Annotated in this window: 36 protein-coding genes and 1 pseudogene (1 of these 37 cut by a window edge); 10 read left to right on the top strand and 27 right to left on the bottom strand. The window is 52.9% G+C overall.

Translation table 11 applies throughout. From position 1 onward, the window contains the following. Together AC23NW_RS12660 and AC23NW_RS12655 are read left to right on the top strand one after the other, a co-directional pair. On the top strand, positions 1 to 2,514 hold the 3' portion of the coding sequence (locus AC23NW_RS12660) for an efflux RND transporter permease subunit (RefSeq protein ID WP_487449908.1). 603 nt of this gene lie to the left of the window's left edge; only the last 2,514 of its 3,117 coding nucleotides appear in the window; the start codon falls outside the window, past its left edge; its stop codon occupies positions 2,512 to 2,514. A 195-nt stretch (positions 2,515 to 2,709) separates the two neighbouring features. Next, positions 2,710 to 4,344 carry a S8 family peptidase gene (locus AC23NW_RS12655; RefSeq protein ID WP_487449906.1) on the top strand — a complete coding sequence of 545 codons (1,635 nt, stop codon included), beginning with the start codon at positions 2,710 to 2,712 and terminating at the stop codon, positions 4,342 to 4,344. Positions 4,345 to 4,485: 141 nt separating this feature from the next. On the opposite strand, the gene AC23NW_RS12650 is transcribed toward AC23NW_RS12655, so the two are convergent. From AC23NW_RS12650 to AC23NW_RS12635, 4 genes are all read right to left on the bottom strand, one after another. Beyond that, positions 4,486 to 5,094 (bottom strand): 5'-methylthioadenosine/S-adenosylhomocysteine nucleosidase family protein, encoded by a 609-nt coding sequence (locus AC23NW_RS12650; protein WP_487449905.1) that lies wholly within the window; start codon positions 5,092 to 5,094, stop codon positions 4,486 to 4,488. Positions 5,095 to 5,160: 66 nt separating this feature from the next. After that, positions 5,161 to 6,450, bottom strand: coding sequence for an alpha/beta hydrolase family protein (locus AC23NW_RS12645; RefSeq protein ID WP_487449904.1), 1,290 nt, complete (start codon positions 6,448 to 6,450; stop codon positions 5,161 to 5,163). Positions 6,451 to 6,535: 85 nt separating this feature from the next. Next, positions 6,536 to 7,762, bottom strand: a complete 1,227-nt coding sequence (locus AC23NW_RS12640) for a DUF5009 domain-containing protein (RefSeq protein ID WP_487449903.1) — start codon at positions 7,760 to 7,762, stop codon at positions 6,536 to 6,538. Between the two features lie 67 nt (positions 7,763 to 7,829). Continuing rightward, complete coding sequence (locus AC23NW_RS12635) at positions 7,830 to 9,152, bottom strand: voltage-gated chloride channel family protein (RefSeq protein WP_487449901.1); 1,323 nt, start codon at positions 9,150 to 9,152, stop codon at positions 7,830 to 7,832. 254 nt (positions 9,153 to 9,406) lie between these two features. Here AC23NW_RS12635 and AC23NW_RS12630 point away from each other — a divergent pair, with 254 nt between their 5' ends. Further along, positions 9,407 to 10,372 (top strand): NAD(P)H-quinone oxidoreductase, encoded by a 966-nt coding sequence (locus AC23NW_RS12630; RefSeq protein ID WP_487449899.1) that lies wholly within the window; start codon positions 9,407 to 9,409, stop codon positions 10,370 to 10,372. A 9-nt stretch (positions 10,373 to 10,381) separates the two neighbouring features. Here AC23NW_RS12630 and AC23NW_RS12625 read toward each other — a convergent pair whose 3' ends face one another. Then, positions 10,382 to 11,389: an AraC family transcriptional regulator ligand-binding domain-containing protein gene (locus AC23NW_RS12625; protein ID WP_487449898.1), complete on the bottom strand. Its 1,008-nt coding sequence runs from the start codon at positions 11,387 to 11,389 to the stop codon at positions 10,382 to 10,384. A gap of 138 nt (positions 11,390 to 11,527) precedes the next feature. Here AC23NW_RS12625 and AC23NW_RS12620 point away from each other — a divergent pair, with 138 nt between their 5' ends. Further along, complete coding sequence (locus tag AC23NW_RS12620; protein WP_487449897.1) at positions 11,528 to 12,052, top strand: nuclear transport factor 2 family protein; 525 nt, start codon at positions 11,528 to 11,530, stop codon at positions 12,050 to 12,052. Between the two features lie 99 nt (positions 12,053 to 12,151). On the opposite strand, the gene AC23NW_RS12615 is transcribed toward AC23NW_RS12620, so the two are convergent. Continuing rightward, positions 12,152 to 13,381, bottom strand: coding sequence for an ABC transporter permease (locus AC23NW_RS12615; RefSeq protein WP_487449896.1), 1,230 nt, complete (start codon positions 13,379 to 13,381; stop codon positions 12,152 to 12,154). Between the two features lie 152 nt (positions 13,382 to 13,533). Between AC23NW_RS12615 and AC23NW_RS12610 the strand changes: the two genes are divergently transcribed. Then, positions 13,534 to 15,108 carry a sensor histidine kinase gene (locus AC23NW_RS12610; RefSeq protein WP_487449894.1) on the top strand — a complete coding sequence of 525 codons (1,575 nt, stop codon included), beginning with the start codon at positions 13,534 to 13,536 and terminating at the stop codon, positions 15,106 to 15,108. Between the two features lie 57 nt (positions 15,109 to 15,165). Continuing rightward, positions 15,166 to 15,864, top strand: coding sequence for a LytR/AlgR family response regulator transcription factor (locus tag AC23NW_RS12605; protein ID WP_487449892.1), 699 nt, complete (start codon positions 15,166 to 15,168; stop codon positions 15,862 to 15,864). Here AC23NW_RS12605 and AC23NW_RS12600 read toward each other — a convergent pair. From AC23NW_RS12600 to AC23NW_RS12555, 10 genes are all read right to left on the bottom strand, one after another. Then, positions 15,861 to 16,505 carry an HNH endonuclease gene (locus tag AC23NW_RS12600; protein WP_487449891.1) on the bottom strand — a complete coding sequence of 215 codons (645 nt, stop codon included), beginning with the start codon at positions 16,503 to 16,505 and terminating at the stop codon, positions 15,861 to 15,863. The genes AC23NW_RS12605 and AC23NW_RS12600 overlap by 4 nt on opposite strands. Further along, the gene (locus tag AC23NW_RS12595) at positions 16,506 to 17,708 is read right to left on the bottom strand and encodes an AAA family ATPase (RefSeq protein ID WP_487449889.1); all 1,203 of its coding nucleotides are present in this window, start codon (positions 17,706 to 17,708) and stop codon (positions 16,506 to 16,508) included. Between the two features lie 202 nt (positions 17,709 to 17,910). After that, the gene (locus tag AC23NW_RS12590) at positions 17,911 to 19,608 is read right to left on the bottom strand and encodes a glutamine--tRNA ligase/YqeY domain fusion protein (protein ID WP_487449887.1); all 1,698 of its coding nucleotides are present in this window, start codon (positions 19,606 to 19,608) and stop codon (positions 17,911 to 17,913) included. A 60-nt stretch (positions 19,609 to 19,668) separates the two neighbouring features. After that, positions 19,669 to 20,157 carry a hypothetical protein gene (locus AC23NW_RS12585; RefSeq protein ID WP_487449886.1) on the bottom strand — a complete coding sequence of 163 codons (489 nt, stop codon included), beginning with the start codon at positions 20,155 to 20,157 and terminating at the stop codon, positions 19,669 to 19,671. 50 nt (positions 20,158 to 20,207) lie between these two features. Next, complete coding sequence (locus AC23NW_RS12580; RefSeq protein ID WP_487449885.1) at positions 20,208 to 23,354, bottom strand: fibronectin type III domain-containing protein; 3,147 nt, start codon at positions 23,352 to 23,354, stop codon at positions 20,208 to 20,210. Between the two features lie 12 nt (positions 23,355 to 23,366). After that, positions 23,367 to 25,568: a fibronectin type III domain-containing protein gene (locus AC23NW_RS12575; RefSeq protein ID WP_487449883.1), complete on the bottom strand. Its 2,202-nt coding sequence runs from the start codon at positions 25,566 to 25,568 to the stop codon at positions 23,367 to 23,369. Between the two features lie 4 nt (positions 25,569 to 25,572). Further along, positions 25,573 to 32,055 carry a hypothetical protein gene (locus AC23NW_RS12570; RefSeq protein ID WP_487449881.1) on the bottom strand — a complete coding sequence of 2,161 codons (6,483 nt, stop codon included), beginning with the start codon at positions 32,053 to 32,055 and terminating at the stop codon, positions 25,573 to 25,575. Further along, positions 32,039 to 33,760, bottom strand: coding sequence for a hypothetical protein (locus AC23NW_RS12565; RefSeq protein WP_487449880.1), 1,722 nt, complete (start codon positions 33,758 to 33,760; stop codon positions 32,039 to 32,041). The genes AC23NW_RS12570 and AC23NW_RS12565 overlap by 17 nt, the downstream gene beginning before the upstream one ends. A gap of 138 nt (positions 33,761 to 33,898) precedes the next feature. Then, on the bottom strand, positions 33,899 to 34,672 hold the full coding sequence (locus AC23NW_RS12560; protein WP_487449879.1) for a LytR/AlgR family response regulator transcription factor: 774 nt from the start codon (positions 34,670 to 34,672) through the stop codon (positions 33,899 to 33,901). Continuing rightward, positions 34,669 to 36,612 carry a histidine kinase dimerization/phosphoacceptor domain -containing protein gene (locus AC23NW_RS12555; RefSeq protein ID WP_487449878.1) on the bottom strand — a complete coding sequence of 648 codons (1,944 nt, stop codon included), beginning with the start codon at positions 36,610 to 36,612 and terminating at the stop codon, positions 34,669 to 34,671. The genes AC23NW_RS12560 and AC23NW_RS12555 overlap by 4 nt, the downstream gene beginning before the upstream one ends. A 353-nt stretch (positions 36,613 to 36,965) precedes the next feature. Here AC23NW_RS12555 and AC23NW_RS12550 point away from each other — a divergent pair, with 353 nt between their 5' ends. Both AC23NW_RS12550 and AC23NW_RS12545 read left to right on the top strand, forming a co-directional pair. Then, the gene (locus AC23NW_RS12550) at positions 36,966 to 39,041 is read left to right on the top strand and encodes a choice-of-anchor Q domain-containing protein (protein ID WP_487449876.1); all 2,076 of its coding nucleotides are present in this window, start codon (positions 36,966 to 36,968) and stop codon (positions 39,039 to 39,041) included. A gap of 241 nt (positions 39,042 to 39,282) precedes the next feature. Next, positions 39,283 to 41,316, top strand: a complete 2,034-nt coding sequence (locus AC23NW_RS12545) for a right-handed parallel beta-helix repeat-containing protein (protein WP_487449875.1) — start codon at positions 39,283 to 39,285, stop codon at positions 41,314 to 41,316. Positions 41,317 to 41,373: 57 nt separating this feature from the next. Here AC23NW_RS12545 and AC23NW_RS12540 read toward each other — a convergent pair whose 3' ends face one another. From AC23NW_RS12540 to AC23NW_RS12525, 4 genes are all read right to left on the bottom strand, one after another. Next, complete coding sequence (locus AC23NW_RS12540) at positions 41,374 to 43,146, bottom strand: amidohydrolase family protein (protein ID WP_487449873.1); 1,773 nt, start codon at positions 43,144 to 43,146, stop codon at positions 41,374 to 41,376. Between the two features lie 69 nt (positions 43,147 to 43,215). Next, positions 43,216 to 43,842: a response regulator transcription factor gene (locus AC23NW_RS12535; protein WP_487449872.1), complete on the bottom strand. Its 627-nt coding sequence runs from the start codon at positions 43,840 to 43,842 to the stop codon at positions 43,216 to 43,218. Between the two features lie 79 nt (positions 43,843 to 43,921). After that, positions 43,922 to 45,964, bottom strand: coding sequence for a tetratricopeptide repeat-containing sensor histidine kinase (locus tag AC23NW_RS12530; protein WP_487449871.1), 2,043 nt, complete (start codon positions 45,962 to 45,964; stop codon positions 43,922 to 43,924). A gap of 18 nt (positions 45,965 to 45,982) precedes the next feature. After that, the gene (locus AC23NW_RS12525; RefSeq protein WP_487449870.1) at positions 45,983 to 47,914 is read right to left on the bottom strand and encodes a tetratricopeptide repeat-containing sensor histidine kinase; all 1,932 of its coding nucleotides are present in this window, start codon (positions 47,912 to 47,914) and stop codon (positions 45,983 to 45,985) included. Positions 47,915 to 48,146: 232 nt separating this feature from the next. Here AC23NW_RS12525 and AC23NW_RS12520 point away from each other — a divergent pair, with 232 nt between their 5' ends. Continuing rightward, positions 48,147 to 48,668 carry an L-threonylcarbamoyladenylate synthase gene (locus AC23NW_RS12520; protein WP_487449869.1) on the top strand — a complete coding sequence of 174 codons (522 nt, stop codon included), beginning with the start codon at positions 48,147 to 48,149 and terminating at the stop codon, positions 48,666 to 48,668. Between the two features lie 73 nt (positions 48,669 to 48,741). Continuing rightward, positions 48,742 to 50,172: a CCA tRNA nucleotidyltransferase gene (locus AC23NW_RS12515; RefSeq protein ID WP_293845161.1), complete on the top strand. Its 1,431-nt coding sequence runs from the start codon at positions 48,742 to 48,744 to the stop codon at positions 50,170 to 50,172. A gap of 73 nt (positions 50,173 to 50,245) precedes the next feature. Here the strand turns inward: AC23NW_RS12515 and AC23NW_RS12510 are convergent, their stop codons facing one another. The 7 genes and pseudogenes from AC23NW_RS12510 to AC23NW_RS12480 all read right to left on the bottom strand — a co-directional run bounded on the left by AC23NW_RS12510 (position 50,246) and on the right by AC23NW_RS12480 (position 57,535). Beyond that, positions 50,246 to 51,538, bottom strand: coding sequence for an FAD-dependent oxidoreductase (locus AC23NW_RS12510; protein ID WP_487449868.1), 1,293 nt, complete (start codon positions 51,536 to 51,538; stop codon positions 50,246 to 50,248). Positions 51,539 to 51,553: 15 nt separating this feature from the next. Next, positions 51,554 to 51,913, bottom strand: coding sequence for a c-type cytochrome (locus AC23NW_RS12505; protein WP_293845045.1), 360 nt, complete (start codon positions 51,911 to 51,913; stop codon positions 51,554 to 51,556). A gap of 179 nt (positions 51,914 to 52,092) precedes the next feature. Continuing rightward, a pseudogene (locus AC23NW_RS12500) lies at positions 52,093 to 53,975 on the bottom strand (cytochrome c oxidase subunit I). An 89-nt stretch (positions 53,976 to 54,064) separates the two neighbouring features. Beyond that, a complete protein-coding gene (locus tag AC23NW_RS12495) occupies positions 54,065 to 54,943 on the bottom strand; it encodes an AraC family transcriptional regulator (RefSeq protein ID WP_487449867.1) in 879 nt (292 codons plus the stop codon). Between the two features lie 144 nt (positions 54,944 to 55,087). After that, positions 55,088 to 55,387 (bottom strand): rhodanese-like domain-containing protein, encoded by a 300-nt coding sequence (locus tag AC23NW_RS12490; RefSeq protein ID WP_487449866.1) that lies wholly within the window; start codon positions 55,385 to 55,387, stop codon positions 55,088 to 55,090. Between the two features lie 33 nt (positions 55,388 to 55,420). After that, positions 55,421 to 56,065 (bottom strand): peroxiredoxin, encoded by a 645-nt coding sequence (locus AC23NW_RS12485; protein ID WP_487449864.1) that lies wholly within the window; start codon positions 56,063 to 56,065, stop codon positions 55,421 to 55,423. A 57-nt stretch (positions 56,066 to 56,122) separates the two neighbouring features. After that, positions 56,123 to 57,535 carry a rhodanese-like domain-containing protein gene (locus AC23NW_RS12480; RefSeq protein ID WP_487449862.1) on the bottom strand — a complete coding sequence of 471 codons (1,413 nt, stop codon included), beginning with the start codon at positions 57,533 to 57,535 and terminating at the stop codon, positions 56,123 to 56,125. Between the last annotated feature and the right edge of the window lie 136 nt (positions 57,536 to 57,671).

The raw sequence follows: 57,671 nt of genomic DNA, 5'->3' as shown, positions 1-57,671 counted from the left end.
ATTGACGTCTCAAACGCGCTCCGGACCCAGAACATTGAGCTGCCCTCAGGCAGCGTGGAAGGCGCCAGCACCGAACTCACCGTACGGACCCTCGGCCGCCTGACGACTCCTGATGATTTCAACAACCTGATTCTGAAGGAGACAAACGATCAGGTGGTTAAATTTCAGGATGTTGGCTTTGCAGAGCTGGCTCCTGAAGTGGAAAAAACGCTGTTTAAACGCGATGGCGTACCGATGCTCAGCGTTGCCGTGATTCCGCAGCCGGGTGCCAACCAGATCGAGATCGTGAACAACGTATACAAAAAACAGGAGCAGATTCAGAAGGACTTACCGCCGGATGTAAAGCTGATTCTGGGCTTTGACTACACACGCTATGTCCGGAAGTCAATCGAAGAAGTTGAAGAAACGATTATCATCGCTTTTGCGCTGGTAGCCCTGATTATTTTTACCTTCCTCCGCGATTGGCGCAGTACGCTGATTCCGCTGACGGCCATTCCGGTTTCGCTCGTCGGGTCGTTTTTCATCATGTACATCTGCGGGTTTTCGATGAACGTACTGACGCTGCTCGGCATCGTCTTGTCCATCGGTCTCGTTGTGGATGATGCCATTGTGGTGCTTGAGAACATTTACACTAAGATCGAGGCAGGCATGAAACCGATGCAGGCCGCGATTGAGGGCTCTAAAGAAATCTATTTTGCCGTTATTTCCACAACGGTTACGCTGGCGGCGGTGTTCCTGCCGGTGATTTTCCTGCAAGGGGTAACCGGTCGTCTGTTCCGCGAGTTCGGGATTGTGGTGGCGGGATCGGTGCTGATTTCGGCTTTTGTTTCCCTGACGCTAACGCCGATGCTGTCGTCGAAACTGCTGAAAAACCGCCATCGCCAGCCGTGGCTCTATCGGGTAACCGAGCCGTTTTTCGAGTGGATGATCAACGGCTACCAGAACTCACTGGCCGCTTTCCTCAAAATCCGCTGGATGGCGTGGGTGCTGATTCTGGCATTCGGCGGCATTATCTACGCGTTATTCAAATTCCAGGCAATTCCGCAGGAGCTGGCTCCGATGGAAGACCGTGGCGGTTTCCGGATTCAGGCAACCGCGCAGGAGGGCGCTACCTATGAGTACATGCTCAACTACACCGATCAGGTAGCCGATTTCCTCCGCAAAACCTTTGATAAAAAAGACGTTGCGGGTGTAATCGCTATTACGTCGCCGAGCTTCGGCTCCGGGGCGACCAACTCGGCTGCATTCCGGATTGTATTGGGCGACCGGCCACCACGGACCATTTCCCAGCAGCAGATGGTCGATGAGATTACGCCGAAAATCAAGAAGTTTCCGGGCGCCAAGGCCCTGGTTATTCAGGAACAGACGATCCAGTCGGGAGCCCGTGTGGGCGGCGGCGGTGGTCTGCCGGTGCAGTATGTGATTCAGGCCACGAGCTTCGACAAACTCCGCAAGGTGGTGCCTGAATTTATGAAATTGGTCCAGTCTTCTGATAAATTTTCGGCCTCCGACGTGAACCTGAAATTTACAAAACCGGAAATCCGGCTCGACATTGACCGCGACAAGGCCCTGAACCTGGGCGTGTCGGTGCAGGACGTCGCCCAGACGCTGCAACTGGGTCTTTCCGGCCGCCGGTTTGGTTATTTCATCATGGATGGCAAACAGTATCAGGTAATTGGCCAGATCATGCGCGACGACCGTAACGACGTAACCGACCTGAAATCGCTCTACGTCAAAAACAACCGTGGCGAGCTGATCCAGCTGGACAACCTGGTCCGCGTGAGTGAGCAAAGTACGCCCCCTACCCTGTTCCGCTATAACCGCTATTCGGCGGCCACGATTTCGGCCGGTCTGGCAAAGGGTGTGACGCTCGGCGCCGGTATCGACGAAATGGAGCGGATTGCCAAAGAAGTGCTGGATTCCAGCTACTCAACGGCACTCGACGGCCAGGCGAAGGAATTCCGGGAAAGCTCATCATCGCTTTACTTTGCCTTTGCTCTGGCGCTGGTCCTGATCTACCTGATTCTGGCGGCTCAGTTCGAGAGCTTTGTCGATCCGATCATTATCCTGTTGACGGTACCACTTGCCCTGTGCGGTGCCCTGCTGTCGCTCTGGGATTTTGGCCAGACCCTGAACGTTTTCAGCCAGATCGGGATCATCACCCTCGTCGGTCTGGTAACGAAAAACGGTATCTTGATCGTTGAATTTGCCAACCAGCGCAAGGAAGAAGGTGACAACAAACATCAGGCGGCGCTGGAAGCAGCCGTTGCCCGTTTCCGGCCTATCCTGATGACCAGCCTTTGTGCAGCGCTCGGGCTCTTGCCGGTCGCGCTGGCCCTCGGCGCCGGTTCGGAAAGCCGGGTATCAATGGGTATTGCGGTAGTGGGGGGTCTGTTGTTTTCGACGTTGCTGACCCTGTATATTATTCCGGCGGTTTACACGTACATGTCCGGCAACCTGAAGCCGGAAGAAAAGGCAGAGGCGGATGCCGGTCTGGTGGCAGAACCGGTTTAGTGCATTTTTATTACGGAGCGGCAAACAAACAAGCCGCTCCTTTTTCATTTTACGCGTTGCGTGGACCTTTAGACGCATCAATTATATACTATCTACCTGACGCAGCAACTATTTTTGCAGTCACTGAGTTAAAATCCGTCGTAAATGCGTTTACTAATAGCACCGGTGCATGGTTGCCGGTTCCAATGACTATCTATGCAAAAACTCATTTTCCCCTTTATTGCCCTGCTTACGCTCTCCGGCGTTCAGGCACAGCAGGTGCCCAGCCTGAAACGGACACCACCGAAAGACTGGCAATACCTTGACCCACAAGCCGATTCCGTTGCCGGTATCAGCCTGTATAAAGCTTACGAGCTTCTGAAAGGCCGGACAGCCAAGCCGGTGATCGTCGGCGTCATTGACTCAGGCGTTGATCTGGAGCACGAAGACCTGAAAGAAGTACTCTGGACGAATACCAGAGAAATTGCCGGCAACGGCAAGGACGACGACAAAAACGGCTACATCGACGATGTGCATGGCTGGAACTTTATGGCCTCCCCTGACGGCAAAACCTACGTCAGTGATCAGGAAGAAGTAACCCAGATTTATGTCATGTGGAAGGATAAATTCGATGCCATTGATCCGGCTAAGCTGAAAAATAAGGTCGAGCGGCGGCAATACGAGGTGTATCAGATTGCCAAAAAGCGTTATCTGGAGCGCTCAAAGGTGGTGCGCCAGAAGCGGCTGGCTATGGCCGACAGTGCGCGGTTTATCGAAACCATGACAAGGCAGCTCGCCCAAATCAGTGATAAGTCGTTTACGCGGGAGAGTCTGAACCTGATACAACCGGCGGAAACCGATTCGGTGGGCCGTGCGGTGAAAGGTGTCCTCAATGAAGTATTTGCCCCGCAGTTCGGCTCTTTCTCCCAAATGGAAAAGCTGCTGACGGCGCGCTACGGAGTATTGAAATCAATTATTCTGAAAGACATTGATGCTACCTATAATGCTGATTTAAAGCCCCGTGAGCTGGTCGGCGACAACCCGCTGAATCCTGATGAACGCGGTTACGGGAGCCCGTTTTTCGTGGCGAAGGATGGTCTGGGCGGTCACGGTACCCACGTTGCCGGTATCATCGGTGCGCAGCGCGGCAACAACATCGGTGTCGACGGGGTGGCCGACAATGTGCAGCTGATGTACCTGGCGGCCGTGCCGAACGGGGGAGATGAACGGGATAAAGACGTGGCCAATGCAATCCGGTATGCCGTTGACAACGGGGCGAAGGTGATCAACATGAGCTTCGGCAAGCGGTTATCGCCGTACAAAGAGCAGATTGATGCGGCCATCAAATACGCGGAGGATCATGACGTATTGCTGGTTCATGCGGCGGGCAACAACGGTGAGAACTATGATACCATTCCCGCCTATCCACGACCGGTTTACGAAAACGGAAAGGAAGCCCGCAACTTTATCACAGTGGGTAATTCGACCTGGAAAGCCAGCAGCAACCTGCCGGCCAACTCGTCAAACTACGGTCAGCGTACTGTCGATCTGTTCGCGCCGGGTACCACGATTTTGTCTACCGTTCCCGGCAATCAGTATGAAAAGTTTTCGGGCACGAGTATGGCTTCTCCCTGCGTGGCGGGTGTAGCCGCGCTGATCCGGTCGTATTTTCCGAAGCTGACAGCAGTGCAGGTGAAAGAGCTTCTGATGCAGACCGCCTGGAAACCAGAGCTGATGGTGCAGCGGCCGGGTGCAGCGTCAAAAACCACGGTACCGTTCAGCACCCTCAGCCGCTCCGGCGGAATCGTAAATGCGTACGAGGCGGTCAAAAAAGCAATGGCGGTGAACTAACGTACAGGTAGTTAACGGGCTTACTAACAAGCACACAACCTACTGACAATAAAGACTTTATACCACATAGCCACATAAGGGCACAAAGATCATTTAATTTTCTCTTTGTGTCCTATGTGGCTATGTGGTATGTATTAACCACTATTTTGTTGCCTCCACCGTCAGGGCTTTGGCAAACAGCAGCCCGCTGAAAGCTTCCGAAGCGCGATGTACCAGAATGTTCCAGTCTTCGGCAGCGGCATCGTCGGCCCCGTCGGTGATGTATTTTAGGCACAGAAACGGAATCTGTTCCTGCATGGCAATGAGCGCCAACGGATAAGCCTCCATATCAACCACGTTATAAATCGTCTCGACGTGGCTCATGTCAAAGCTATCGCCTGAACCGCAGATGCCTTTCGGCAACCCGCCCAGTGTCAGGCCATACGACAACACCGGCGGAATGCCCGACAGGGGCGTTTCGTACAGTTCATAGCCAAGCCCGCGGACATCCATATCCCGCTGGACAAACTCCGTACAGCACACAACATCCCCTTTTTTATACACATTGCTCCCCGCCGATCCCAGATTTACGATCAGTTTCGGCCGTGACCGGTGAATGGCGCGGGTCAGTTTTACGGCAGCATTTACTTTGCCGATGCCGGTAAACAGGGTATGCCGGTTATCAAATGAGGTACCGGCTTCGGATTCGAGCGCGAAAACAAACAGGGTTTCCTCCAGAGGAAAAGAGGTTGTTGTATCAATAGTAATCATTGGTAATGAGTGATCGGGGGTCAGTGATTGTGCAAACCGGCAACCATTAACCCGCTCAACCGTTTTTTATGGTTTCAGGTGCCGCATTTCGAGGCCTACCCCTCTTGGTTTAAAGCCTGGCCAGACACCGTCCGTAATTTTTTCGGGTACGTCGAGGTATTTATGATTGTCCTGACCTTTGAGGTGCATGCCAATGAAGGCAGTGACAAAATGCTGGTTGATGTTGTTAATCCGCCGTTCGTTCCAGCCAGGCTCAGCGTAGTGCATGTATTCATTCCACGAAACGCCTGGTTTCATAATGGCGGGTGTCGGTGCGTTCGGTGCTACGTTGTGGCGGGCGTTGACGTAGGAAAGCATGTAGCGGTCAGCATTAACAGCCCCGTCAAAAATGGCTTTTACCCCTTTCTCATAGCCTGAAACGTCATCTTTTTCCCCGGCAATAAACAGGGTCGGCAACCGCAGCCCTTTCAGGCCTTCAGCGTTCCAGAAACCGCGTTCCATGCCCCAGGGCGCAAAGGCAACGATGGCTTTAATGCGGGGATCAGGCGCTGAAGTCATCGCCGGTGAACCTGCCGCGCGTAGTTTCAGGGCATCGCTTCCGGTACTTTGTTTGAAGAAGGCAACTGCCTGCTCACTGTATCCGGCACCGCCTACGTTTACGACGCCATAGCCCCCCATCGAATAGCCGATAATGGCCGTATTGTTGGCATCGTACAGACCAGCCGGAAACGAGTTGCTGCCTTTGGCTCCCAGACGGGCCATTTCGTTCAGCACAAACAGGTCATCGAACGGGCGATTCAACAGCGTACTGGTAAAATTAGCCATATCGCGGTACGTCGATTCGGTATGATCAATGGCCACGACGACGTAACCCTTTGAGGCCAGATTCTCGGTCAGGTAAGTCATCAAATACCGCGAACCCGGATAGCCGTGTGAGACAATAACCAGCGGGAAAGAGGTACCTTCCCGAACAGGTTCCGCGTCGCGCAGGGCACGCCCCTGAAACGTGTAGGGGATTATCGGCCGCTGTGGATTGTTGGCCTGCCCCATCACCTGGTCGTAGGTTGTCAGTTCGGCCTGCCCCTGCGGAATTTGAGCCGGATACCAGATTTCGATAGTCAGGGGGCGGTCGTAGGTCGGCACTACCCCGTCTTTGGCCTTCAGAATATCAGGTTGCCCGGGGTTAGTTAGTTTCAGCGTCCGGACCCCCACTTTGTAGGTACCCCGCAAGGCAAGTTCCGGTGCGTCGGGCAAGGCATCGCCGGTTATAAAGGCGTCCGTTTGCGCGTACACCAGCGTGCTGACAGCCCCTGTACAATAAAGCAAAAACAGAAAAAGTAAACGACAATTCACCATCAGGATAAGGTTTAGAAATTCGCGCTAATCTACGTTTTTCTTTGGCACAAACGATTACCCGACTATGAAACCGCGTGGGTGCAGGCTAGAGTTTGAGTTTAATCCGCACGTTTCCCAGTACGGCCGTGATACCGATAACCAGCAAGCTATACATCAACGACTTTATTAGTCCCACACCACCGGTCTTCAGGAAATCCGGCAGCGCAATCCCCGACAGGTCGGCTACGCTGTAGTACACATACGGAATCAGGTAACAGGTCAGTGTGCTGGTTCCGGCTGTCTTGATAAGATCAAACCAGCTAGCCTTACCCTTCAGGTCAACCAGCCAGTAAATACCAGCGTACACCAGCAGGGCAATCCCGCAACACAGCCAGATCCATGTAGATGTAGCCTGAATCTTGGAGATGATGAAGAAATTGCGGGAAAGAAGTCCGGCACCAATGAACAGCGCACCGGCCATAACGAGGTATACCGGAATCTGCGTTGCCCGTTGCTGCTCCTGCCAGTGGGTCACCAGCAACATGGTGAGGATACCGGTGAAGGTAAAGGCGCTGAATGCCCCGTTGCCCAGAATCCAGTCCTGCGGCCCCTCCGGCCACAGTTGCCGCAGCCAGCCCGCATGACCGGCAACAGGCAGCACGTTAAAAATGATCCAGCAAGCCACCAGTGCACTAAACCGGTTACGGAGAAACAGGTAGAGCGTAGCGCAGGTCAGGTACGTCCAGCCAATGAGACCGAGAATGCCCCACCACTGCGGCGTCATCCAGGTCAGATTATCTGTCGTTCCGGCTTTAAAACGGAAAGCCAGTAGCCCCAGCAAGGCAATGCCGGCAAGCTGTAGCCCCGTAAACAGCCATTTCTGACCGCCTTCCTGCTTCGGATACTGATTCCAGATCAGGAAAAAGCCGGCCACCATCAGGATCTGAAACCACTCCTTACTGATGCCCGATGCCGCTTCGTTTAATTCAGAAATATTAACGGTAAAAAAGCCCATCACGATCAGCGCGACCGACCGCAGGGCGATGTGTATCAGCACGTCACGGTAGGTATCTCCTTTCGCCAGCCGCTGCTGTATCGCAAACGGTATCGACATACCGATAATGACCAGAAAACAGGGGAACACAGTGTCCGCAAAGCCCAGAAAATCCTGATCGGCGCGGGCATGTTCCAGCCAGCCGGGGATGCCCGTCAGCGACCACAGATCGTTCACAAAAATCATGGTCAGCATCGTGACGGCGCGGAACACATCAATCGACAATACGCGTTTGGCGGTCCGTGTGTTTTTAGTTGTTTTTGTTGATGAGGCACTCATTGGGTTATTATTTTGTAAAAAGCACGATCCGTAATAGATTAAGATTGCTCCGGTAAAATAAATACCCTCAGTGGCGCTCACTCAGCCGTTGAATGGAGCTGCGGATCGCATCATCGGTTTTAGATAGTCCGATGCGCTGGGCCATGTAGATGCTGTGGCGGCCGCTGAAGAGATACGCCACAAAGCAACCGATGGCAAAGAAAATCAGATTGTCGGCCCCGAACAGCTCAAGCCCCATGATCGTACAGGCCAGCGGGGTATTGGCGGCGCCCCCGAAAACGGCAATGAACCCGATGGCAGCAAACAGATCGACAGGCGCATTCATAAGCCCCGCCAGCCAGTTGCCTAGACAGGCGCCAATGAAAAACAAGGGGGTCACCTCGCCGCCTTTGAACCCGCTGCTGAGCGTAATGGTGGTAAACAGCAGCTTCCACCACCAGCTGAGCGGATCGGCCCCGCCGGATTCAAACGCGCTCAAAATGGACACGCCCCCTACGCGCTGCGCCGTGACGCCCAGCCCCAGGTAGTCGCGGGTTCCTAACGCATAGACCAGGCCGATCAGCACCAGACCGCCGATTACCGGTTTCAGGTAAACCGAGGGAACATACTGCTTATACAGCCGCTGAAATCCGTGATTAAGTTCCGAAAAAAGCAGTGCGGCCAGCCCGAATGCACAGCTCGCAAGCGCGGTTTTGCCAACCAGCCAGCTGTGTTCCGCCGAAAAAACGGGCAGCTCACGACCCGAAAACAGCACGGCATAATGGGTATGGTGAATACCCCATGCCGAGCAGACAACATCCCCTAACATACTGGCCATCAGACAAGGTACAATGGCACTGTATTCCATCCGGCCGACGGTCAGGACTTCGAGGGCAAATATGGCACCCGCCAGCGGCGTTCCGAATATGGCACCGAAACCAGCCGCCACACCCGCCATCAATAACATCCGAAGGTCGGCTTCCGACAGTTTCAGCCAGCGGCCGATCACCCCGGCAATACTGCCTCCCATCTGCACGGCTGTCCCCTCCCGACCGGCTGAGCCTCCGAACAGATGCGTCAGCACCGACGTCAGCAGCACGAGCGGTGCCATTCGCCCCGGCACGCCCCCACCGGGCTGGTGAATTTCGTCGATCAGCAGGTTGTTGCCCTGTTCGGCCCGTTTGCCGGCTTGCTGGTATACCCAGACAATCAATACACCGGCCAGCGGTAGTCCGAACAGCAGGGCCGGATACGCCAGCCGCAGTTTGGTCGCTTCGTCGAGCATCCACAAAAAGAGGGCGCTGGCCGTTCCGCCCGCCACGGCGACGGGTGTCACAAGCAGGGCCCACTTGCCCGCAAACCGGATCAGATTCAGATGGTCCTGCCAGAAAGAGTGTTCTTTTGTCTGCATATCATTTTTTTTAACCACGAAGACGGAAAGACAAAAAGGAGCACGAAGGTTTATTCTTCTTCGCGCCTTTGTGGCTGTCTTTTTTAATCACGAAGACAGGAAGGAATCAAGGAGCATAAAGAAGATAAAACTTCGTGCCCCTTCATTCCTTCCCGTCTTCGTGGTTTAGTCCATCGTTCAAAACTTTTACAAAACAAAAGAACAAAGAAAGGAAGTTATATTGGCAACGTATATCGCCAAAACAATTCTGATTTATGAAAGCCATTGTGATCACTCAGCCCGGCGACGCCGATGTATTACAGCTTCAGGATGTTCCGAAACCAGCGCCTGGTCCGGGGCAGGTATTAATCCACGTCAAAGCCGCGGGGCTGAATCGCAGCGACTTACTGCAACGCGAAGGCAAATACGGCGGCGATCCGTCGGGACAGATTCCGGGTCTCGAAGTGGCCGGTCTTATTGAAACCTGTGGTCCCGACGCCAACCAATGGCTGCCCGGTGACGCCGTGTGTGCGCTGATTGCCAATGGCGGTTATGCGGAGTATGTCGTGGTCGATGAACGGCATTGCCTGCCCGTGCCGTCGGATATGCCGATGACCGAAGCCGCGTCGTGGCCTGAGACCCTGCTAACCGTCTGGTCCAATATTTTCCAGTCGGCGGCTTTACGGGCGGGGGAGCATTTTCTGGTACATGGCGGCAGCAGCGGCATCGGCATCACGGCCATTCAGCTCGCAAAAGCCTTTGGAGCCGTTCCCTTTGCCACGGCGGGCAGCGACGACAAAGCGGCATTCTGCGAATCGCTCGGGGCCATCCGATGCGTTAATTACAAGACACAAGACTTTGAAACAGAACTGAAATCGTACGGCATCGACGTTATCCTGGACATGGTTGGCGGAGACTATACGGCCAAAAACCTGCGGCTGCTCCGTACGGACGGGCGTCTGATGTTTATCAACGCCATGAACGGCCCGAAAAGCGAAATCAACATCATGGAGATTATGACGAAGCGGCTGGTTGTCAGCGGCAGCACGCTGAAGCCCCGCGATGCTGTTTACAAAGCCCGGCTCACGGCCGATGTAGCGAAGCATGTGTGGCCACTAGTGACCCGCGGTGATATCAAGCCCGTTATCCATGCTGTTTTTCCGCTTGGGGAAGCAGCGGAAGCACACCGGCTCATGGCAAGCAGCCAGCACACCGGCAAGATTATTCTCGACCTCAGCTAAGGCAGCTGCTCAGGACCGGTACATGGACGGGCTGGTGCCTGTCCACCGCCGGAACGCCCGGGTGAAGGCACTTAATTCGTTGTAGCCCAGCATATACGAAATCTCCTTAACCGGATAGTTCCGGGCTTGCAGATAGTGCAAAGCGAGTGTCTTCCGGACCTGATCGGTCAGCTGCTGGTACGTAACGCCTTCTTCCTGTAAATGGCGTTGCAGACTGCGGGCACTCGTATTAAAATTTGCGGCAATGGCCTCAATGGTCGGTATGCCAAGATAGGCATTAGCAATCAGGTAGGCTTCTACCCGTTCCCGGAGTGATTGCCGGAGGGCTTTTTCCTGCATCATTTCCGCGGCTTTCTTCAGAAAATACTGCTGCATTTCATAATTCGCAGTCATCACCGGCTCTTGCCAGACCTGCCGGTCAAACCGCAGATAACAGTCCGTTCCCGTGCGGATCCGATCACACCGCAGCACACGGGCATACTCGGGCAAGTCCGCCGGTTCATACGGCAGTTCAACGGCAATCGGTGCAATCCGGCTGAACACCAGCCCGTTTACTTCGTGCAGGGTAAACGCCAGCAGCATATCCAGCATTTGCCGGTGCATAAACGAAAGCGGCCCGTCGCTGTCAGCCTGTTCCGGTGTAAAGCGAATCGTACAAACCGGCCCTGTAGTTTCTACGTCCATCCGCCACAAACCGGTCACCAGCGGCAGCATAGCCGCAGCCTGCGCGACACTCTCCCCAATCGTCCGGCTAAACTTCACCAGCTCACCCACGATACCCAGTGCCGCCAGTTGCAGCGACTCACCCAGATGTAGTCCCAGCAACGGATCATTGGTAGCCGCGCTGATCTGGTGCCAGAGAGTTACGACCTGCCGTTCGGTAAGATCCGGCAACCGGCCTGCACGAAACGCCTGCTCGTCGATACCGTTGGCAGCGCACAAGGCCGGCAGCGAAACGTTCCGCTGTACGGCATAGGCCAGCAAATGCCACATAAACTGGTGTTGGTATGCATTCATAACCGAATATTTTCTGCAAGGTAATGCCGGTTGCCGGCCTCCGAAAGGGCTGGCGTGAAATGACAACCGATTGGCGGCATCGGGTAAGTCCTATACCCCACCCCCCCGGTACTTTTGTCGAAACAAAACACAATACCGATGAAGACACTTGCTTTGCTCCTTACGGCGCTGCTTCCGGTGACCGACGCCGCTATCCAGTATCAGACAAAACCGGCTTTAGCCGGCCAATCCATTGTTTATCAACAACAAAACAGCTCAGTACCAATGAAAAATCAAGCCACTCAGGTTGTCAGTACCTTTTTAAAAGCCGTTCAAACCGGCGATCAGGCCACGTTAGCGGCCTCACTTCATGGAAACATTGAATGGAATCAACCGGGCACTAATGCCTTTTCGGGTATTAAGCGATCAAAAGAAGCCGTCTTTCAGATGGTTGGCGGGATGTTCAGCCTCACTGAAAACACCATGCGGCTAACCGACATTAAGGTGCTGGCCGAAAACGGCAACGAGATTGCCTGCCTCCTGCACTGGACTGCCGCCCGACCAACCGGTGAGGTACTCGCTGTCGATAACATTGATGTCTATACGGTGAAAGACGGTCAGATCATTAAGGCACAGGTATTCTCCGCCGACATCGAACAGGAAAACCGTTTCTGGGTTCGCTAAAAGCGATATTTTGTTTACCACATAGCCACATAGACAAACAAAGAATTAGTTTTCTCTTTGTGCCCTATGTGGCTATGTGGTAAATCAACACCTCTTTGTTTATTCTCTGCGGATGGCTTCGACCGGATCGAGTCTGGCAGCCCGCATAGCCGGATAGGTGCCGAATACGATGCCGATTACCATGGCAATCACCATGATTACGATGAACGTATTCCACGTATAGGCCACCTCAAACGGCACTTTCACGAACATAGTCAGAATCGGGATGGCAGCCATCGAAATCAGGATACCGAACACCAGCCCGAGCAGGCTGCCAAAAGTTGAAATCGTAATCGACTCCGACAGAAACTGCCACAGAATATCACGCCGTTTGGCACCCAGCGCTTTCCGGACGCCGATTTCGGTCGTACGCTCGTTGACCGAAATCAACAGCACGTTCATCACCCCGATGCCGCCGACAAGCACCGAAATACCAACGATCATCCCCATCACAACGCGGAACACCAGAAAGCCCTTGGCGGCCTGGTCAACACGCTGGTCATTGGAATGCAGCGAAAAATCGTCCATTTTGTGGACCATGTTGGCCGTAATCCACGCTTCAATTTCTTTTTTCAGCACCGGCACATCTTCCACATTGTCGGCTTCCACAATGAACTGGGGATATTCCGTTTTGATGGTATTTTCGTTGACCAGCGTAATGGGCATCGAAATCAGGCCGGCTTTGAAGTCACCGGTGTTGTTCACGCCCACTACCGTCAGCAGCAGGTCGCCGTAGCGGATCTGCTTGCCGATTGCGTCTGCCGGTTTATTTTTCGGAGCCAGTTTCTCTGCCAGCTGCTGGTTAATAAACGCGACCGGTTTGCGGTTACGCAGTTCATCATCCGTAAATGAACGACCGGCCACAAACGTCACCGAAGGCGGCGGAAGCGGTAAGGCCGTTCCCTGAATCATCGCGCCGACGTGCTGATGCGAGTTGAGCAGCTCAACCTCCGCCGATTTCCGCAGCATCATATACCCGGTAGCCGGATGTTTAAATGATTTGGTCATGGCCGTGAACCGGTCGTAGGTAAAGTAATTATAATCAGGCTTTTCCACCCGCAGATCATTCACCAGCTTCGTACGTTCGGTGCCGATGATGATGGCCTTAATCGAGGTGGTTTTGGTAATTTGCTCCTGTGCGTATTTTTCCAGTCCGTCAATCAGAGACAGAATAGCAACCAGGGCCGCCACCCCGATAACAATGCCCAGAATCGACAGGATGGTGTGAAAAAAGCGGCTGCGGATGTTTTGCAGGGCCGACAGAAAAGCGCCGGTAATTTTGCGGATCATAGTAATCTGGTGTTTACTGGTTTGTGTCGGCGAATGTACGAAATAACCAACTGGTGACGCACGCCATTCATCCCATTTTCAGCCCGTTTCAACCCATTTCGCACCACTGCCTGTACGATTGGGGTAGTTTTGACCAATCAATCAGGACCAATATGCAACAACTTACCCCGCACAGACGATACGAACTCACGCTGCTGCTCAGCGCGGCGGTCATCTACGTGACCCGCCGGCTGATTTTCGAACTTTCCTATATCAATGACGCCGTTGACAGCAGTATCCGTAACGGCGTTCCGTCGTATGTTGTCGGACGAAACCTGGCCGGCTACGATCACACGCTCAACAATAATGTTCCGCTCATCGGTGGCATGCTGTTTTTTCTGGTTGCGTTCTATCTGCTGCACGAAGAGGTTTTCCCCCGGCTTCAGTCCCGCACCTCTCCGCAACAAGTACCCGACCGGGAAACCTTAACCCTGGCAGGCATTGCGCTGATTTCCCTGTTTATCAGCGCCTTTGTTTACCACTACTTTAAATTGCATGTCCGGTTCAGGGAAGATATACAGGGGCATATGATTGGCTTAAAAGTGCAGTCGTTTTACCGGAAGCGCACGATCGTGACCGATACCTTTGCGCTGCTGATCATTATCTACGCCTATGAGCTTTTGTTTCAGGGGTATCTGTTTATCCGCCGGACAATGGCTCCTGCTTTTGCGCGCCCGTTTAAGGTAATGAGTTTCCTGCTGATCAGTGGTTTTTGTCTGTTTTTGTTCACCTTTGCCCTGAGCGCCTATGTCCCTCAAACGCTCTGGCACGAACCGTTCCGGTCATTCCTGATCGTTTGTGGTTCCGGCATTCTGGTTTATCTGTTACAGGCATACCTGTTTCATTTTGTCCTGCCCTATGTGCAGCATCCGGATACTACGGCCTTTCTGGTGCGGGTAGCTATTTTTCTGTTTGGCGGTTTGTCGGGTGCCTTGTTGATTTACTGGGCCGGTAGTACACCGTTCAGCAACCGCCGCATGTTTCCGGGCGTACTGGCGCCTCACTTGTTTTTTTCGCTGATGGCGCCGGCGCTCATTGCCTATCTCCGCATGACATTTGGCCGCGAAAAAACGCAGCTCAAAACCGAAGTAACGAGTAAGGCCGCCGAACTGGCCAGCCTGCGGGCACAGATTAACCCGCACTTCCTGTTCAATGCCCTCAACAGCCTCTATGCCACCGCCCTGAAAGAGAACAGCGAAAAAACTGCCGACGGTATTCAGAAACTGGGCGATATGATGCGGTTTATGTTGCAGGAAAACAACCACGAGCGGATTCCCCTTCAGAAGGAAATTGAATACCTCCACAATTACGTAGACATTCAGCGGCTCCGGCTCGACGATTCACACGGCTTTGACCTGCGCGTGCATCTACAGGAACCCGGACGCGACATTTACCTCGCCCCGATGCTGCTTACGCCGTTTGTCGAAAACGCGTTCAAACATGGTGTCAGTCTCCGCAACCCGTCCTGGATTTTTATCACCCTGACGCTCGATGCCACGCGGTTGTACTTTAAGGTTCATAACTCGCGGCATCCGAAGCTGGCCAACGATCCGGAGAGCCATAATACAGGCGTCGGCCTCGACAACGTCCGAAAGCGCCTCGACCTGATTTATCCCAACCGCTATACGCTGGATATTCAGCAGTCGGAGCAGGATTTCTTTGTCTCGCTGACGCTGGTATATTGGTAGCCGTTCTTTTTTACGCGCTATCAGGTTAATTTGCCCGACAATTGTTGTTTCCGGATTATGCACGCACTTACTGCCATTGCCATTGATGATGAACCCCAGGCGCTGGAAGTCATCCGTTTACATGCCGCCAGGGTACCGTTTCTTCACCTGGCGGCCACCTTTACGGATGCTTTTGACGCCATTACCTATTTACAGGGCAACAAGGTTGATCTGGTATTCCTGGACATCAACATGCCGGATATTTCGGGCATTGATGTGGCCACCTGCCTGCCCAAATCGCCGTTGGTTGTGTTTACAACGGCTTATTCGGCGTATGCCGTGCAGGGGTTTGATCTGGATGCGGTTGACTATCTCCTGAAACCGTTTTCGCTGGCCCGTTTCCTGAAAGCCTGCAACAAGGCCCTCGACCAGAAAAACGCCCGTTCCGGCGATCAGGCGGCGCCGTTTATTTTCATTAAAACAGGCTATGAGGAAGAGCGCGTGCTGCTGAACGACATTCTATATATCGAAGCAGAGGGGAATTACCTGTCATTTGTACTGACCAGCCGCAAGCTGCTGAGCCGGCAAACCATGTCCGACATTCTGCAACTGCTGCCCGCCCGCCAGTTTGTGCGCGTACACCGGTCGTTCATTGTCTCGGTCGATCATATAACAAAGATTGCCCGCCAGGACATCACCGTGGCGGGCAATCTTATCCCCATCGGCGCGTCGTATGAAGACGCGGCGGGGATTATCCGGGCAAAGCTGACGAGTTAAGTAGGTTTTACCTTACGGATTAATTGCCTGAACATGAGACTAAATGACATATCAGCCTGCTGAAACTGCAAAAGCTGTGCTTTTTCATCGTCATTCATACCTCTGCCTTCGCTGTGCATATTCTGCAAAATAGTAATGTATAGCTTTTGGAATACTTTCAGTTGTCTGACGCGTAGATGATCAAGCTGCTCGCTGTCTAATCTGTATTTCTGAATTGTTTTCAACCCCAGAGCTGATCCGTTTTTAGCGGTAATAAGCTCATCGTCAAAAACAAGGTGTTCGCCAATTTCATCATCAGTATGACGGCAAGGGTCCAGCGCATCGGTTACAGCGATGGATGTATTGGGTATTTTGCCGTTGCAGTTATCACAGGCCAGATACAGATTTTCCCACTCGTACGCTAAATCCTTTCGTTCGCTAACCTCAATAAAATGATCAATTTCTTTAGGGATATTTTTCAGCTTCCGTTCACAATAATAACATTTATGAAAGCTCATTGAATACAACACGCCTTTAACCTCTGCGTGTGCATATTTGCTGTTATCGGGCCTGTTTTTCGTCCCGGAAGCAAAAATAGAAGTCCATTGTTCAGCTTTCTCTGCTAAAATCCGTGGTTTTTCAAGGCGTGAAATATGTCTCATCTATTCTAACAGCCGATCAATTTCTAAATAAGAAAAATATTCCGGATTTATTGCCAAGAGCTGATTTTCGATAGCTTGTTTCTCTGCCTTATTACCAGCCTTAGCCGCTTCTTTTCGTTTACGGATCAGACTGCTTATCTCTTCATTAAAGGGCTGTGTATTAAATACCGGCATTAACAGTATTTCATCAATTGGCTTATTGGAATACTCATCCGTCACGTCCACAATATCAGAATAGCCTTCCTTTGGCTCGCAAACGTATACCTTGGCATTCGGTACAGAGGCCACAATAAACGGTGAATGCGTCGTAAGAATAATCTGCAGGTTCGGAAAAATGGATGTAATGCTGCTAATAAAGGTTTTCTGCCATTTGGGGTGCAGGTGGTTTTCTGCTTCATCAATCAATAATAAGCCCGGTGTTGTCAGTATTTCTTCAACAGGTTTATTGTTCAGCACAGCGACCGAATACATTTTCCCCAGCATCGATACCAACCGCTGAATCAGGAACAAATTGCCGCTACTCAGCTTATCCAGCGTAACTTCCCGGCCATTTTGCACAATGATTGGCTCCAGTGTTTTACGGGCTACGTGCTTTAACTCACCATTATTGAGACTCAGTTTTATAATGCGCTTTAGTGTATCGTATAAAAACTCACCAAGTTCTTTTTCGGCAGGATCATCGCTACTGCGTAGGTAATCAAAATAGCAAATTAATGTTGTTACTTCAATATTCTTTTGAAGACCGCTCAAGGAATCGTCTAAATATTTTTCAGGATCAGGAGTAATTAAATTAGGTAGTTTAAAGGAATCTATAGATAATTTCGAAGTCCAGTAGGATAATATAAATTTCTTCTCAAATTCAGTCGTTAGTGAAGAAACACAAATTTTTTCAAAATTAATATTATTTGTTATTGCAGTACCTTTATCAGATTTCTTACTTTCAATATTCCATAAGCTATTATTTATCAGAAAATTTGTTGATATAAGAAATGTTTCAGGCGAAATTATCTCCCTTTCAATTTGCTTAAATCGTCCATAGAATAATACTCTGATCGCATCTAAAATAATTGTCTTTCCGGTACCATTTTCACCGGTTATGATAGTTATAGGCGCGGCTTCATCTCTGTTTATATCATCAATAAAATCAATATGCCCGTCTTTAAAAGGGCCGATATTTTTTATATCTAAATTTAAAAGCCGCATATTTATAACAAGTTGTGAAGCTATTCAGTATACTGTTTTTCGGGCAACGCCTTTACTTCATGCCCCGTTATCGCCCGCATATTGCGAGTGTGAATAAGGATTATCCGGACAAAGCTGACGACGGGATAATTGTGTTGTCAGGGCGACCAAAACCAATCCGGCGATATATGAAATGGGCGACCACGTGGGGTCGCCCGTACGGTTAATTTTTCTTCGCTTCCTTGGCCCAGCTGTCTTTCAGCGTAACGGTACGGTTGAATACCAGCTTGTCGGCGGTTGAATCGGCGTCGACGCAGAAGTAGCCTTTGCGCATGAACTGCACGCGTTCGCCGGCAGCGGCGTCTTTCAGCGATGGCTCGACCAGACCCTTCACCGTGACGAGGGAGTTCGGGTTCAGCAGCTCCTGGAAGTCACGCTCGTCGGCGGCCGGATTTTCGACAATGAACAGGCGGTCGTATAGCCGCACGTCGGCCTCAACCGCGTGTTCAACCGACACCCAGTGGATCGTGCCTTTCACGTTGATACCGGATGTATCCGATCCCGAACGGCTTTCCGGAATATACGTACACCGCAGTTCGGCCACCTCACCGGCTTCGTTCTTCACCACTTCGTCGCACTTGATGATGTACGCGCCTTTGAGCCGCACCATCTGACCCGGCGCCAGACGGAAGTATTTCTTCGGCGGATTCTCCATAAAGTCGTCGCGCTCGATCCAGATTTCGCGGCCAAACGGCACATCGCGCTCACCCGACGACGGATCTTCCGGATTGTTTTCGACTTTCATGATCTCCGTCTGCCCTTCCGGATAGTTGGTGATCACTACCTTAATCGGCTGGTCATCTACCACGGCCATTACGCGGCTGGTCGATTTGTTCAGCTCCTCGCGGATGCAGAATTCGAGCAGCCCGACATCAATCAGGTTTTCGCGGCGGGCCACCCCGATCCGGTCGGCAAACTCCCGCACCGACGACGGTGTATAACCACGGCGACGCAGGCCCGAAATCGTTGGCATCCGCGGGTCGTCCCAGCCACTGACGTGGCCTTCGTTCACCAGTTTCAGCAGTTTCCGCTTCGACATCACCGTGTAGGTCAGGTTCAGGCGCGCAAACTCGTACTGATGTGACGGGAAAATACCCAGTTGCTCGATATACCACTGATACAGCGGCCGGTGCACTTCAAACTCCAGCGTACAGAGCGAGTGCGTAATGTTTTCAATGGAATCCGACTGGCCGTGCGCAAAGTCGTACATTGGGTAGATGCACCATTTGTCGCCCGTCCGGTGGTGATGCGCGTGTTTGATCCGGTACATGATCGGATCGCGGAAGTGCATATTCGGCGACGCCAGGTCGATTTTGGCCCGCAACACCTTTGCACCATCCGGAAACTCACCGGCCCGCATCCGGCGGAAGAGATCCAGGTTTTCGTCGATTGACCGGCCACGGTACGGACTCGGCGTACCCGGCTCCGTTGGTGTGCCCTTCTGAGCCGCAATCTCTTCGGCCGTCGAATCGTCAACATACGCTAATCCTTTCTGAATCAGCGACTCGGCAAACGCATACAATTGGTCGAAGTAATCCGATGCATAGAATTCGTTTTCCCAGTCGAAGCCCAGCCAGCGTACGTCAGCCTTGATCGACTCAACGTACTCGGTGTCTTCGGTCACGGGATTCGTGTCATCGAAACGCAGGTTGGTCTGCCCGCCATATTTGTCCGCCAGGCCGAAATTCAGACAGATCGACTTCGCGTGCCCGATGTGGAGGTAGCCATTCGGCTCGGGCGGAAAACGTGTATGCACACGACCACCGTTTTTGCCGTTGGCAATATCTTCTTCTACGATTTGTTCAATGAAATTAAGCGAACGTTCCGCTTTTTCATTTGATTCTTTAGATACTTCGGCCATAATCAGGTTTACTCAATTAAGGACCCGAAATTAAGGCTATTGCCCCGGAAGAACAAACAATTACTCCGGCACCAGTTCATATTCATTGATGCTGTTGCCCGTCTTCCGGCTTTCGGCCGTTCTTTGCATATTCATATTGGTGGCAGTCGGCAGGCTCAGAAACAGGTATTCAATCGTCCCGACGGTGCCGGTCGGGTTGGGCTGCAGCTTTTCGAGGATCAGCCGCGTGTTATCCGTCGATACACTCCACGTCCCGGTCAGGGTACGGCCGTCGATGTCTTTCAGCGTCACCTGGTCCTTTTTGGTCAGGTCGAGCCGGAAGCCGCTATAGCCCGGCTTTACGTTTCCGGTACCCCCATCGGTATACACCACCGTCGTTCCCTCCTTCACCGACTTTGCCTTCCACACCTTCCCGATCAGGCTGTCAACCGGCGTCACCTGTTTTGGCTGACAGGAAGAATAAATGAATACTGTTAAATGAATAATGAATAATGTGCTCCACTTCACAATAAAGGCACTGATATCCTTATGCCATGTCCCATTATTCATTCTCCATTGTCCATTATGCATTACACATTCTCCATTAAACTTTATGTTTTTCATGGCTTCATCAGCTTATGTTTTAACAGGCCTTTATTCGTGTCAGCAGTCATGATAAACAGGGCTCCGTTCAGGCTATCGGTCGGAACCGATACCGGCCGGTTGGGAATCACCCGCACCGTTTGCGTCTGCCGCGGGCGGCCCTGCAGGTCGTAGATTGTGATCGGGACAAGGCCCGTCACTTCCGGGGCAAACTGAATCAATGCCTCGTCGCCGAGCTGCGTCACCTGCCACATCGGCGCCACAGGCTCTTTCTTCACGGCCACCACCATTTCTTCGGTTTTCGCACTGGCAACGTTACTGTACGGCGAGGCGCCGGCCACATTTTTCGCCCGCAGCCGGTAATAGTACACTGTTTGCTCCTGCAAGCCTGTATCCAGATACGAATTGGTGCCAAACGCTACTTCCGCAACGACGGTAAAGGTGCCCGTCGGCGATAAGGCCCGTTCCAGCACATAGCCCGACACAATGTCGGTGCTGGCCGACCAGTTCAGGCGGATCCGGTCAAAATCAGTGGCGACGGCGGTCAGGTTCTGCGGCGCAACCGGAACCGGCGGCGGCAGCGTCGTGGCATCCGCCACATTGGAGTACGCAGATTGACCGATGGTATTGACCGCCCGGACGCGGTAGTAATACTTCGTCAGAAACGTCAGACCGGTGTTCTGGTACGTCGTTACGTTAGCCGCCACATCGGCAATCTTGGTAAAGCTGATCCCGTCGGCCGACCGTTCAATCTGGAAACCGGTTTCGTTGCCCGACAGATCAGCCCATTGCAGATTGATCTGTGTTGACGATACCGCCGTGGCAACCAATCGTGCCGGAGCGGCGGGCGGCACATCGGCCGTGGTCGCATCGGCAACGTTTGAGTAGGCCGAGCCACCGCCCTGATTCACGGCGCGCACCCGATAAAAGTAGCGGGTCGCCGGATTCAGGCCCGTGCTCTGATACGTCGTGGTGTTGGCCGGCACATCGGCAATTTTGGTAAAATTGGTCCCATCAACCGAGCGTTCAATTTCGTACCCCGTTTCAGTCGCCGCGTTATCTGTCCACGACAGGTTGATGGTAGCCGACGACACTGCCGTGGCCACAAGGGCTGTCGGAGCCGATGGCGGCGGTACCGGAGCGGCCGGTGTTGTGGCACAGGCGACGTCTGAATAAGCGCTCGCCCCGACAGCGTTAATGGCCCGGATGCGGTAGCAATACTGCGTGGAGCCAGTCAAGCCGGCATCGGTGTAGGTGGTCGCGTTGGCTCCGACATCCGCAATTTTGGTAAAGGCGCCCGTTGAACTGAGCCCCCGTTCCACCTGAAAGCCCGTCTCGTTGTTCGATACATCGGCCCAGTTCAGTACAACTGCCGAAAACGACGTTGCCTGTGCCGTTAGCCGGGCGGGGGCATTCGGTACCACATCGGCCGTAGTCGCATCGGCAACGTTTGAGTAGGCCGATTGACCGCCCTGATTGATGGCCCGAACGTGGTAAAAGTAGCGGGTCGCCGGATTCAGGCCCGTGTTCTGGTAGGTTGTTATGTCGGGGCGCAGATCGGCGATTTTGGTAAAGTTCGTTCCATCCGTCGAGCGTTCGAGTTCAAACCCTGTTTCGTTGGTTGCAGTATCGGTCCAGTTCAGGTTGATCTGTGAGGACGACACCGCCGTAGCCACGAGGTTAGCCGGAGCGGCAGGCGGCGGCACCGGCGGGGCGGGTGTTGTGGCGCAGGCGGTATTTGAGAAACCCGATCCGCCCGAACTGTTTTTGGCCTGCACACGGTAGCAGTACTGCGTATTTGGCGCCAATCCCTGGTCGGTGTATGTCTGCGTATTGATGCCCAGATCGGCAATTTTGGTGAACGGTCCGCCCGGCGAACTTGCCCGCTCGAGCTCAAAGCCGGTTTCATTATCTGCCCGATCCGTCCAGCTCAGGTTGATCTGGGTAGACGAGGCCGCGACCGCCGCCAGGTTAGCCGGTGCAACGGGAACCGGAATGGGCTGGGTTGTCCCGCAGACCGTATTGGAAAAGCCCGAACCGCCAACGCTGTTTTTGGCCTGCACGCGGTAGCAGTACTGCGTATTAGGGGTCAGGTTGCGGTCTGAATAGGTTTGGGTGTTAATGCCCAGATCGGCAATTTTGGTAAACGGTCCGCCCGGCGCACTCGCCCGCTCGACCTCAAAGCCGGTTTCGTTATTGGACAGATCGGCCCACTGCAAATCAATCTGCGTCGATGATATAACGGTTGCTGCCAGCCGCGCGGGGGCGGCCGGAGGTGTTTGCTGTGTAGTCGCGCAGGCAACCGACGAATAGTCATGGCCGTCTTCATAAATCCGGTAACAGTACTCCGTACCGGGCGAAAGGCCGCTGTTGTCGGTGTATTCCCCGCCGTCGGCCAGGGTCGTGGCAATGCGCGCCCAGCTGCCGTTCTGCCCCAGCCGGCGTTCAATGGCAATGCCGCTTTCTTTGCCGTAGCGGTTCCAGGTCAGTTTGATCGAGGTCCCCGACAGGGCCTGCGCCTGTAGATTAACCACGTTGGTTGGCGCCAGCGGCGTGGTCAGGCAAGGCACATTGGAGTAGTCGGATGCGCCGCCGCTATACCGGGCGCGGACCCGATAGCAGTACTGCGTTCCGCTGGCCACACCGTTGTCGGTATACGTCGGTGTCCGGCTATAGGCAACCGTCTGGATCAGCACAAACCCGTTAGCGGCATTATTGCTGCGTTCGATCTGGTAATCCGTCGGCGCGCTGCCTGAGCCGTTGTTCCAGACCAGCCGGATGCTGCTCCCCTGCAACGTCAGGGCCAGCCCCGTCGGTGCGCCGGGGGGCTCGGGAGGGGTTGAAATCGAAATTTCATTGGAATAGGCCGACGCACCGGTCGCAAACACGGCCCGCACCCGGTACGTCCCGCCCCCGACCGAATTGTCGGTATAGGTGGTCACGTTGGCACCAACCTCACCGATTTTGGTAAAGCTGGTGAAGTTATTCCGTTCGATTTCAAATTTCGTTTCTCCCGTCGAATTATCCCGCCACGTCAGCACGACGCGGTTATACGCCGGCGCTGTGGCGGCGAGGTTAGACGGGGCGGTGAACTGGGCGAAGGCAGGAAGAGTGAAGCCAGCCATCAACACAATCATCAATAACACGTAGCTTATCCTGTTCATCTTACATGTTGTTTAAGGTTTGTACACAAGTTGAACCGGCTCGCTCGGAACCGACTTCCGCTCTTCTGTAATCAACTGCACACGGTATGTGTACGTCCCTGATTGTGGCAGTTGTTGATCCGTAAATGTTGTTACCTGCTCAACGGTACGATACATTACCGGCGGCTCACCGGCTACACCCCGATAGATCATAAACCGGCGCTTACCGTCCTGATAATCTGTACGCCAGGTAACCTGGATAGCCTTTTGTTGCGGATTAAATACGGCCCGTACATCCGTTGGTACCGGTACGCCGAGCTTCGCCAGATTCACATACTGCGCCGACACGGCAAAGGACCGCCCCGACTGCCGGCCTCCTTTATCCCTGGCAATAAGGCTATATTCGTACGTTTGCTGATGAATCAGGGTTGTGTCAATCCAGGTAATCTCATTGACGGGCCTACCAGGTATCCGGTAAATCGCCTGCCATACCCCACCCGGCTCGCGCCGAAACAGCGTGTGCTCTGTCACATCATCGCTGCCGCTCGGAATGATCGCCAGCCGGACGCCGCGGTTTTCGACGGTAGCCGACCGGATAACCGGTGTAGACGGCGGCACTTTGTCAGGGATTTCTACTTCAACCGGTTCCGAAAAGGCAGACGCATTACCTGCGGCATCCACCGCAACCAGTTTGTAGAACGCCGAGCGGGTCAGCGTACGGGTAGGCAGCGAATCGGTCAGGGTGGTATCCGGCAGCACCAGGCTGGTACGCTGACCATATTTCGGATTGTTTACCTGATAGGAGCGATACACTTTATACCCCACTACATCAACTTCCCGGCTAGCCGGCCAGGTAAGCCGGGCCACTCCGTTTGTATCTACCCTGATCGTTGGCCGGCGCGGTGCGGCGGGTGGTGTATGATCTTCAATCACGGCAACTACCGGCAATGAATAGGCTATATTACCGGCCGTATCCAGCGCCGCTACCACATAATACTGCCCAAAATACGCCCCCGGTTTTTCGTCTGTAAATGTTCGTGCTGACACAGGCAGCGGATTCTGATGCAAAGGCGTAAAAGGGCCTTTCACCGTTCCGGCCCTGCCGATAAAAAAGCCTTTCAGATCGGGTGTCTGCCCGGGCATTTCCCATTTCAGCACAACCCGCTGATTATTCTCTACCTGCTGCTGCACCCGGACAGGGGCTGATGGCGGGGTCAGATCAACGCCATTGCCAACCAATGTTTTTGAAACGGGACTAAGCTCGCCAAAGCTGTCAATGCCAATGATGCGGTAATAAAATCTCCGGTAATTCACGTTAACCGAATCCGTGAATTCGACCAGTCGCGGGTCAGTGGCTTTCAAATCGGCCTGTACCGCGGCCTGTTTCAGATCAGCCGAATCCGGCCTCGCCATAACAAACGGCACCTTGTTCAGGCGCTGAAACGTTTTACCATCCGTACTCCGCTCAATGTAGAAACCCGCGAACCGTCCCTGTCGGTGGTAGTTATACCAGCTCAGCCTGATAACCCTGTCACCGGATACTACGTCGTTAACGGCCGGCGCTGTCAGCGTATCCAACCGTGCCGGAAACACCTCAGCTATGGCTATTTTCGTAAGATCGGTAGCTTTCGGGTTAGGCCCGTTATTAATCCAGAGATTGTAAACGCACCGGTATGTCTTTTTTTTGTACGTCCGGTCTACCCAGCGTAAGGCCAGCGCATTAGCCGCCGCCGGGGAAAACTCAGCAGCCATCGTTGCCACCAGTAATTTACCTTGCTGCTCCTCATACTGTTTGTAAAAACCCATCATGTCGCTTTTACCAAAGTCCTGATAGGTTTTGCCATGTAACAGCTGCGCCGCTACGGCCACATAAGGATCATTACGCGGCAAAAGCCGTTTCATAGAATCCAGTGACCAGGGCCGGATCGGCTGTACGGTCAGGCGCTGCCGGGTAGGCCGGGCACCAGGTGCAGCAAAATCAAGCCGTTCGAGGATATAGCCGCGCTGATTTGCCTGAAGCCAGTAGGCCGCCGGTGTCACCGCCCAGCGCAGCACAATGGAGTCGGCATGTACACGGGTACGCAGCGTAATGGCCGGGTTATCGCTTGTTTCCGCCGGTTTCGGCCGGGGTTGCGCACCTACGAAACCGGCTATCAGGCAGAGTACCATGATCCTGACAAATACCCAAAGCCTTTTCACAGAGGAAACCGCCTTATGTGTTTCTATGGTTTTCATGGTATTATTTTTTGGCACCGGTTATAAAGTACTTTTTCGTCACCTTACTCAGCGGGAACTCAGGCTGTCCTTTTTCGGAACGGCACGTTCCCGTAAAATCATCGACAGCGTCCAGGCTGTATTTAAACACCACATCAAAGCCATCGGCAGCCGTCCGTCCGTTAATATCGTCGTAGTCAATCCGAATCGTTTTGTAGTAATCATCATAGGCGACCTTCCATTGCTTATCGTTGAGGAAACGCCCCATGTAAAAGCGGCCATATAACCCGAGCGTTTTTGAATTAACCGTAAAGGTGCCGTTCGTCTGGTTACCTGGGTCCTGTTTCGGTTTGGCCGCTACCGGCTTATCCATCAGCTGTTTCATTTGCTGGGCAACATAATTGAACGATGTACACATCGGGTCCGGATAGTTATTCATCTGTGGATAGGAATACAGGCAGTTATTCTGAATACCTATCTCAAACTGATGACGCATTTGTTTCATAAAATACATGAGAGCCACCAGGTCATTCATCATGTAGCGGTCACGTTCAAACACGAACTTCGTGACCATTCCCGTTTCAACAGGCGAAATCGTGAATCTCGGATCATTGTTTCCGGACCCGCCGGTTTGCCCGCCCATCAGCACTCCGGTATTAACCCCGGTCGGGCTGGTCATATAACCGGCATACGATTTTTTGCTGCTGTTGTAGAGGAAGCTACCGAAATCGACCTTCCCGCTTTTCTGGTTTTTCGCGATATCCGGGAAAACCATCATTGCGTTGGTCGGCAGCAATGTACCGGTATTGCGTTTCGGATCACAACTGAACAGGTTGTCGGCATCCAGCGTCTGCCAGCACTCCACATCATACGAATCGCCCGGATAGTCTTTCCCATATTTCGGATTTGGCTGACAACAATCCCGATAATATTCACCGCCGTCGGTATTCCATTTGGTCATCACATCGTAAACGCGGGTTTTCATCTCCTGATCAAATTTTGAGTTACCGATCGGCGTCTCAAACCACATGACCGGCTGATACCAGCGGTTGTAAATCTGACCGCCGGAAATCTCGAAATCATCGAAAAGTTCTGCATCAGCCTTCGTATTCAACTCAATCAGACCGGCATTTGGCCCGAATGCCGACCGGTTCAGGTAATCACCGGAGAGCTGCAGGCTGTTAATTTTCTCCGCAAACGTGTTGTACTGACTTGTCCGGAATACCAGCCCGAACAACTCCTGACCGGCGTTGGCAACATCAGCAGCAGCCAGGGCTTTCAGGACATTAGCATTGAACGATGTCTGCTGATACATGATGCCTTTCTGACCGGTATTTTTATAGGCCGTAGTAATGATACCGGCATTGCCAGACTGGCCGACGGCCGGAGCTTTCTCCCGGCTGCGTATCTCAAGGCGGTAGACCTGACTGTTTTTCAGCGCACCCGGCAAATTAAAGGTCAGTTTATTGTCCCCGTCTACCAATACCGGCGATGTAAGCGTTGCACCGCCCTGTTCCTGAAAAAGGGCTACAAGTTCTTTTTTAGGGTCAGGCTTCACGATATCCAGCCCCTTCAGCGAGACTTCCGGCAACATCCTGACAAACCCCTGACTTGCTTGCTTCTTCAGGAAATAATGCTGATCCGGCAACGGCCAGCTAATGTCAACCAGATCCAGCGGAATAGCATCCGGCTGTTTGCCGAGGGTGAAGCTGGCCGACTTCGACTGACTGCGTGGCTCCCGTTTTTTCAGCTTATCGATATACGGGCTTGTCTGAACCCCGTTTACGATTTCGTAAATATTGACCGACACTTTAAAGGTGCAGTAGGCATTTGACATCAGAAACGGTTTTACCTGACGCGTAAACGCTTTTTTGTCCGGTGTCCAGCTGATTGGTGTCTGATCCGATTCCGCCAGCGTCGTCATGCCTGTACCGCCATTGCCTGCTTTTTTGCCCCACATCAGTGTAGGCGTATCTACCTTAAAGATGTACTGACGTACCTCGCCGCTAGGGATCAGGACCGTAAACAGCTTGCTTACCGGAATGTTGAACGTAGCCCCCAGCACCGGCCGGACATTTACATCGGCGGAGCCGGTGGTCGGGGTCAGGTCCTGAATAATATCGATGTCTGCCAGGGGATCGCCGTTGAAAACAGGCGTACAAATCTCACCCATTGAAAAGCCTTGCCGCGTATCAACGCTGACCAGTCCGTCCAGCGCACTACCTCTGATCCGGACATTTCCTTTGGCCCAGGTCGGATTCATAAAGCCTCCCTGAAACAGAACCGCAGCGGTCAGGTCCATGATATTTACCGAGCCTTCGAAGAACCAGACGTCTACATACAGGTCGATACCGCCATTAAAGTACGCATAGCCCTGCCCCTGCCCGTACCAGCCGTTAAGTCCGTCCGGCGGCCCGCCCCCGCCGCAGGTTACCCCTTGCTGCAGACCGGCATCAAACCCAACCACTGCCTTCGCATGACACCGGAACGGCATCAGCTGCACATTCAGGTCGCCGTCAATTCGTCCGCCGAAGAGAATGGATAGTTTTTTTCCGGTAGAAACCGGCTCCGGATAGGTCATTTTCCGCGAGGCATACGCCTTCTTTACCTCCGCATCGGCATCCGGCATATTCAGGAACTTGATCACTGGATCCGGCAGCGGTGGCAGTTTGCTGAAAACATTTCCGGCTGCCACGTAGCCGCTCAAGGTCAGATGAGCGCTTACGATACTAGTGTTAACGTCAATGAGTTTAAGCGATACCCGTGCGTTCAGGTCATAGGGATCACCCAATTTTACAAACCATTCGCTGCTGGCAAAGTGCATCCGGAAAGGCACCTTAACCGTTGTGCCGACAAATTTCGCATCGGCATCCAACTCCACATCAAACATACCCGGTGTGTACTTTACAACCAGGGTTGTCGTAATCATACCATCATTCGCGGCCGGGTCACCGTTTTTGCTGATAACAGTTCCCTTACCAATCATCGCAAAACTGTTGAATCCACCGCCTTTGAAATTAACCGTGAGTTCCAGCGATGAATTAAAGACGTGTATATCAGCCAGTCCGACCAGCACCCGCGCCGTTATGCCCCAGTTTCCGCTGGCAGGCTTATAGACCAGGCCAGAGGGTGTTTTGCCAATGTTTTTCAGATCAGCTACCGGTGTACTGGTAGCACTGCTGACATCAGCCGGCGTACCGCTCATGGTCATGTTGTAGTGCATGCCCCCGCCAAAACCCGTCAGCATCAGCGGGCCTACCATCGAGATGCCCGGCGAAAACTGCACATTGGCATCCAGCATGGCATAGTGAAACTCTTTTTTACCAAACAGCATCACCATGCTGATCCCCGTTCCGATCGACGGAATATCAACTTTGGCATTCCCTTTCATGCCGTTGCCGTAGGTGCCGTCATTATAAAAAAACGTGAGGCCACCGGATACTTTCAGTACCCCGATATTCCCGCTTATCGACAAGCTGTTGGGGTAGGTGCCGTTGTAAACCGGCTTAAAGCGGCCGTTTTCTGTCTTGATATCGCCCAGAATATCGACCGTCCCATGTGCCTGTACAAAGCTTGCATCTTCTGCCTCTTCGCCGAGGTGAACGCCGATCCCCAGCCGGATACCGGCACCCTGACCGGTGGCCACGATGGTTGGCGTATCAAAATCAATTGGAAATCCGGCCAGGGTACCGGGCTGTGTATCGTCAGCCAGTGCGGCAAAGAGCTCTTCATGGCCGGCATCGGCAGGTCCGCCGCCAGATGGCTTCCCGCCGGCTTTTTTGGCTACATCATTTGTCAGCGACCATGCTCCCGTATTCAGGAAAAGGCCCGAACCACCCAGCGCCTTATCGCTGGCTGACAGCTTCTGGTTCCGGATGGTGAAGTCTTCAAAATATAGTTTCGGTAATGTCGCATCAATAGCACTACCCACGGCCCCGCTGCCGGCAAACTTCTTCACATCGACGGCGACCTGCCCGTCAAGCTGAATATCGATGGTGGCTTTCTGTCCCTTCTGGATGACAATTTTTATATTCGTTGTCTTAGCCAGGTCCATATTAGCCGCGAATAAAGGTACGTTGTATCCATCTTTCGGCGTCACCGTAAACTGCATATTATCAAAGCCTCCCGATAAATTACAACTGTAACTAAACGCATCATCGCTGATCGGAAACTGCAACCGGCCATACATGCCTCCGCTACGGAAACTGTTCTGGACGATCAGCATATTGATATCATCGACCGAAAAACCAAAACCAGCGAGCGTATTTTTGTTATAGTCAATCACCGGCGTTTTAGCCGCCTTTACCACACCGGTAAATCCGCTTTCATCGAGCACCCCACCTTTAACGGTCACACTTATACGCGGATCACTTTTCAGCGAGCCCGGCAGTTCGAGCAGCAAGTCATTGAAGTAAAACCCACGGAACGTATTTCCTTTATCCCCTTTGTATTCATCCGGGAATGTACAACCAGGTGCATTTGTTTTGTCAGAATGATCATAGACAATATCCTTACCGGTGAAGGTAAGTCCCTTCAGCACCGGTAGCTGAAAAGCAGGTAGTGTAACAATACCATACCAGTCTGACCACTGCTCGAAATCGGCCGTAATGGTCCCAACGACATCTCCGGCTTTCACATTACCGGCGCCATCATCAAGTTTAAGCAAACTACTGCCAAGATTCAGGTCCAGTACGCCATGTACCTTGGTAAACTCCCCGTTGACCACGCTGGCATAGGTGCCGTTTATCTTTGGTGCATCGCTTTTCTTAACGACCAGTTTCTGACCGATCCCGCCGGGTATCGGTAGCGGAAAATCCTTGATAAGATACAGCATGGCAGTATTCGGCAGGGTTTTATCCGGACTCATACACACGTTGGTGGCTGCCAGAAACAAATCCAGCCCTGCCTCCGGAACAGATACCCCCAACACCATATCCATCTGGGCCCCGGTCGGCGAAAACTGCATCTGATTCACACCGACTGTACCTAATTTCGCTTCGTATTTCAGCGGCAGTGAAATGGTAGCAGCCTGTTTTCCAGCCTCCAGCAGATCGTTTTTAATGGTACTGAAGTAATCTTTAGGCAAGCCGCCATAGGCATCAATCTGTCCAAGCGAGATGGCCGGCATACCGGCTCCGTCTTTCGTTGAACTAACCAGCCCTTCAAATACCTGCCCTGCTGCATTAACCTTTAATCCGTTGAAGGTGACCCTGACCGGTGCTTTATTCCAGGTGATTCGCCCTTCACCCGAGAAGCTGCTGCCCTGTGCCGAAGCCTTATAAATCACCAGATCAAACGCACCGATTTTCAGTGTTTTCCCATCAATAGCCGCCGTAACCGGATTCTTGTCGGCGGGTAATGTGCCGGTATTACAGTTAATGGCGGGTGGAACAGGGGCCTCCCCTTTCATTGCCTTCGGTGCTGATACCTGAGCCAGCAATGTATTGGCTTCGGGAAGGGCTATTTTTGTGTTCAGCCCATCGACCGGCACTACTAATGACGGCGTTTGGGTCAGCTCTACACCTGGATTCGACGCTAGCTGCACGATTGGCCCGCTCCCGTACGTAAACACACAGACCGGACTTTTGCCGTCGTTCAGAAAGTTCAGCTTTTTGCTCCGGTCGATGGCCTGTACGCGCCAGGCATACCGCTTACCCGGGGTCAGCGGCGGCTGTGTCGGGCCGTACAGAAACGTGCCGGTACGGAGATTACGCACCTCAACACCCGACCTTGGCAGCGCCACGGCATCAATAAATACGTTCGGATCGATGTTTACCTGTGGCAGCTCCACAACCCGCAGCGTGTATTCCACCTGCGCGGGCGACATGCCCACCGGCGGCGTCCAGGTAAACACCAGCGCCTGCGGGTTGACCGGCATTACTTCTGCATCGCAGAGCGGGGCCACCAGAATCGGCGGTTCAACGGCCCGCACCTGAATCGGGGCTGAGCAGCCAATCGGAAATTCTGCCGACAGAGGCTGGCCAAACAACGTAGCGCCCGTTGCCGAACGGCCCTCATTATACGCACGCACGCAGAGCTGGTAAAACCCGTCCGGCAACGGCAACCCCTGCGCCAGCCGGGACTTGTCGATGCCCGCCACCTCAATCTGATTCAGGTCGAAAAGGCCTTCCAGATCGGCGCGGGTCAGGAGCTTCTGGCCGGGCGGTACCGTCAGCGGCCGTAGCGGCCGGTAGTTGGCCGAGGTCCGGATCTCGACGCCGTTATCGCCCGTCAGCTGACCGGTTAGCCGGACCTGGTAGGTTGTCTGGCTGGTGTTGATGATCACGATGCGGACCTGCTGCCCCGCCCCGGCGTAATCCTGTAGATAGGCGCTGTAAGGCGGTACCACACTGACCTGAATCTGAAGCGGAAAGGTCTGGGCTCCTGCGACGGCCGATACCAGCAGTGCACAGCCAAGCAACAACCAGTGAAGCGCAGATTGCAAATCCGCTTTCAGGTAGTTCGGGATTGTAAATCCCGGACAGCGGGCGTTAGAACGTGATGCCATAACCAAGGTTCCCACGGAATTCATTAAAGGTTTGTGTTGCAATACCAGTGTTTGAGTTCAGATACAGCAGCGACAGGCTGACCGTCTGCCGCTTCGCAATCTGATAACCGGCGTTGGCCGATGCGTTAATGACCTTACCCGTAATCCCCGACTGCTGATTGACCAGATAGCTGCCGTTGAGCGAGGTAGTTAGTTTATTTTTCAGAAACGACTGGGTAGCGCCGATGGTGGGGCCGAAAAACCGGACCAGACGATTTTCGGCCCCTACCGCCACCGGCAACTGCGTTTCGGTGTATGACACCATGCCATTAACACCCCACCCTGTCACTGTCTGCTGATAAAAATAGCCCAGATTCAAATTGATATTCGTGTTCTCGGTCTGACCGGCCGTGCTGGCGTTCAGGTCGCTTAGTTTCTGATAGGTTGTGGTCAGGGTAAATACCTGCATCACGTCTTCTTTCTGGAGCGTGTAGCGCAGGTTGGTGGTAGCAGCAAGGTTATTCTGAGCCAGTTTCAGCGTGTCGATCAGGGGCCGGATACCCGCCTGCTGGCTGATACCATAGTTGGTCAATTGCAGGTCAACGCCGAATTTGGTACCGGGATTGTAGCTGACCACCAGCGAGCCGATTTTCCGGCCGGTCCGGGCATTTTTGTTGTTGCCGAGGTTATCGAACTGAATCCCGTAACTCCCTGATAACCGTAGCTTTCCTTCCAGCACTGACAGGTTTGGGGCAATGGCATAGCTCTCAATATCGGACTGAAAGTAGTAGGCCCCCATTGTCTGGAAATTCGGGTCGATGCGTTTGTATTGCAGTTTGATGCCTGCGTTTTTACCTTTATAGCCAAGAGCGGCCTGCGTCGCCTGCGTAAGTTGCGTAGACAGTCGTGGCGTAAACAGTTGCCCGAAAAACCGGACGAGCGGCGATTTACCTTCGGCCGAGATCTCGCTGGCCCGCACATCCCGCGTATAGGCACTCACGGCGGCATCCAGTTCGACGGTAATGTGTTTGAGAATGAGCAGCCGCGAGGTAGCCCCCACCACCAGGTTTTCAGCCGGCTTAACCGTCTGCGCTGCCGTTGGCGCAACCGACTGAATGGACGTTGAATCGTCGGCAGCCCGCAGCATGACCAGGTCAACGTAGTTGCCCGGTTTGCCGTACCCGACTTTTACGGCGTACCCCGTCCGTTTGTAGGAAGGAATCACATCCGGTTCGGCGAGGGTCGAGGCGATGGCTTTGTTGAAGCGGCCGTAGACCGCCCCCAGGCGCAGTTTGCCCGGATTCAGTTCGACACCGCCGCCGAGAAAGGTGTGGCCCGCCAGCGTAAAGGGCGAAAAATTAACGTTGCGGTAGCCCGCATGCACCGTCGCCCATTTGTAGGTCGGCGATACCCCGAACTGATTGAATGGTTGCCGGAAGCTGGTGCCCTGATTCCCCAACACGGCCGAAAACGGCAGGGCAATGCCGCCCGGGAGCGTTACCGTTACGTTGCCGCTGATACCGAACGGCGAGGGCTGATTCCGTCCCTCAATACCACTGGCCATGTACAGACCGGCGTAGGCATTCAAACCACCCGACAGCTTAACCGGCGAGGACTTTCGGGACCCTTTCCCCGTTGAATCCGGCATGGCCTGAGCCGCCAGCTGCCCGTGACCTGCCAGTACCAGCCAGACTGTTATCAAAACATGCTGTAAAACGTAGCGCATAGACAGAGCGTTTACAAACCCTGACAAAGCTACTCCGGTAGCCAACCGCAATCAATCGGATAAATGTATGACCGGAAAACTACGCAAACGCCCGTCATGGGGAGTTTTACGCAGTACGGCCCGCCCTGTTCCGTATAGTTACCGGATCATAAAACTACGCAGAAAGTCATCGCGGAACTGACGGCTTACCGGGTAGGTTTGCTCCAGAATGGAGACATCGGTTTCCGTAAAATGATCGACTTTAGCCACATTCACCGCGTATGAACGGTGTATCCGCACCAGTTTCGGCCAGTTCACCTTTTCCAGAAACATCCCCAGAGACAATCGCATGAGATAACGTGTCGTCTCCAGCTTTATCATTACATAGTTCCCTTCGGCAATGATACAGAGAATATCAGCAAGCGCAACTTTTACAAACCGGCCGTCTTTTTTAATAAAGATAGACTCGTCAATCAGCAGAATACTATCCCGGCTAAGCGTAATTCCGTCTGCATCACCAGCCTCATTTTCAGTCGGGTGCGATGCATTGTCTCCATGAAACCGGTGTAAGGCCAGCTCAATGGAGGCGCGGAGGGTGGATAGCTGATAGGGTTTCACCAGAAAAGCCGCCGGTCGTGTTTCTTTTGCGTTGTTGAATGTCGCAGCATCGGTAAAAGCGGTGAGATAGATCACCGGAAACGGGCGGATGGCACTCAGCTTCCGGATTACGGTGATGCCGTCGTATGGCCCCTGAATCTGCACATCGCAGAGGACCAGGTCCGGCCGGTGGGCCTGAAACAAGGTAAGGGCAGTATCGTATTCTTCGGCAACGCCCACCACCGTATAGCCTTCGGCAGCAAGTGTGTCGGCGAGATCCATGCCCAGAATAAATTCATCTTCAATCAGTAAAATCTTAATAGCAGAGGCTGTCATTCAAGTACAAGTAAGTCCTGATGGATGGGTAAGGTAAACCGGAACGTTGTTCCGGACTGGTTATCAATGGCATATTCGCCTTTCAACTGTCGGGTCAGCCCATCTACCAAGCGGTGGCCGAAGGAGTTGATTTTGGTTTGCCAGATGCTGAGGTCAATGCCCGGACCGTTGTCGGTAATGGCCAGCCGGATATCCTCCTGCCCCGCCTGCAGCGTAATGCTCAGCATTGGTTGCGTAGCGCGCGAAAGTCCGTATTTAAAGGCATTGGTCAGCACCTCGTTTAGCAGCAGACTCAGTGGTACAGCCTTTTCGACGGGCAGAATGACCGGCTCCAGCCTGAGCTGCACCCGCAGCGTTGCCGGCGTATAGCCATAAGCGTCTGACAGTACCTGCACCAGATTGGTGATAAAAACCGGTACGTCAATGGTCGTCAGTTCCTCCGACTGATACAGTTGCTGGTGAATCAGAGCCATGGCATCTACCCGCTGCCGGCTTTCGGCAAATGCCTGTTTCGTTCTGTCGGGGTCGATGTTGTTGCTCTGTAGTTTGAGGAGGCTCGACACCACTGCCAGGTTATTCCGGACGCGGTGATTCAGCTCGCGAAGGGCCAGTTTAAGGCGTTCCGACTGCACATCGGCGCGGTCCCGTTCCAGCCTTAACTCCTTCGTCCGCTCGGCAACGATCCCTTCGAGTTTCTGGTTTTGTTCCAGAATCATCATTTCGGCATCGTCTTTAAAGAGCCTCACTTTATAACCGACGGTAAAGGCATAACCGGCCAGCGACAGCATGACAAAAATGTTCAGCATGAACTGAATATCTACCGCCACATACCCCTCTACAGGCAAAAGGGCAATAGGCAGGAAAACCACCGGCCATATCTGTGAAACCAGCAGGTATTTTGCGGGTTTATACCCTTTCCGGGCCACATAGAAGTCAGAATAAAGCACAAAAAAGTAGCACGTTCCGCTGAATGCACTATTCAGGTCCAGAATTAATTTGGTATCAAACAGGGCTATAATACTGATTAAAAGATACCCGAATCCATGCACGTAATAGCCATAGTGTATTAACCGGTTTCCATACCGGTTGATCTGCAAAAAATGACGTTGAAACAGACAGGATGTAATCCCTACTACACCTAACAATATTGTAAACAATGTACTGCCGGAAAGCCAGGCGGGTAAATTAAAATAACCTGTTATCAGTCCTGCACCAACTATGTGTTGGGCTAACTGCATAGCAATATGCAGAAACAACAATAAATAGGCTGTTTCTTTACTCAACCACCAGGCCGACAGAATGAACAGGCAAATGCCCAGCAAGTATCCGATAAAAATACTCTCCGATATATCCTGCAACTGAGTGGCCCGCAACAGTCCCGTCTCCGTGTAAATTCGTAACGGACTTTGCTTTATCCAGACTCGTTCGATTCGCAGTAAGTATACTTTTTGCTGATGAGGCGCCAGTGCCAGTGGCATTAAAGCCGTAGTATGCGGGACATAGAGATCGTTTGGGTATACATCCATCCCCCCCATGCTGAGCAGCTTAGCTTTTTTCCCGTCCCACTCGTACAGCTCAGCTTTCGAATAGCCCCCGTGCGTCAGCATCCCATAAAGATGCTCATGTGATTCATTGCGTACCGAAAAACGTAGCCAATAGACAATGTCAGCACTGTTGCCAATCGTTAACGCCTTTGTATATAAGGGCTTAAACCCCGACCCGTGCCGGGCAACTTCGTTAATGCCCGCCGATGATTGCAGCACCTCAGCAAACCCATCCAGCGTTCCGGTATCGTGCTGACCGGTGATGATAATCGGGCGGGTCTGTGCAGTGGCCAGCCAGGGCAGCAGTAAGAGGAGGCCAAGGATAAGCGGTTTCAGCCGCAGAAAGGCACGGGCATCTGATGCATTTTTCAGAAGTCGGGGAAATGCGGATTGCATAGATTTACGGCGGCTTACTCATTTTTACGGCCACTTCCCGACTTCCATTTCCCTACAAACCTTGTGGCGTTGCTAAGGTAATTGTAAAATATACACTTAATCATGCATAGCGGTACTTATTTGTAAAAATTTAATTTTTCTCCACATACCAGTTCGCGCTACTAACATACCACAGGCCGTTGGTAGAATACAATCCCGGGCAGTGTCTTTCCCTATCCGCTACTTTTCAGGGACTAATTGCATAAGAAAGCCTCTTACAACTAATACATCTGTATAATCCCTGTTCAGAAATGATGTTATCACGTCTACGAAAAAACGCGTACCCCAACTTATCCCGTATCTTAATAAGCCAGTTGCTGCTGCTTTTGCTGGTAACCGGAAGCGCCCTGGCCCAACCCATCCGCTATGTGACACCCACCGGCACAGGCAATGGCTCCTCCTGGGCCAACGCCAGCGGCAACCTCCAGGCCATGATTGATGCCAGTAACAACGGCGATCAGGTGTGGGTGGCAACCGGTACCTACAAGCCAACCACGGGGACTGACCGTACCATTAGCTTTTCGATGAAAGAAGGCGTAGCCATCTACGGCGGCTTTGCCGGTAACGAAAGCACGTTATCCGCCCGACCCACCATCAATCCAGTTACCGGACAGCCCTCCAATACAACCTTATCCGGCGACATTGGCACCCAAAACAATGCCAGTGATAACAGCTACCACGTGATTAAAAACAGTGCGGGTCTGACAGCCGCTGCTATACTGGATGGCTTTGTGATTACCAGGGGTAATGCGGATAGAGATACTTATTCTGGTGCAGGTATATACAACGACGGTAGTAATGGCAGAGTATGTAGTCCGCTTATTCGAAACTGTTCTCTTGTAAACAACTCAGCAACAGCTAGTGGAGCTGGAGGAGGGCTATACAATAATGGCGAAAATGGTAACTGCAATCCTCAATTGCTCAACTGTCTCCTGCAAGGAAATTCGGCCACCTTGGGGGGCGCTATCCTGCACAACGGAGCATCAGCGACGAGTACCTTTAAATTAACAAACTGTCTTCTGCAAGGAAATTCGGCCGCCGTGGGGGGGGCTATAGTCTTAAATGGACCATCAGGTCATAATTCTATTCAATTGACTAACTGTACATTTCAGGACAACTCAGCATCAGCTGCCGGTGGTGCCATTTTCAACAATAACTCAACCGACGAAGTGTTTTTGACAAACTGTTCGTTTATACATAACACCACTAATACGGGAGGAGCAATATATGCCAAGGGGACTAATTGCAAACTAATCAATTGCACATTCCTGAAAAATTCGGCTTATTACGGTGGGGCTATCTATCAGGAAATATACGGCAACGAATTAGTCAACTGTATATTTTTTGATAATGGTGGAGCCAAAACACTTGGTAGTTACATTTCAGCCAGTTACTGCCTCTTCGACGAGAGCGTAACAGGCTACGGCAGCGGCCCCGGAAACCTTACTACCTCCACCTCGCCGTTTATATCGGAAAATAGTGTAGCCCTGAAAGCCTGCTCACCCGCCATTAACGCAGGCGATCCTGCTACCACCTCCGCCGTGGCGGGAAGCACCGATCTGGCCGGTAATCCGCGTTTTTATAGCAATGGGCGGATTGATATGGGGGCCGTTGAGTTTCAGAATAACGCCGGCGAGATTGCCACACAACCTGTTGGCGGCTCGGCGGTATGCGCGGGGAGCAATAGTACAGCCACGATCAGTGTTTCCGGCGTGGGGCCATTCACCTATCAATGGTTTCGGGATAACCAGCCTACGCCCGTTGCCAGTCAAACGGCCATTACCCTGTCGCTGTCTAATGTAACAACCACAGACGCCGGCAGCTATTCGGTCGGGATAACCGGCGGTTGCAGCAGCATTACGGCGTCGGTATACAGTCTGACCGTACTCGAACCACCCACCGGATTTGCCATAAACTCCGTAACCGTTTGCCGGGGAGAATCCGCTACTTTACTCGCCAGCGGTTGTCCGGCTGGAGGCACAGTCCGCTGGGAAGATGGCAGTATATCAGACCGCTTCATAAAAGCAACGACAGGAAGCGTTTCGGCATCCTGTATCGTAGGAAACTGTGCGGCAGTGACGGCCAATGCGACCGTGACCGTCAGCACCAATGCGCCGGCTCCACCGGCGGCTATTGCCGGCCTGCAGGCCAGCACCGGCGGTTGCCCCTATTCGATCAGCGGGCAGGCAACCGGCAACGGGTTTGTCGTTTCGGGTCCTAACGGCTATGTGTTCAGCAACGTATACCGGGACGGTGGCGCTTCACAGGCGGTATGGGCAACCGGCATTAAAGAACCCGGCACCTACACCCTGACCGCAACGTATGCCAACAGCTGCGGCAGCAATTCCGTGTCCCGGACGGTAGTGATCAGCGGAAACCGGTGTCCTTAGCGTGGCTGTGGTAGCGACAAGGCAATGCCTTGTCGCTACCTCTTTTTACGCCTTTTAACTCCCAAAAAAACGTTTTGTCCACCCTTCGAGGCCATTTTGTCCACCCCTGTCATGTATTAGCTGACTAACCGGACCGCTAACTTGGTCCTGTTTTCTATTCATGTACATGACAGATATGTTTACCCTTTCTTTACGTTTCCGGCGTCTGTTTATAGTCCGGCTTTTTTACCTGCTAATAACGTTGTTTCTCACGTCCGAGGTGGCTACCGCCAGAATCATTTATGTGAAACAAGGCGCTAACGGCGACGGCAGCACCTGGGCTAATGCACTTCCTCACCTCCAGACGGCCCTGGCGATGGCCGTTCCCGGTGACCAGATCTGGGTAGCTGCCGGTACCTATTATCCTGACGAAGGCACCGGCCAGACTGACAACGACCCGAATGCGGCTTTCACTATGCGCGAAGGCGTCTCACTCTACGGCGGCTTCGACGGTACCGAAAGCTCGCTGGCCGCGCGAAAACCGGTCAATCCCCGTATTGGCCAACCATCCGGCACGACGCTTAGCGGCGACATTGGTACGCTCAACAATGACGCCGATAATGCCTACCGGATTTTCAACAACAATCAGCCGCTTACCGCCGGTACCATGCTGGACGGATTCGTCATTACGCTGGCACGGGGTAATAATGGCGCGAAATCAGGCGGGGGCATGTATAACCTCAACAGCAGCCCGACGATACGCAACTGCACCTTTACCGACAACAAAGCTTCCTATTACGGCGGCGGTATGCTGAATGAAAACAGTCACCCTACAATGATTAATTGCCTGTTCAGCAGCAACCGCGTTGATTCATCCCTTGAGTATGGCGGCGCCATCGCCAATAAGGGCAGTAATCCGGTGATCACGGCCTGTACATTCAGTAATAACTATGGTACCTACGGGGGCGCAGTCAGTAATCAGGGCAGCAACCCGCGCATTGTTAATTGTGACTTCTCCGGTAACCGGTCGAGCACAGGCGGTGCTTTTTATAACCTGAACAGTTCAAACCCAACCGTCATTAACTGTACATTCACGGGTAATTGCTGTGCCGGAGGTTCAGTCATTAACAGTTCCTCAAGCATCGCCTCGTTCATAAACTGTTCGTTTGCCGGTCACAGCGATATTGCCTTTGTGGAGGGTGTCAGCAGTTTAACCTTTACGAATTCGGTTTTCTGGGATAACGGAACAGCGTTATTCAGCAATTACGCCGGTCCCCAGTCAGTTGCCACGGTCACCAACAGCCTGATTACGGGTGCAGCAGAAAACTACGTCAGCGGTCCGGACAACGTCACAATTACGGCTAATCCCTTCAATCCGGATATCTACTTCGCCCTCTTACCCACGTCCGCAGGCATTGATGCCGGTAACCCTGATGCGTATACGGCTGTGAATGGTCCGTTAACCGATATCCGCGAAAATGCCCGCACATCCGGCGCCGGTTGCCGGCTTGATATGGGTGCAGTTGAATACCAGACCGGGCCGGTCATTACCAGCCAGCCACTTACTGGTACTGTGCTTTGTGCCGGTACCAATCTCGCCGTTCCCGTCAGTGCCTCGGGGAACATCGCCGGTTATCAATGGTACCGGAAAAACCCGTCCGGTGACTGGACCAGTCTCGGCGCGGCGCAACGTACCGCTACCCTTTCGCTGACAAATGTCCAATCGGCCGACACCGGCGATTATCAGGTTGTCGTCAGCGGCTGTCCGGCCGTTACCAGCACGACATTCAGCCTGACGGTCAATACCATCAGCAGTTTTTCTGTCAGCACTGCCACCGTCTGTACCGGACAAATGGCTGCGATACAGGCCTTCGGTTGTCCAGGCGGCAGTATCCGGTGGCCCGACAACAGCACCGGCCTGACCTATCAGACAAGTGCAGGCAGTTCGACACCCGTAACCGCCACCTGTACTGTTGGCTCCTGCCAGACTGTGGCAACCGGCCAGCTGAATGTGGTTGCCGCTGCTCCCCCAACAGCCGCTATCTTCAGCCTGACTGCTGATGAATCGGCCTGCCCCGTCCGGTTAACCGGTCAGGCCACCGGATCATCGTTTACCTTTGCCGGCCCTAATGGCTACGTATTCAGTCAGGTGTACCGGCAGGGTGGTACCTACCCGGTCTCCGGAATTAATCTCCTGCAAACAGGCAGTTATACCCTTACGTCAGTCTATCGCAATCAGTGCGGGGTTAGCCAGCCTGTCACACAGACAGTAACGGTAACCCGTAGTTGCCCGTAGCATACTGCATACCGCAGAGAAAGGCGTACCCTGTCTCTGCGGTATGCGGCTGACGGATCACCGCGTAAAATATACTTTCTTAATCTTTCCGTTTTCGATTTTGTAGATCGCCGCAGCATCAACCGGCGGCCGCCCCTCCCGGAACGTAATCCGCTCATGGTCAATAACCGTATTGCCCATTACCATCCGGTTGACCAGTTCACAGTGGAGCAACGGGGCTTTGCTGAACATCTCACCATACTGCTTCCGCATATGCTCCTTGCCTTTGCCGATCAGCTTTTCCGGCAGATCATAAAGCTCTACGTCGTCTGCATACGGCTCCAGAAACGCCTCGACATCCAGCGCGTTATAGGCATTGAGCTGTTTCTGCACCAGCATTTCGGGGCTGTCCGGGATTAACTGCGCCGGGGCGGCCACAAAGCCACGGTTAATCACTGTCTCAATCTGCGTCAGGGCATCAATGTCGGCCAGCGGGTTCCGGGGCAGCACAAGTACATTCGCCCATTTGCCTTCCGCCAGTGATCCGATCTGTTTTTCTTTACCCAGCACCCGGGCGCCGTTGATGGTCGATGCCTTCAGCAGCCCGGCATTCGATAGTCCGGCCAGCTGCATTTTGTGCAGCTCATCGACAAACGACGTGCCGTGAAACGTTCCGGGATTACCGGCATCCGTACCCGTCACCACATTGATACCCGCTTTCCAGACCAGACTCAGGTTAGCAATCCGGATAGAATCGGCGTGTGCTTTCCGGTTCAGATAGGCAGCACTGACAAACCCCTCAGCATAGCGTTTTTTCAGTTCGGGTTCAGGCAGGTGTTTCAGGTCAAACAACGTACCGGTCACAAACGGATTGGCCGTTGTCAGTTCGTAAAAGGTTGGTTTCCGCTTATCGGCATAAAACCGCGGAGAACCGTCGAACACCACCAGCGTCGGGCAGTAACTGACCTGCCGCTGCTTCATGAGCGTAATCAGTTCTTCATCAATCAGGCCGTCTTCCGGGCCATGCACCAGATAGTCGGCCCCATATTTGACGCCCAGCTTGGCCGCCAGCAGCTCCTGCGTATGTATGGCTACTTTCAGACCGTTTTTGTGCGATTCGTCGATAGCGGCCCGAACCACGTCCTGCACCTGCTCCCCCGCCCCGACGCCCCGGATGATAAACCAGATTTTGATCAGATCAGGTTTTGCCGGCAACTGGCGGCGTACCATCTCACGGGCTTCGTCGGGTGTGTTGGCTTTCAGAATCGGGGAATCGTCAATGGCAAAGGCCTTAGGCTGGTACGTCGAAATCAGCGGCCCTGTCAGCATAATGTACGGACTGTTGGCCTGCCTGTTATACCGGTCGCGGTACGGGTATTGGTACATTGGTCCGCCAACGTCAATGACGCTGGTAATGCCACAGGCCAGGTAGCGGCGCAGCAAGTCCCCCATATTATCGCGCAGCCAGGCCCGTTCGGTTTCATAAGGCCGGTATTTGGTCAGGTTCACGCCGTCGGGACGTGTGTAAATGCTGCCCGACTGGAAGAGGTGAATGTGGCTGTCGATCAGCCCGGGCATGAGCCATTTCCCCTGCGCGTCAATCACGGTAGCGCCCTGCGGTACGGGCAGTTTTTTCCCGATTTTCCGGATCACACCGTTTTCGATCAGCAGACTGGTGCCTTCGCGGATCTGTCCGGTTTCGACATCAATCAGGTTGCCGTTGGCCAGCAGAATTGTTTTGGGTGAAAATGCCGAATCCGGCAACGTCACCGGCTGAGCGAGACTAACCGTCGCCGTAACTAACAAGGCAATGCCTGCATACATCCGTAATGATCTGAGCGGATAAACCATGTATTCGGTGGTTTGGGATTATATTCCTCAAATGTAAGCAACAATCCTCCCGAAACAATCCGGTCCGGTTTACCCGAACAACCCCGTTTTCAGCGCCTTGGCCACAGCCTCAGACTTTGAGTTGACGTGTAGTTTTTCGTAGATGTTGCAGATATGCGTCCGGACCGTTCCCATGCTGATGTCACAGTGATAGGCGATCAGCTTGTAACTGTCGCCTTCGACAAGGCGGCGCAACACGGCCTGCTCCTTGTCGGTCAGTTCCAGTCTGGCCGCTTTGGGTTGCTGAAAAGCCGCTAATACCTTGAGGGCAACCGTCGGGGTCATGGCCGCGCCCCCGTTCATTACGGTCCGGATGGCATCAATGATCTCGTCGGCCGGCGTCTTTTTCAGCAGATAGCCTACCGCACCGTTTGAAATGGCGGCAAAAATCCGGTCCGGATCTTCAAATACTGTCAGCATCAGTATCCTGGGCTGATAACTGGTTTGCCGGAGCAGTTTCACGGCCTCAATACCGGTGCGACCCGGCATGTCGATGTCCATCAGGATAACGTCCGGCATGTCTTCCCGTAGATTTTCGACTACCCGCATGGCATTGTCATACAACCCTTTAGACAGCATATCGTCGGTAGCGTCGATGAGCAACGCCAGCGTATCACGCAAGGAATGATTATCGTCGTAGATGGAAACCCGTATCATGTTGGCAGCAGTCAGCAGTGGAACTTTACTATTTTGTGAACAAAGGTAAACGAACCCGTTTTACCCGTCTATCGGATAATTATATGATCGGAACAGATAATTTCAGGGTTGTCCCCTGTTCCGGCTTCGACATTACTGAGAAATCACCGTCCATCGCCCGTGCCCGCTGCTGCATGCTCCGCTGGCCGTTGCGTAAACTTACCAGTTCAGGATCAAATCCACGGCCGTTGTCTTCGATGATCACCACCAGCTGGTCTTTCTGACGCTCGAACCGGACAGTGGCCCGGGTAGCGCCGGCATATTTTACCAGGTTATTTATGGCCTCCTTGCCAATCAGATACAGATTCCGGCGGACTTCCATCGTCACCGGCAACAGCTCAATATCCGGATCAGCCGTCAGCGTAAACAGAATATTCTTTGATTCCATCAGCGGCTGGGCATACTCCCGGAGGCGCTGGATAATCCGCTGCGTCGAGTCGTTGCCGGGATTGATTGTCCAGATAATTTCGTCGATCGACTCCAGAATATCGCGGGCATCGGCATAAATCTTCTGCACCATCCGCTGCGCCGTTTCGGGGCGGTTTTCGCTCAGCAACCGATCGGTATGCCCGCTGAGCAGCGAAATACTGCTGAGGGTACTGCCCACTTCATCGTGCAGGTCCTGCGCAATCTGCTGCCGCAGCCGCTGGGCTTCTTCCAGCCGGCGTAGCCGTGCCCGGTTCAGCAACCAGGCCGATACCGCTCCTGCCAGCAACAGCAGCAGCGCCGCACCCGCCAGAATTACTTTCCGCTGCCAGGCCGCCAGTTCTTTTTCGCGGGTAAGCGCCGACACCCGGGCTTTCTGGTCTTTCAGCTGTCCGGCAAACTGCGCGGCGGTCGCCTTACGGGTTACGTCTTCATTGACCAGGCTATCGCGGTAGGTATAAAACAATGTCTGGTAGCGGTATGCCTGGTCAAACTGGTTCCGGCCGGCATAGTAAGCGGCCAACGCCTCGCTAGCATCGCGGATCAGGTCTTTCTGGCGGGTGCGCATGGCGACCTCAAACCCCTGTCTGCCGTAAAAAAGGGCACTGTCGGGCCGGTTCAGGCGGCGATATACACTACTGAGTGTTGATGAGATTTCAGCGGTCCACCAGTCATTTTCATCCTGACGGGCTTTTATAAGGCCGCGCGTTCCGTGGGCAACGGCCGCGCGGTACTGACCCATCGCGGCATAAATCGCCGTCAGCCGCGAATCAAAAATGGTATTGGTTGTTTCCGGATAATCGCTCTTCCGGACCGTCACGGCTTCGGTAAACGCCCGTAGTGCCTGCGGGTATTGCCCGAGTGCCTCGTAGGCCGTCCCGAGCGATGACAACGCATAGTATTCCACATTCCGGCCCTCTGCCCCGCCCTGCTGCCGGCTGACGTTCAGCGCCTGATTCAGCACCGATACCGCCTGCTTATGGTCGTTCAGCACCGTATACAAATGCCCCATAGCCCGCAGCGGGAACAACTGACATGCCAGACAGCCGATGGCCTGTGCACGCCGGAGCGCCTGTAGATTCCATTCAAGCGCCGCCGGATAGTTGCCATCCACCATTTCGTAGTCCAGTGCCAGCAAGCGTTCACTATCAGCCATCAACCGCTGGTCGTTCAGGCTCGTTGCGAGTGCCAATGCTTTCCGGTCATAGTCAAACGCCTTTTTCTTATCGGTATTGCTCATCCGGAGCGCAGCAGCGAGTCCGGTAAGCTGTGTGATGGTCTGCTCTTTATTGCCGGCCGACTCCGATAACCGTACCGCTTCTTCCAGCCAGGCAAACCCCTGTTTTGCCTTATCAGCAGCGGCCGGATTATTCCGGTTCATGGAATACTGCAGCATCCCGCGCGTATACAAGGCCTTGGCTTCACCTTGTGTATAGGCCAGTTTACGGGACAAGGTCAGCGCTTCGGAAGCCAGCGAGTCGTACTGATGTATCGGTAATCCCCAGATATTAGTCAGGTCATTCAGCCGGTTAACCCGGAATGTATCCGCCTCTTTATGGCTGCGGAGTACCCGCCAAAGGCTGTCAATCGTCGCCTTCTGCGCCATACTGAGGTGGCTTAGCCCCGCTAACAAACAAAACAGTACTGTTTTCTTCATACTAGTTAAGTAAATCGATTAAAGAGAAGTTGCCAGGCCGACCACCAGTTGCAGGGAGGTCCCCTGTCCGGCGCGGGAAGCCACCGTCAGCTGTCCGGCCATCGCCTCAGCCCGTCGTTTCATACCTTGTTGTCCGTTCCGTATGCTCACTGCTTCGGTATCAAAGCCTTTCCCGTTGTCGTCGATCCGGACAACAAGCCGGTCATGCTGCTTGTCAAACCGGACAGTCGCTTCCGTGGCATCGGCATACTTCACTAAGTTATTAATTGCCTCCTTACTAATCAAATATAGGTTCCGGCGTACGTCCATCGGCACCGGCAGCAACTCCAGCGACGGATCAGCATCGAACGTAAACGCAATCCCTTTCGATTCCATGAGCGGCCGGGCATACTCCCGCAGGCGCTGGATGATCCGTTCCAGCGAGTCGTTACCGGGATTGATGGTCCAGATGATTTCGTCGATCGACTCCAGAATCTGCCGGGCATCGGTATAGATTTTCTGCACCATGTGCCGGGCCGTTTCGGGGCGGTTTTCGCTCAGCAACCGGTCGGTATGGCCGCTGAGCAGCGAAATACTACTGAGGGTACTGCCTACCTCGTCGTGCAGGTCCTGCGCAATCTGCTGCCGGAGCGCATGGGCCTCTTCCAGCCGGCGTAGCCGTGAGCGGTTCAGCAACCAGGCCGATACCGCCCCCGCCAGCAACAGCAGCAATATGGCTCCGGTCAATATAGCTGTGATGCGTAGTTTAGTCTGAGCCGATTCGGCGCGTAACAGGTTCAGCTGGTTTTCCTTTTTGGCCGTTTCATACTTCGTCGTCAGCTCTTGTGTGTGGCGGGCGGCCTGCACGTTGAAAAGGGAATCATTCAGGAGCGCCGTCTGGTGTTCATACCGGTAGGCGAGCTCATACCGGCCACTCTGTTGATAAAAACCGGCGAGGGTCTGCATCCGCTTCCGGGTTTCGTCAGCGTCGCCGATCTGGCGGGCAATATGCAGCGCCTTCAACAGATTAGTCTCGGCAAGAGCGTATTGCCTGAGCGCCTGATACGCCTGACCGGTAATCCAGTAAACAGCCCCTAACTGATCTTTCAGCGAATCGCTGCGGCAGATTTTTTCCGATCGTTTCAGAAACGAAAGGGCCTGCTGGTAATGGCCGAGTGCCAGCTGTACACGGCCAATATTGGTCAGCACGTCCGACAAAGGGCCGCGAGCGCCATTTCGTTCGGCCACAGAAAGGGCATTCTGATAGTGGATGAGCGCCTTCGGAAAATCAGGCGTTGCTGATTCGCTCAGGGCATCTCCCATGTGATTTTCGGCTAATACCCGCATGCGCGGTTCCGGCTCCAGGCGCGAAGCATCCAGTGCCTTCTGATAGTACGTCAGGGCCTGCGCCGGCTTATTCATCACCTTGAGCACATTGCCGACGCCGAGGTAGGCGGGCGTAATCCGGTAGGTAACATGCTGTTCTTCGGCAAGCCGTATGGCAGACAGGTAGTAACGGAGTGACTGTTTATAGTTATGACACGCAAAATAAAGTACGCCCGTCAGGCTAAGAACCATTGGCCGGTGCCGAACCGGAATCCGGTCAGGGTACGCTTGTTCGAGTTCAAGGGCCTTCTGCACATAAGCGAGTGCTTTAGCCGGCTGATCCTGATAATATAAGCTGAGGCCACGGTTATAATACATATGGTGCCGGCCGGCCGGATAATCAAGCTGCTCCGATAAACGCTCCGTTTCCCGGAAAACTGAATCCGCCCGCTTAAAGCCGGAAACCTGGAGCAGTTGCCATCCATACCGGTTCTGGGTATCTACATAGGCTGTATCACGGGCACTCCCCCTCAGTTGGGCGGCCAGTGAATCAAGCCGTTTGGCAGACTGACCCATTACACCGGAAAGGCCCATAAAAAAGGCTGGTATCAACCAACCCGGACATCCGAAGAATCTAGCGCGCATAAGCTGATACAGGTCTTACTCCTAATGTACGATACATACGATAAATCAGCAACAGGCTATTTATAAAGCGTACGGTTCTTTATTTTACCGGCATTATGAACAAATTTGTTACCGGAAACACCGGACCGGAACCTACCTCGCCCGCACCGGCGACCGGGACTTCATATCTATTCTTACCTATCCTGCCCTGAATATCTGAACTTCCCGTACCTTTGTGGGTTTAAACAAGGATATGACACAAACCGCACGTGATATAAGCTATGCCCTGCGCCAGGGCCAGTTAGTAGCCATCGCCGACGAAACCGGGTGGTCCATTGCGGCCGACCCGATCAATGATAAAGCTGTTGAGCAACTGATGGCTATTCAGCAGGAAACCGGCACCGACCTGTCGCTGGTGATCCAGCATGCCGATCAGCTGGTAATGTACGTCGCCAAACTCCCTGACATTGCCTGGGAACTGGTGGACTTTTCGGAAAAACCGCTGATCGTCATTTTTGAGAAAGGCAAAAACATTTCGCAGCAGGCGGATCCGGAAGCACCGATTGCCATCCGGAAGGCACTGAATCCGGAAATACAGCGCCTCATCGGCGGGTTTGGCCGTGGTTTACTGACGCTTTCCTTTGGCAAAACACAGCTTCCGAAAGTAGCCGAAACAGCCGTCAGCGGTCATTTCGGTGTACTGCCGAACAAAGTTCACCTGCCCCGCATCCTGAAACTGGGCGCAACGGGCGAAATTGAGTTTATCAGAAAATAGTGGTCCATCCGGAGCCGCAGACCGGTTCCGGGCAGCTGTCCCGCAGGCAGTCTGTCAGCGACCAACAGTACGTATGAATTTTTCAGAAACCTTACAGACAAATCCTATCTTCGGTCTCGTTGCCCGGCAAGCCCATCAACTGAATGTGCGGGCCTACGTGATCGGCGGATTCGTACGGGATTTGCTGCTGAAGCGCCCTTCTAAGGATATAGATATTGTCTGTCTTGGCAGCGGCATCGACCTTGCCGAAGCCGTCGGACGGGAAGCGGGCGTTCCCGTTTCGGTCTTTAAAAACTTTGGTACAGCCATGCTCAAAACCAGCCTGACCGATGAACATGACATCTGGGAGGTTGAGTTTGTCGGTGCCCGTAAAGAATCCTACCGCGCCGAATCGCGGAAACCGATTGTGGAAGACGGTTCGCTGGAAGATGATCAGAACCGCCGCGACTTCACCATCAACGCCATGGGCATCAGCCTGAATCAGGCCGATTTCGGCGAGCTGGTCGACCCCTTCGACGGGCTGGCTGATCTCCGCCGGAAGCTGATTAAAACCCCGCTGGACCCCGATATTACGTTTTCCGACGATCCGCTGCGGATGATGCGCGCTATCCGGTTTGCTTCCCAGCTGAACTTCGACATTGATCCCGACACGTTCGATGCCATTATCCGGATGAACGAGCGGATTGATATTGTGTCGAAGGAACGGATTACCGATGAGCTGAACAAGATTATTCTGTCGCCAAAACCGTCATACGGCTTCCGGTTGCTGGATGCAGCCGGCCTGCTGCAGCGTTTCTTCCCTGATTTTGTTGCCCTCAAAGGGGCCGAATTTATGGAAGGCAAAGGCCACAAGGATAATTTCTTCCATACCCTGCAGGTGCTCGACAACGTTGCCGCCCGCTCCAACGACCTGTGGCTGCGCTGGGCGGCGGTGCTGCACGACATTGCCAAACCCGCCACCAAACGCTTCGATCAGCGGGTGGGCTGGACGTTCCACGGACATGAAGACCTCGGCGCGCGGATGACACCGGCCATTTTCCGGAACCTGAAACTGCCGCTGAACGAAAAAATGCGGTTTGTGCAGAAACTCGTCAAGCTCCACCTCCGCCCGATTGCGCTGGTAAAAGAGCAGATTACCGATTCGGCGCTGCGCCGGTTGCTGTTCGATGCGGGTGAAGATCTGGAAGCCCTTATGATCCTCTGCCGCGCCGACATTACGTCAAAAAATCACGAAAAGGTGCAGAAACACCTCCGGAATTTTGAGCGCGTTGAGAAAAAGCTCCACGATCTGGAAGAGCGGGATAAACTCCGGAATTTCCAGCCGGTCATTACCGGTGAACTAATCATGGAGACGTTCGGCCTGCAACCGTCCCGCGAAGTCGGCGAGATCAAAGTCATTATCCGGGAAGCTATCCTGGACGGGAAAGTGGCCAATACGATGGAAGATGCCTTCCCGTTTATGCTTGAGATCGGGCGGCAGCACGGGTTTTCTCCGGTGAAGTAACAACACTCATAACTAGTAAAAGGGCCCCTGACGTTAATCCGGGGCCCTTTTACTAGTTATACGTCCATCCGGATCAGGCAAACGTATCTGCCATCAGGCTAGAGAACCATTTCAGCATCTCCTCATAATTATCTTTATTAGCCCCCGCCGATTCGGTCACGCCGCTGCCGGTTGCGACCATCGTTCCGCTCGCCGGATCGTATTTAAACCCAACCGACAGCCACGATGCTGTGGTGCTGGTAATGGGCGTGTAGCACGCCGAATTTGTCCGTGGTGCCGGATTAAGAGCCTGCCCTTTAAACAGCCGGATAATCGCATCTGCACAAACCTTGGCTTCGGCATTAGCGATATGCCCGGCTTTAGGTTGTGTGGTGGCTGAGGCATCACCGATAATATGGATACCCGGAACAGCCGTTGACTCATACGACAGGACATTGACGCCCGCCCAGCGGCCTCCCGAGTTAGCCAGCCCGATGCCGGACGCGGTGATCAGATTACCAGCCTTATGGGTCGGAATGGCATTAATCACTTTGCCGGTAAACGTACCGGCGGCTGTCTTCACCGTACCCGTATTGGCATCAATACTTTGCAGCGTCGCACCCGGCACATAGGTGATGATGTTTTTGTGTGTATTTGTAAAGGCATTGGTAAAGTTTTCCGGCTCTGCCTGAATGCCCGGATTGCCGTCGAGGATAATCACTTTGCCGCCCCCTTTTGTCCGTTTCAGGTAGTCGGCCACTACGCAGGCGCGCTCATACGGCCCCGGCGGGCAGCGGTATGGTTTCGGCGGAATAGTCAGGATAAACGTATCCTTGCTGGTCATTGACTTAATCTGCGCCTGCAGGTTTGTTGTCTGGCTCCCCGCTTTCCAGGCATGTACCACCTTGTCGATGGCCGTGGCCGTGCCCGAGATGGGCAGCGGATCAAAATCAATGCCCGGAGCCAGCACCAGCCGGTCATAACTCAGTGACTGCCCATTGTTCAGACTTACTGATTTGTTTACCGGATCAATTCCCGTCACCGAATTGGTTTTTACCTGCACTCCATACTTACTGATCAGCGTATTGTAGTTAAATGACAGCTGGCTCAGCGTACGTTCACCGGTTAGTACCATGTTGCTGAAAATATTCGAGTAGTAGGTGGCATTAGGTTCCACCAGCGTTACCTGAACGCCGGTCCCGCCCCACATCCGCAAGTATTTTGCTACGGTTGCTCCGGCCATACCGCCGCCGACAACCACTACCCGTCCGTTAGCCTGTCCGGCCGTAACATTCTGCCCGAATGCGTCTTCCAGTAACGCTGCCTGAAAAGCTGTAGCCCCGATCGAAGCCAGTCCGATATTGCCTAAAAAATCTCTGCGTTTCATACCTGTAGCTGTCTGTTATTGTTTAGAAAAGAAGTCGGCGATCAGTTTAATTTCCTCCGTTGTGTAGGCTTTGGCATGCACATTCATAATGTCTGCCCGCGGATTTTTAGCCTGCATCTCCAGCATTTCGTTCACAATTTCACTGGCGGGTTTACCAGCCAGATGCTCCATTCCGGTTCCGTTTGTACCGTGACACTGGAAGCAGTTTGCAGCCAGCAGTTTACCGGGATGGTCATCGGTGGCTGCCAGCCTGGCACCACCTGTCAGGCTGGCGGGCGTCTGGTTTGCTTCCGGAACAACATCCCTACAGCTTAAGGTAAGCAAAGAGAGACACAACAAAGTGCCCACACCTTTTACAGCAGCATTTAGTTTCATCAGGAAAGTAGATTTGAAAGGTTTACGGGGCTAAATACGGTGCGGGGCTGTTCTTTATTTGTGATATTTATCACATAACCAATTATTTATTAAACTTTATACACAAAATCAATTCTAAAATATACTTATTGGTAACATTATTCATAATATGGATTGACATGGCCTGCTGAACTGCCGCTTTAATTTCCCTCATGCTGTGCAGCCTCATGTCCCGAAGAATTTATAAACGCTTCCTGATTAGCCTGCCGGTTTTCGTGTGGCAGGTTTGATGCCGGTGTTTGCGGAAAGGGACCCGTTTACGGGATGAAACATACCGGGCATTTGGTTTACTGTAATCGTACGGCCAGCGATAAACGGCCGGAATGGCTCCTTCCCAGTTACCATGCGGCGGCACAATGGCCGTTGTCCACTCCAGCGTGTTGGCCCGCCATGGGTTCTGCGGCGCCGTCCGGCCACGGAACATGCTGTAGAAAAAGTTAAACAGGAAAACAAACTGGGCCGCAAATGTTACAAAAGCCGCCACACTGATAAACTGATTCATTTCAACAAATGAGCCCGTAAACTCATAGCTGGTGAAGGAATAATACCGGCGCGGGAAACCGGCAATCCCGAGATAGTGCATCGGAAAAAAGACCATGTAAATACCGGCAAACGAGACCCAGAAATGCAGATAGCCCAGTCTGGCATTCATCATCCGGCCAAACATTTTCGGGAACCAGTGGTATACACCCGCCAGCATACCGAAGAAGGCAGCTGACCCCATAATCAGGTGAAAGTGAGCCACCACAAAATACGTGTCATGCAGTTGAATATCCAGGGATGAGTTTCCCAGAATAACACCGGTTACCCCTCCCGTAAACAGGAACGAAACCAGGCCGATTGAAAACAGCATGGCCGGTGTAAACCGGATATTTCCCTTCCACAGTGTCGTAATGTAATTGAAGCCCTTTACGGCCGACGGGACGGCAATAATCAGCGTCAGAAACATAAAAATAGAGCCCAGAAACGGATTCAGACCGGAGACAAACATGTGGTGGGCCCACACAATGAACGCCAGAAAGGTAATCCCCAGCATCGACGCAATCATGGCCCGGTAGCCAAAAATCGGTTTACGGGCGTTTACTGCGACAATTTCCGAAGTGATCCCCAACGCCGGCAGGAAAATAATGTATACCTCGGGGTGTCCCAGAAACCAGAACAGATGCTGGTACAAAATCGGCGAGCCACCGGTATTGGGCAGCGCTTCTCCATTGATGAAGATCTTACTCAGAAAAAAGCTTGTCCCGAAACTCCGGTCGAAAAACAGCAGCGCAAAAGCCGCCAGCAGCACCGGAAAAGAGAAAAGGCCGAGCACCGCCGTCAGAAAAAAGGCCCAGATGGAGAGCGGAAGTTTAGAAAATGACATACCCCGCGTCCGCATGTTGATCACCGTTGCCATGTAGTTAATGCCGCCGAGCAGCGTTGAGACCACAAACAAGCCGAAGGCAATAAGGTACAATGTCATGCCCAGACCTGAACCACTGATGGCTGCCGGCAATGCACTCAGCGGCGGATAAATGGTCCAGCCACCCATGGCAGGGCCGGTTTCGATGAAAAACGATGACAACAATACAACACTGGCCGCAAAGAAAAACCAATACGACAGCATGTTCATGAAGCCGGATGCCATGTCGCGGGCACCAATCTGCAACGGGATGAGCAGGTTACTGAACGTACCGCTCAACCCCGCCGTCAGGACAAAAAACATCATGATCGCCCCATGCATGGTTACCAGACCAAGGTACATATCGGGGTCGAGTTTCCCGGATTCGTTGATCCAGCCGCCGAGGACGGGCCGCAGCCATTCGAGTTTCATGTCCGGAAATCCCAGCTGCAGGCGGATGATCATCGATGCAAAGCCACCGATAACCGCCCATGCCAAACCCGTCAGCAGGTACTGTTTCGCAATTACCTTATGATCGGTACTGAAAATGTATGTTGTCCAGAAAGACCGATGTTCATGCGCATCAGCCTCTTCGTGAACGGTTGCCACCGTTACGAATTGATTGGGTATCTGATCCATATCTGAGTTGAGGTTTTACAGAAAACAAAGTTCGTTTTCTGACCCTCGCCTGTCGAGACACAAACCCGCTGATCACGTGTACAAATCAACTATTTTCGGCCTTCCTGCTCCCTGAACCGTGTTGGCGACACCCCTTCTTGTTTTGAAAAAAAACGGGTAAAATACGATGTATCTTTAAAGCCCGTCCGGAAAGCTATTTCCTTGACCGACAAATCAGTATGTATCAGCATGCGTTTAGCTTCGACCATAATCCGGTCATAAATCAGCTGGCTGGCGGTTTTGCCCAGTAATGGCTGACATAATGCATTCAGGTAATTGGGTGTCAGCCCCATACGCTGCGCATACTGGCGTATTTCGCGCTCGGTCAGGAAATACTGATTTATTAACTCTTCGAACTGCCGCACTTTATTAACGTGCTGCCGGTCTTCGGCCGGAACGCTGGTTTCATACAGACGGGCAGCAGTTTCCAGAATCAGAAACAGGTAGGCCAGCATCATTTCAGATTGTGAAGACTGCGGTTGTTCAAATTCCCGGAAGGCCGCTTCGAACAGTATTTCAAGCTGATGGTGCTGCGGTCGTACATCCAGCTGGGGCTGTTGCTGATTTGTGTGGAAAAACGGGTATTCAAAAAGCCGTTTCGGATAACGGGCCGTAAAAAAAGAAGAGGCAAAGAAAAAGGTAAACCCGGTAACACCGGGTTCCAGTACCCAGCTATGCACCTGCCCTGGAGTCAGAAAATACAGCTGATGCTCCCCGACAAAATACGTTTTGAAGTCAATAGTATGCGTACCGCTTCCCGACTTCACAAACATAACCATATAAAAATCATGAGCATGCGTTTTGTCGATGTTGGCAAAATCACGCACCAGCGACTCCAGCCGGGTCAGATGAAAAGGTGATTTATGCCGTTGTGCTTCCGGATACGATTCAATACAATAAACCGGAATATGAGTGTGTTTTGAGCGCATAATTACCTACAGAAAATGTACAGATCAGGCTGGAGCCCATAAAAAAGCCGCTGACCAGTAATACCAGTCAGCGGGCTCCGCATCCCTAAATATCAGCCTTCTCACAAGACATATATCGCGTTACCGGCGATATACACCTCGGTATTAATACGGCCAGTTCATTAACCCCCCACTTAAATTATACACTTCAGTAAACCCAAGTTCCTCCATAAGCCGGCACGCCTGTCCGCTCCGGTTACCACTGCGACAGTAAACCAGATACGGCTTTTCTTTGTCCAGTTTGCCGAGCCGGTCAACAAAATCTTCATCCATTATATTAATTGCCAGATCGTTCGGAAGCGATTGGTGCAACGTTTCCTGCGGCGTTCTGACATCCAGCAACAGCACTTCCGGGCGCTCTGACATAAGCTGATTAAACTCACTGGCGGTCAAGTCTTTTAGCATCACTACTTGTCTTTTTACAGGTTGAGGTTAGACTTAAAGTGCTTTTTTGGCCAGATAAAAGTCGACCATTTCGAGATCACTATTCAGACGTTCTTCCAGCGCTTCCACCGTTTTGGGAGCCGGCAGGATTACTTTATCGCCCGGCTTCCAGTTAAGTGGCATTGAACATTTGTTGGCCGATGCCGTTTGCAGGGCCACAATTGTTCGTTTGATTTCGTCCATACTCCGGCCAACGTTCATCGGATAGTACATAATCAGACGGATTGTACCGGTCGGATCAACGATGAATACGGCCCGTACGGCTGCGGTCTCGCTTTCGCCCGGCTGTAGCATACCCCACAGTTTTGAAACCGACATATCGATGTCGGCAACAATTGGGAATTTAAAGAATACCCCTGTATTTTTCCGTACGTTTTCTACCCAGGCAATGTGGGAGTGAATACTGTCAATACTCAACCCCATAAGTTTTACATTATGTTCAGCAAAGAACGTATCCTGCTCAAGGGCAAAACCACTCATCTCGGTTGTGCAGACAGGTGTAAAATCGGCCGGGTGCGAAAAAAACAGTACCCAGCTTCCCTGATTATAGTCAGAAAATGTCAGTTCACCAGTAGTTGTGACGGCCTTAAAATCAGGTGCTTTATCGCCGATACGCGGCATTGAAAACTGCGTCTCCATGGTTAATTTATTCTGTTACAGTTTTTATGGAATTGTACTACCTGCTGACACAGTACATCAGGCATGGACGGTATTCTCTGCCGTTACCACCTGATTGCCGGTGGCTTTCCAGTCGTTCATGCTGCCCGAATAGTTCATGATATTGGTAAAGCCGTTTTTCAGCAGCAGTGAGTAGCCTATCGTTGCCCGGTCTCCGCCCTGACAATAGATAATAACCGGCTTATCCTTCGCGATTTTATCCAGATTATCGGGTAAGGTTCCGATAAATACGTGGTCGGCGCCTTCAATATGGCCGCTGCGGTATTCCGTTTCGTTGCGGATGTCCACGAGCTGTACATCATCCTGGTTCAAGTGAGCCTTTACGGCGTCCGCATCGACAATCGCTGCTTTTTGCAGGGGAATACCCGATTCGTTGATGTCGGTTATATAGCCATACACATTATCCAGACCGATACGCATCAGTTTACGGGTCAGGTCTTCGATCTGCGCCTCTTCAGCGATCAGCATAAACGGTTCGCTGTAGTCCATGAACCAGCCCATCCAGGTAGCAAAGGCATTGTTGCCCTGGATGTTAAGACTGCCGGGAATGAACCCTTCCGCAAATGCGGCTTTATTGCGGGTGTCAATCAGCGCTATGCCTTTATCCAAGGCATCCTTCAGCTCATCCGTACTAAGCTTTTTCTGAACCGGCACCGATACCATGAGCGGGCGATCTACCTTGTTGAGCTGCTTCATCATGGCAAAATATCTGGGTGGTTCCGGCTGATCGGCCAGCAGATAATCGACAAACCCTTCCTGATCATCGTCGTATTGCAGGGCCCAATTCCGGATTTTCTCATACCCTACCGTCGTAGCCGGTACCGCACCCAGGGCTTTGCCGCAGGCAGAACCGGCGCCGTGGCCCGGCCATACCTGAATGTATTCAGGCAGTTGCTTAAACGTTTTCAGTGAATCGTACATCTGCCGCGCTCCCACATCTTTTGTACCGGTCAGGCCCGCAGCTTTTTCGAGCAGGTCTGGCCGGCCAACATCGCCGACAAACACAAAATCACCGGTAAACAGCATCACCGGAGCCATGGTAGCCGGTTTGTCGGTCAGCAGAAAACTGATGCTTTCCGGTGTATGTCCGGGCGTATGAATCACTTCCAGTGTCAGGTTGCCGACCGTAATTTTGTCGCCGTGCCGCAATCCGGTGTGCGGAAACGCATACTGCCAGTCCGGACCACCTTCATCCGACAAATACAAAGTAGCGCCGGTCAGGGCAGCCAGTTCGCGGGAGCCTGCCAGGAAGTCGGCATGAATATGCGTTTCGGCAATATGAGTGATCCGGAGGCCATTTTGTTTTGCTACCTCCAGATAGGTATCCACATCGCGTTTGGCATCAATTACGATGGATTCACCGGTTTTCTGGCAACCGATCATATAGCTTGCCTGCGCCAGCGTTTTGTCATAGATATGTTGAAAAAACATGGTATCTGTCGTTTTAGGGTTGATCTTACGTTACAAAGTAAGTATCCTATAAACCGTCGATCCGTGATTTATGTCACGTAACCATGAGTTTGTGTACTTTTCTTCAACCCGGTTTAACAAAAAAACCCGTGGAAGC

It is taken from the genome of Arsenicibacter sp. R0_47 (assembly GCF_057652235.1).
This window is presented reverse-complemented; position numbering and strand designations above follow the sequence as displayed.

Coding starts and splice junctions, on each gene's coding strand:
- AC23NW_RS12540 (WP_487449873.1), bottom strand. CDS start 43,146: ATGGTTTATCCGCTCAGATCATTACGGATGTATGCAGGCATTGCCTTG.
- AC23NW_RS12640 (WP_487449903.1), bottom strand. CDS start 7,762: ATGAGTGCCTCATCAACAAAAACAACTAAAAACACACGGACCGCCAAA.
- AC23NW_RS12560 (WP_487449879.1), bottom strand. CDS start 34,672: ATGACAGCCTCTGCTATTAAGATTTTACTGATTGAAGATGAATTTATT.
- AC23NW_RS12530 (WP_487449871.1), bottom strand. CDS start 45,964: ATGAAGAAAACAGTACTGTTTTGTTTGTTAGCGGGGCTAAGCCACCTC.
- AC23NW_RS12505 (WP_293845045.1), bottom strand. CDS start 51,913: ATGAAACTAAATGCTGCTGTAAAAGGTGTGGGCACTTTGTTGTGTCTC.
- AC23NW_RS12510 (WP_487449868.1), bottom strand. CDS start 51,538: ATGAAACGCAGAGATTTTTTAGGCAATATCGGACTGGCTTCGATCGGG.
- AC23NW_RS12525 (WP_487449870.1), bottom strand. CDS start 47,914: ATGCGCGCTAGATTCTTCGGATGTCCGGGTTGGTTGATACCAGCCTTT.
- AC23NW_RS12610 (WP_487449894.1), top strand. CDS start 13,534: ATGCAACAACTTACCCCGCACAGACGATACGAACTCACGCTGCTGCTC.
- AC23NW_RS12495 (WP_487449867.1), bottom strand. CDS start 54,943: ATGCGCTCAAAACACACTCATATTCCGGTTTATTGTATTGAATCGTAT.
- AC23NW_RS12625 (WP_487449898.1), bottom strand. CDS start 11,389: ATGAATGCATACCAACACCAGTTTATGTGGCATTTGCTGGCCTATGCC.
- AC23NW_RS12575 (WP_487449883.1), bottom strand. CDS start 25,568: ATGAAAACCATAGAAACACATAAGGCGGTTTCCTCTGTGAAAAGGCTT.
- AC23NW_RS12520 (WP_487449869.1), top strand. CDS start 48,147: ATGACACAAACCGCACGTGATATAAGCTATGCCCTGCGCCAGGGCCAG.
- AC23NW_RS12595 (WP_487449889.1), bottom strand. CDS start 17,708: ATGCGGCTTTTAAATTTAGATATAAAAAATATCGGCCCTTTTAAAGAC.
- AC23NW_RS12615 (WP_487449896.1), bottom strand. CDS start 13,381: ATGATCCGCAAAATTACCGGCGCTTTTCTGTCGGCCCTGCAAAACATC.
- AC23NW_RS12605 (WP_487449892.1), top strand. CDS start 15,166: ATGCACGCACTTACTGCCATTGCCATTGATGATGAACCCCAGGCGCTG.
- AC23NW_RS12490 (WP_487449866.1), bottom strand. CDS start 55,387: ATGCTAAAAGACTTGACCGCCAGTGAGTTTAATCAGCTTATGTCAGAG.
- AC23NW_RS12645 (WP_487449904.1), bottom strand. CDS start 6,450: ATGGTGAATTGTCGTTTACTTTTTCTGTTTTTGCTTTATTGTACAGGG.
- AC23NW_RS12635 (WP_487449901.1), bottom strand. CDS start 9,152: ATGCAGACAAAAGAACACTCTTTCTGGCAGGACCATCTGAATCTGATC.
- AC23NW_RS12565 (WP_487449880.1), bottom strand. CDS start 33,760: ATGCGCTACGTTTTACAGCATGTTTTGATAACAGTCTGGCTGGTACTG.
- AC23NW_RS12555 (WP_487449878.1), bottom strand. CDS start 36,612: ATGCAATCCGCATTTCCCCGACTTCTGAAAAATGCATCAGATGCCCGT.
- AC23NW_RS12630 (WP_487449899.1), top strand. CDS start 9,407: ATGAAAGCCATTGTGATCACTCAGCCCGGCGACGCCGATGTATTACAG.
- AC23NW_RS12580 (WP_487449885.1), bottom strand. CDS start 23,354: ATGAACAGGATAAGCTACGTGTTATTGATGATTGTGTTGATGGCTGGC.
- AC23NW_RS12590 (WP_487449887.1), bottom strand. CDS start 19,608: ATGGCCGAAGTATCTAAAGAATCAAATGAAAAAGCGGAACGTTCGCTT.
- AC23NW_RS12535 (WP_487449872.1), bottom strand. CDS start 43,842: ATGATACGGGTTTCCATCTACGACGATAATCATTCCTTGCGTGATACG.
- AC23NW_RS12655 (WP_487449906.1), top strand. CDS start 2,710: ATGCAAAAACTCATTTTCCCCTTTATTGCCCTGCTTACGCTCTCCGGC.
- AC23NW_RS12570 (WP_487449881.1), bottom strand. CDS start 32,055: ATGGCATCACGTTCTAACGCCCGCTGTCCGGGATTTACAATCCCGAAC.
- AC23NW_RS12600 (WP_487449891.1), bottom strand. CDS start 16,505: ATGAGACATATTTCACGCCTTGAAAAACCACGGATTTTAGCAGAGAAA.
- AC23NW_RS12485 (WP_487449864.1), bottom strand. CDS start 56,065: ATGGAGACGCAGTTTTCAATGCCGCGTATCGGCGATAAAGCACCTGAT.
- AC23NW_RS12585 (WP_487449886.1), bottom strand. CDS start 20,157: ATGAATAATGGGACATGGCATAAGGATATCAGTGCCTTTATTGTGAAG.
- AC23NW_RS12515 (WP_293845161.1), top strand. CDS start 48,742: ATGAATTTTTCAGAAACCTTACAGACAAATCCTATCTTCGGTCTCGTT.
- AC23NW_RS12480 (WP_487449862.1), bottom strand. CDS start 57,535: ATGTTTTTTCAACATATCTATGACAAAACGCTGGCGCAGGCAAGCTAT.
- AC23NW_RS12620 (WP_487449897.1), top strand. CDS start 11,528: ATGAAGACACTTGCTTTGCTCCTTACGGCGCTGCTTCCGGTGACCGAC.
- AC23NW_RS12650 (WP_487449905.1), bottom strand. CDS start 5,094: ATGATTACTATTGATACAACAACCTCTTTTCCTCTGGAGGAAACCCTG.